We start from the raw sequence: 57,671 nt of genomic DNA on the forward strand, positions 1-57,671 counted from the left end.
CCGGGTCACCGTCGCCAACTCCTCATTCGTTCGTCCGGTGCTTCCCGCTGCGGGGAGCCCGCTTGACGTACCGTGGTTGCTTGATGGCAAGTCCACCGGCAAACGCGAAACGACAGGACCCCCGAACAGCCCCCTGATCACCCCCTCTCGAGGCCCCCAGCCGGGAGGAAGGTCACCAGATGCCCGACAACATCCCCAACATCCAGTTCCGGGCGTGGCGGAACGAACACCACCTCTCCCGCGCCGAAGTGGCCGACCGGATCAACACCACACCCATGGGCATCGCCGAGAAACTCGTCTGCGACGAGGAACGCATCCGGCGCTGGGAAGTCGGCGAAGTCAACTGGCCACGCACGCCGTACCGGCTCGCCCTGGCCCAGCTCACCGGCCTGTCACCCGAAGCGCTCGGCTTCTCCCCCAAGCGCCGCCAATCCCCTCTCATACCGGTCCAGGTCATCCCCGCAGACGCCCTGCAAGCCGAGGCCGCCCTGTACGGGACCATGGAACTCGCCCAGCAACTCCAGGCATCCGACGTCGGCAGCGGCACCCTTGAGGCTCTCTCCGAAGCCGTCGACCTGCTGTGCCGCGCCTACCCGGTAGTTCCCGCCGCCGCGCTTCGCGAACGCACCCAGAAGCGGTTGGCTCAGGTGACCCGGCTGCTTTCAGGGCGGATCACGCTCGACCAGCATCAGGAATTACTCGTCATCACCGGATGGCTGACTGCGTTGCTCGGGTGCGTGCATTACGACCTGGGAGAGCGCGAGGAGGCCGAGACTGCCCGCCGCGCCGCTTATGAGATGGGCCGCCAGGTCGGACACGGCGAACTCATGGGCTGGGCCTATGAGATGTCCGCCTGGTTCGCCCTCGTCGAAGGCCGCTACGAAGACGTGGTCACCGCCGCCCGCATGGGCCAGGCCACCGCCGGCCAATCCAGCGCCATGGTCCAACTCACCCTTCAAGAAGCCCGGGGACTCGCCCGCATCGGCGACCGCCGAGAAGCCGACAAAGCCCTCACCAGAGGCGCCGACGTCCTCGGCAAACTCCCCATCCCCGGCAACTCAGACCACCACTTCGTGTTCGACCACTCCAAATGGGTGTTCTACGCCGCCACTTGTTACACCTGGCTCGAAGACGACGACCGCGCGGAAGAACACGCCATCGAAACCATCCAGATGCACACCCGCCCGGACGGCACCTCCAACGCGCCGATGCGGGTCGCCGACGCACATATCGATCTCGGCATCGTTCACGCCCGACGAGGCAATCTTGATGCCGCCGTCGATCAGGGCATGGCCGCATTCGACATCGACCGCCGATCCCTCACCGACCTCGTCCACCGAGCCGGAGACCTCGACCGCGTCCTACGCCAGCGTTACCGCCGTAAAGGCCTCGCCGAGGAATTCCACGAACGCTACGTAACCGCACGCCACGCCCTCAGCACCCACCGCCCGGAACTGCTGGGCTGACGCAACTCCTGTAGTTGCCGAAATGGTCTTGTGGGGATCAAGGGCGGCGCTCCGCGCCGCCTCGCGGCCCTGCGCTCGGCCGCACGCTGCGTGTGCGGCCTGGGGGCCGTTCTCGCGCACGGCCGTGCTCGGGCCGCGCGTGGACAGATGAGGCCGCCCAGCTCCACGGCCCTAAGCAGGACGGTCCCAGCCGTCCCGGCTACCTGAGACCAAAGTGCTTGATGGCTCGCTCCGCTACCGCGGCCGCCGACAGCCCGGTGTTGTCAATCCGCAGATAGTCGGCCCGGCCATCGAAATCACCATTCGAGTTGAGTTGGTACTTGGCGTCCAACTCCAGGAGGTTACGCCGCGACCAGGCGAGATCACGTTTGGATGGCTTCTCAGCCAGCCGAAGTTCCCCCTCGTTCCGCTCCAGACGCACTTCCCGGCTCGCCGATAGCTCCAGATAAAAGACGCGTCCTCCCCTACTACGGAACGGGGCAGCATAGCGGTCCAACTCAACCTCGTCAGCCGGAACGTTGAACGCCCAGACATACGTGAAGATCAGACCAGCCAGATCGCTAGCGGCCACCTCCTCGAAGAGCCGCCGCCGAAACTCCCCAACGAGACGCCCAAAAGGCTCGCTGCCAAACTCGAAAAACCGCAACACCGGCTCGATCGCAAGATGGTTGTGAAAGACCTTCATCCCAGTCAGTCGTGCGATCTCATATCCGACCGTCATCTTGCCGACCGCTGGAGGCCCAACTATGCACAGCAACGTAGGCCCGTTCGACTTCGTCGACTCACCCATTGCTGCAACCTAGACAACTCGCGATGCTCCAGCAACAGCATTTAACGTCGAACAGGCGCGAGCTACCCATGAGTGAAGGCACAGGCAACGCCTCCGGCGGGGGCGCTCCGACTCCGGGATGATCGCCGTGTGGCCTGCGGATGGCAGGGGGCAGAGGTGCGCGCGTCGCGCGAGAAACACCAGGTCGCGAGCTGATCGCCGTGCAATTAGCGTGCAAATAGACAGGGTAACGAGGGTCAACCACGGTCACTCATGACCAGGCTTCCGCCCAGCTCAGAGCCCTCACGTGCCGTGATCCTTGCTGACACGGCGCTGGGGTACGTAGTCGCCGATGGGAGCGATGACGTTGGCCGCCCGTGTGGGGTCGGCCGTCAGGACTCGACCGCCGCCTGCACGTAGTCCGTCTGGCGCAGCGAGCGCCGGGCGGGAGCCGAGCAATGTAGCCAGCCACGGATGGCGCAACATCAGCTCGCGCTGACCGTGCGCGATCTGCGTCAGATCGGCCGCCAGTCACCCGAGGGAGCGGATATGCTGGCCGCCCCCGCGATCTTGGCTGGCTGCGCACGATCATCGGCGGTTGACCCGCTCACCCCCCGGCGGGGCCGTACTCTCACGGACCGTGAGGGTGGTCGCGATCTCCAGGCCGACCTGGGGAACCGGCTCGCCACGGCCGATGGCCAGGGCCAGCTCCGTGGCGGCGACCGCCATCTCGCTCAGCGGCTGGTGGACCGTGGTCAGCGGCGGGTCGACCCAGGCCACGACCGGAAGGTCGTCGTAGCCGACCACGCTCAGGTCGCCCGGGATGGACAACTCGAGCTCGCGAGCGGCCTGGTAGACGCCGAGCGCCTGCATGTCGTTCGCGGTGAAGATCGCGGTCGGCCGGTCGGGTCTGGACAGGAGCTCGCGCGCCGCGGCGCAGCCGTCCTCGCGGGTGAGGAGGGTGCGGACCAGGAGGCCGGGGTCGGCTGGAACGCCGGCTTCGGACAGGGCGGACAGGTAGCCGGCCACTCGGGCACGGCAGAAGGGGTGGTCGGGGCCGCTGATCATGGCGATGCGGCGGTGTCCGAGGTCGAGCAGGTGCCTGGTCGCCGCCTGGCCGCCCCTCCAGTTGGTGGCGCCCACGAAGGGGACGTCGTCCGGCAACTCGTCGATCGGGTCGAAGACGACGAACGGGATGCCCTTGGCCTTCAGCTTCTCGCGTTCGGATGCCGAGAGCTGCGCCACGGACAGGACGCAGCTAGGGCGCCGGCCGACCGTGTCGTCGATGGTCATGGCGGTCGAGTCGTGGAGGGCGAACTCCGACACCATGACGCCGACCCGGTTCTTGCGGGCCACCCGTTCGACACCGCGGATGATCTCGATGCCCCACATGTTCTCAAGCTCGCGGAACACCAGCTCGACGACGTTGTTCCGATTGCCCGAGGGCTTGCGGTAGCCGTACTGATCGATCAGTTTCTCGATCCGGGCACGGGTCTGCGCCGAGACGCCCGAGCGGCCGTTGAGCACCTTGGACACGGTGGGGATCGAGACGCCCGCGGACTCGGCGATGTACGCGATGGTGACCGACCCTGGCCCCTCATCGTGCGTGCTCTGTTCCTCGGTCACGAGGAAACTATAGAGCAAGCCGGAGAAAAACTTTCTCCTCTGTCGCCTGGCGCCGCGACAAGAGGGCGCCGGTTCAGCACACGCACTCGCCCGGCAGAGCGGGCGCCTACGTCGGCATTACCCGTACGGCACGGCTTCCCGCAACGGATGTTCGATAGTACGTTTCGCGCGAAAGTTTCGCACCACCCCTGAGGAGAAGCATGTCTCCCCGCTCCTTCGAGGACTTCTCGCCCGGCTACGGCAAGGCGACGCCGCGGGCCACCCTCGCTTCGGACGCGCACCGTGGAACGCGACAAGAACCACCCCAGCATCATCGCCTGATCACTCGGAAACGAAGCGGCCGACGGGCAGAACCTGGAGGCGATGGCCGCCTGGGTCCACGAGCGCGACCCCTCCCGTCCGGTCCACTACGAGGCCGACCGCCTGGCCGACTTCACCTTCATCCTGTCGGCGACGGCCTGAGGCACAAAGAAACCGCCCCGCGGGTGCGGGGCGGTTTCAACGCGGTCAGGCGGCGGAACCGGTGATCGTGTCGCCCGTCCTGGTCACCTGGTAGGTGAGCTTGGCTCCGCTCCAGAAGTGGAAGGTGAGCGTCAGCGGGGTGTTCTCGCGCATCTGGCTGACGAGGTCCTTCAGGAGGCGGATGGAGTTGCCCGCGTAGTCGGGCGAGTAGGCCCTGCCGTACTCCTTGTAGGAGGTCCAGTCGTGGGGCGCGGCGTTGGTGCCGTCGGCGTACTTGGCCTCCATCGTGGCCACCCGGTCACCGTTGAACCGGGTCGGGATGGTCAGCGACTCGGTGGTACCGGTCGCGTCGGACAGCACCGACGTCTCGTAGCTGATGACGTAGATGTTCCACGGGATGCCGCTGGAGAAGCGCGCCTGGATGGTCGCCCTGACACCGTGGGCGCGGTCGCCCGCCAGCCGGGTCAAGGCCGACGCCGTGAGGGTGAGCTTGTCGCCGGAGACCGAGTAGTCCCGGCCCGGATAAAGCCGGGTGGAGCCGTGCCAGAGCCCGCGGAAGGAGGTGCCGTCCAGGTTCAGGGTGAGCGTCTGAGCCTGGATCGCGCCCGCCTTGGGCAGGTAGATCGAGTCACTGGAGGTCGTGCCGGAGCGAGTGGTGAAGCTCGACTTGATCTGGGCGAACAGGCCGGGGTCCTTCCACTCCCCCAGGGTCTGGCGGTTGAGGTGCTGGCCGTTGTCCCACCACATCGTGGTGAGCTTGTTCAGCCGTGCCTGGTAACCGAGCAGTTCGAAGAACTTCAGCTTCTCGCCCTGCTGGACGGCGTTCCAGTCCACGTCGAAGCTGAGCAGGCCGTACTCGCCGACGATCACCGGGATGCCGCGGTCGACGAAGGTCCTGGCCGACCTGTCGAAGTAGCCGATCAGGTCCTTCCGGGTCTCCTCGTCGAGGGTGGTGACCCCGGCGACGTTCACGCTGAACGGCCAGTAGCCGTAGAAGTGGACGGTCGCGGCCAGGTTCTTGTCGTTCAGCGCGGCGATCTCGGCGGACAGGGCGTCCAGGTATTTCTGTTCGGCGCTGGTGTGAACGGTCGGCAGGACCAGGATCCGGTCGGCGTTGCGGCCGCCGGAGCCGCGGACGATGCCGTGGAAGGAGCGGTTGAGCTCGGCGAGGAGGCTCATCTTCTCCTCGTCGGTGGCGTTGTCGAACTGCGGCTCGTTGACGCTCTCGAAGAGCACCTTGCTCGGCGCGTCACGGAAGGCGGCGGCGATCTGGGCCCAGGAGGCGTTGAAGCGCGTGACCACCTTGTCGTGGTTGGCAGGCATCTTGGAGATCCACTGCCACGAGTCGTGGTGAACGTTGATCAGGACGTACAGGCCGGACGCGAGCGCCAGGTCGACGACCTCCTTGGTCCGGTTTATCCACTTCGCGTCGATGGTGTATGGCGCGGTGGCGGACTGGTGGTCGGTCCAGGTGATCGGGATGCGGACGCTGCGGAAGCCCTCGGAGCGGATCTTGTCGAACAGGGCCTTGGTGGCCAGGGGGTTGCCCCACGAGGTCTCGTCGGGGATCGCGTCCAGCGTGTTGCCCAGGTTCCAGCCGGGCTGCATCGCCGCGACGATCTCCGTCGCACTCCGGACCCGCTTTTCCGTTGAGGCCGCGGTGGGGCTGACTGTCAGCCCTAATGCGGTGATGAGCGCGATGAGAACGCTCGCCGCGCGCGAGAGGGGGGTGGTTTTCATTACGTCCCTTCCATGAGAACTTCGTAGGTGAACCAGTCGAAATGCACGCTGCCGGCCGCGGCGTACATGCCGATCACGCGGCCGGTGAAGCCTCCCGCCACCTCGGTGGACAGGTAACGCCCATCGAGGCCGGCCAGCACGCCGGAGCCCTCGATGCCGAAGAGGAGCCTGTCGGGCCCGTCGCACGGGCCGCCCGGACCCTGCCGTCCCTCGGTCTCGATGGTCAGTACCAGCGGACCGGCGGGCACCGCGTGTTCGGCCACCACGGTCCGCACCGAGCCGATCCTGGCGATGACCTGGACCTGACCGTCCGTCGCCTCGATCTCGTAGTGGTGTCGCTCGTCGAGGCGGACCGCCAGGCCGCCACGGCCCTGCGCGGGGTCGATCAGGGTCCGGGCGCGCCACCTCAGGTTCTGCGCCCGGCGGCCGACGAAGGTCGCGTCGCGCTCGTCCAGGGAGGCGCCGCGGGCGCGGAGCGTCAGCCGGCCGGCCCGCTCCTTGGTGGTGCACAGCTCCGCCGGGCGGCTGCGCAGCGAGATCCAGCCGTGCTGCAGCTCGGCCAGGTCGAAGTCATCGCGGAAGGAACCGGGCGGCGTGCCGTCCACGATCTCGCCGACGACCGGCCAGCCGTCCACCCAGGTCACCGGGGCCAGGAAGGTCTCCCTGCCCAGGACGTGCCAGCCGGGAGTGCCGCCGCCGGGCCGCACCCCGAGGAAGACCATCCACCAGCTCCCGTCGGGAGCCTGGACGAGGTCCGCGTGACCGGTGTTCTGGACCGGGTGGTGGGTGCCGCGGTGGGTCAGGATCGGGTTGGCCGGGCACGGCTCGAACGGCCCGTCGGGCGCGGGACCGCGGGCGACCGAGACTGCGTGACCCCGCTCGGTGCCGCCTTCGGCGATCATCAGATACCAGTGGTCGCCGATCTTGTAAAGGTGCGGCGCTTCCGGCGCCAGCGCGCCCTGTGTTCCGGACCAGACCTGTTGCGGCTCGCCGAGTGTTTCTCCCGTCCGCGGATCGAGGCGCACCTGCGCGCCTCCGGCGACCGTGCACCAGCAGGTGCCGTCGTCGTCCCAGGCCAGGTCGGGGTCGATGCCGTGGACATCGGGCAGCGGGATCGGGTCGGACCAGGGGCCGGCGGGGTCGGTGGCGGTGAACAGCACGTTGCCGCCTGCGGCCACGACGGTGACGATCAGCCAGAAGCGTCCGTCGTGGTAGCGGAGGGTGGGCGCGTAGACGCCACCCGAGGAGTGGGTTTCGGTGGTCATGGGCAGTTGGCTGGGCCGCTCCAGCGCGTTGCCGATCTGCGTCCAGCGCACGAGGTCGCGGCTGTGGAAGACGGGAACACCGGGGAAGTACTCGAAGCTCGAGCAGGCGAGGTAGTAATCGTCGCCGACGCGGCAGATGCTGGGGTCTGGATGGAATCCAGAAATAACAGGGTTGGACACCCCGTGTGGTCCTTTCATCGGAGGCGGAGCACCACCGCTGAGGGAGCGGTGGGCAGGGTCACGGTGAGGTGCGGATCCCTCTCGATCGCGGCCTTGCTGCCGGAGGGATAGAGCAGCTCCGCGCGCTGGGTGTACGGCAGGCGGAGAGTGTCGTCGCCGCCCCGTCGCCAGAGGGTGAGATAGGTGGCGGCCGGAGCCCGCAGGGCCAGCACGATCCACGGGTCGTCCCAGGCCGGCAGGCCCAGCGGCCAAGCGGGCACGGCCTGCGGCAGGTCAGCTCGGAGGTCCTTGTGGACGGCGACGGCCTCGTGGACGAGGGCGCGGGCCTCAGGGTCGAGTTCCGTGATGAGGCCGGACAGGTGGATCCGGCCGAGGAGTGCGCTGGCCATGGTGAACGCCACCTCGTCCAGGGAGTCCGCGGGCTGCGGGTAGGCCCAGACCGCGCCCTGCTCGGGCGGGACCGCGGTGGGCGCCGAGGCCGCGATGGGGGCGTAGAGCCGGAGATTCTGCTGGTCGCTGGTGGACTGCAACTGGAGCCGGGACAGCAGGGCGTAGTCCGAGCGCATGCCTCCGGAGCCGCAGTTCTCCACCACCAGGTGCGGGTGCCGGTCCAGGATGCCGTCGAGCCAGTCGAGGTGGGCGCGGTTGTGGCCGAGCAGCCCGGCGGCTGGAGTCTCGCCGGGGTGGCTGCTCGTGCCGGAGCCGGGGTCGATGTTGTGGTCCAGCTTGAGGTAGCCGACGCCCCACTCGCCGACGATGCGGTCGACGACCCGGTCGAGATGGGCGCGAGCGGCGGGGTGGCGAAGGTCCAGGTGGTGGCGGAGGTTCTCGGTGACGCGAACGCCGTCGCGGCGAAAGAACGCCTCTTCGGGCAGGGACGCGGCCAGAGGGCTGCGTACCCCGATCACTTCCGGTTCCAGCCACAGGCCGGGGACCATGCCGCGGTCCCGGATACGGTCCAGGACCTCGTGGATGCCTCCTGGGAAGCGGGAGGCGGACGGCTGCCACGCCCCGACCGAGCCCCACCAGTCGTCGGCGGCGTCGGCGTACCAGCCCGCGTCGATGACGAAGTACTCAGAACCGGCTTCCGCCGCCGCGTCGATCAGGGGAAGCAGCTTCTCCGTCGTGGGATCGCCCATCAGGCAGTTCATGTAGTCGTTGAAGATGACGGGCAGCCGCTGGTGGTCCGGGTGCGGGCGGCGGATGGCCCGGCGGTAGCGGGTCAGCGCGGCGAAGGCCCCGTCGTGATCGCCCAAGGCGAGCGCGACGGGCACGGTGCGGAACTCCTCGCCGGGCGCCAGCGGATGACGCCAGCCGTGGTGGCTGTCGCCGGGGCCGGACAGCGCCACGTAGGCCGTGCCCTCGCGCTCGCCGCACTCCCAGCGCCAGCCTCCGCCGTTGTGCTCGATCTGCCACAGCCACGTGCGCCCGCTCTCGCGGTCGGTCAGACCACCCATGGGGAGGTTGCCGCAGCTCGACCAGGCGCCCTGCCCGGCCAGCGTGAAGCAGCCCTTGCCGTTGCCGTACCGGATCCGGTCGCTGAGCTGGGGGGAGGTGACTCGCAGCGGCCTGCGCTGCCACCGGTATTCGGCGAGCCAGTCGTTGTCGGCCCACATCAGGTCCGCGGCCTCCACGGGCAGCCCGCTGATCACCAGGGAGGTGACCGACTCCAGCAGCAGCGTGCTGTTCCCCTCGTTGCGCAGGAGCACCTCGCTGCGGAGCACCGGCAGTCCTTCCGGTGAGCGGTAGCTCACCTCGGCGACCAGGCCCGTCTGCGGATCGTGGAGCTCGACGGTGAGCCGGTCGCCGACGGCGTGGTGGTCGCGGTAGCGCATCCGCGCGCCGATGGTGGTGTCGATGAGCCGGTGGCTCGACCAGTGGCGGCCGTGGCCGGTCGCGGTCACCTCGACCAGCGGCGACACCATCGGGTACGGCTCGCCGCCGGGCGGGCCGAAGTAGACCAGGCGATCGTCGCTGATCTCGACGCGCAAGGCGTCGTGGCCCCAGGTGATCACGGGTTCTTCCTCAGGACGGCGCAGCCGCCCGCCGGGAGCTCGGCCACGGTCATGCCGGTCAGCAGGTCGTGGCCGGGCTCGGGCAGGCTGATGGGGTCGGTGTTGTGGTTGAGGAGGAACTGCCAGCTCCGGCCGTCCGTAGCCCGCCTGGTGACGGTCTCGAGTCCGGACGTCCCGGAGCCGGCGAGCTGAGTGATCAGGGCGGCGTAACCGGAATCGTCGAGCCGGGTGGACAGGTACCACGCCTCACCCGCGCCGAAGCGGTGCCGGGTCAGCGCGGGTTTCCCCGCGAGCATGCCGTGGGTGTAGGTGACGACGGCCTCGGCGCCTTTGGCCCGCAGGGACTCGCTCCAGACCGCGGCCTGGGTTCCGTCCGACAGGACGATGCGCTCATGCTCGCGGAGCGGGCGGTGTTCCTCGACGCGGATGCCCAGGGCCTCGCGCAGCGGCGATGCCGGGTAACCGCCGAGGCGGGCATGGAGTCGGTCGTCGACGACACCGCTGTAGTGCTGGACGAGCAGCGTCCCGCCGCCCTCGACATAGCCGCGCAGGTTCTCGGCCCCGGCGTCGGAGAGCAGGAACAAGGCCGGAGCCACCACGAACCGGTAGCGGCCCAGATTGTGCTCGGGGTGGGCGAAGTCGGCCGTGACTCCGGCATCCCACAGCGCGCGATGGGCCCGGCGTAGCGAATCGTGATAGCCGAGGTCCTTCGAGGGCAGGCCGTCGACCTCCATCGCCCACCAGGCGTCCGCGTCGTGCAGCACGGCCACCTCCGCGGTGACCGTCGACCCCTCGACCTCGCCCAGCCGCCGGACGGCCTCTCCCACGGCCTGGACCTCGCGGAAGATCCGGCTGTCCGCTCCCGCGTGCGGGAGCATTGCCGAATGCCATGTCTCGGCCCCGGCACGCGACTGCCGCCACTGGAAGAACAGGGCGCCCTCAGAGCCGCGGGCGATGTGGCCGATCGTGTGGCGCAGGATCTCGCCCGGCTCCTTGCCCAGGATCCTGCCGGTGTCGTAGACCGTGCTGGTTCCCTGCTCCATCAGCAGCCAGGGGCGGCCGCCCGCAAAGGAACGGGCGCGGTCGGCGGCGAAGGCGGTATCGGCCGCGGCGTCGAGGCCCGGCGCGTCCGGATAGTGGTCGATGGTGACCAGGTCCACCTCGCGGCCCAGGGCCCACAGGTCCAGGTTCTGGTAGCCGGGCAGCATCATGTTGGTCGTCACCGGCCGGTCGCTGTGGGCGCGGATCTCGTCACGCTGTTCCCGGTAGGCGGTCAGCACCACGTCCGACCAGAACCGCCGGAAGTCCAGATGCTGGCCCGGGTTCTTGTGCCACTGGCTGGCCCGCGGCGGCAGCACCTGCTCCCACGCGCCGTAGCGCTGGCTCCAGAACGCCGTGCCCCACGCCTCGTTGAGCGCCTCCAGCGAGCCGTGCCGTTCACGCAGCCAGTCGCGGAAGGCGGCTGCGGTGTGATCACACCAGCACACCGTCGCGTACTCGTTGTGCACATGCCACATCGCGACGGCAGGATGCCCGCCGTACCGCTCCGCGAGCGCCGCCGCGATGTTCCGCGCGGCGGTGCGGTAGGCGGGGGCGGCCAGGCAGTAGGTGTCGCGGCTGCCGTGCACCAGCCGGGTTCCGTCCGGCCCGACCGGCAGGGCGTCCGGGTGGGCGAGGGTGAACCACGGTGGCGGGGAGGCGGTGGGGGTGGCCAGGTCCACCGAGACGCCGTTGGCGTGGAGCCGGTCGAGGTGGGCGTCGAGCCAGGCGAAGTCGTACCTGCCTTCCTCCGGCTCCAGCAGCGCCCAGGAGAAGACGCCGACGGTGGCCAGGTTGACCCCGGCGCGGCGCATCAGCGCGTCGTCTTCCTTCCAGACCGCTTCGTCCCACTGCTCGGGGTTGTAGTCGCCGCCGAAGAACATCATGTGACCGGGAGCCTTACGTCGTCGCGGAGGAAGAGCGGGATGCGGATCAGCGGGGCCTCGACCTCGACCAGCTGACCGCCGTCGTACCGCTCGCCGGTCCAGGCGTCCGTCCAGTGGGCTCCCGCAGGCAGGTGTACGGCACGCGTCCGGGCACCCGCCTCGGTGACCGGGGCGACGAGGAGGTCGGGCCCCAGCAGGAAGGCGTCCTCGACCGCCCACGCCTGGGAGTCGTCGGGAAACTCAAGGAAGAGCGGGCGCATCGGCGGCAAACCGGTGGCGGCAGCCGTACGCATCTGCTCCATGACGTAGGGGCGCAGGCGTTCACGCAGGCGCAGGAAGTCGGCGAGGATCTCGTAGGCCTCCTCCCCGTAAGACCAGACCTCGTTGGGCAGGCCGGTCATCGCGGGTTCCAGCTTCACTCCCGGACCGCGGTTGCCGTGTAGGCGGAACAACGGACAGAAGGTGCCGTACTGGAACCAGCGCACCAGGACCTCGCGGTAGGCCGGATCGTCCGGGTTGCCGCCGTGGAAGCCGCCGATGTCGGTCGTCCACCACGGAATGCCGGACATCATCACGTTCAGGCCCGCCTTGATCTGGGCACGCAGCGTTGAGAAGTCGGTGCCGATGTCACCCGACCACAAGGCCGCGCCGTACCTCTGGGCGCCCGCCCAGGAGGAGCGGTTGAGCGAGATGATCTCGTCCTCCCCCGCCGCCCGCAGACCGTCGTGGACCATGCGGGCGTTCTCGCGCGGATACATGTTGCCGACCTCCAGGCCAGGTCCGGCGTGATAGCGCAGGCCCTGCTGGTGGCCCGGCTTGAGCTCCGGCTCGCCGGCGTCCAGCCAGAAGACGTTGATGCCCAGGTCGTGGTAGTGGCGTCGGATGCGCTCCCACACATAGTCACGTGCTTCCGGGTTGGTGGCGTCGTAGAAGGCGACCTGCGCGGAGTAGGCGCCCAATCCCTTGTCCGGCCAGTCCGCGTGGGCAATCGGTCCGTATTCCGTGCCGATGAACAAACCCTGGTCCAGCATCGGGGCGTAGTTCTCGCTGACCGGGCTGACCGAGGGCCAGACCGAGACCATCAGCTTGATCCCCAGCTCGTCCAGTTCGCGGACCATGGCGGCGGGGTCGGGCCACTCTGCCGGGTCGAACCGCCATTCCCCCAAATGTGTCCAATGGAAGAAATCACAGACGATCACCGATAGCGGCAGCCCGCGCCGTTTGTATTCGCGGGCCACTTCGAGCAACTCTTCCTGGGTGCGGTAGCGCAGCTTGCACTGCCAGAAGCCGGCCGCCCACTCCGGCAGTTCGGGGGTATGGCCGGTCACGTCGGCGTAGCGGCGCAGCACGTCGGCCGGTTGTCCGGCGGTCACCCAGTAGTCGATCTGGCGAGCGCTGTCGGCCACCCACCGGGTTCCGGTCTCGGCCAGCTCCACGCGGCCGAGGGCGGGCGAGTTCCACAGCAGGCCGTAGCCGCGGTCGGAGACCAGCAGCGGGATGGTGACCTCGGCGTTGCGCTGGACCAGGTCGACGACCGCGCCCTTCTGGTCGAGCAGGCCGTGGGTGTGCTGGCCCAGGCCGTAGATCCGCTCGCCGGGGTAGGCGCGGAAACGCTGCTCCAGCCGGTGGTAGCCGTTGCCGGTCGCGGTGTAGAGCCGAGGTCCGGGCCACCAGAAGTGGGCAGGTTGCTCGGCGAGCAGTTCGGCGCCGTCGCGCAGGAAGGTGAGGCGGCCGGAGCTGTAGTAGAGCTCGGGCGTGAGCCGGTTCTCGCTGTCGGCGTCGATGCGAACGGTCAGGGTGCCGTTGACGAGGGTCGCGTGGTGCTCGTGGATGGTGATCTGCGGCTTGTCGCCCGGCGGCGGCGTGTCGAACAACGCGCCCGGCAGGTCGTCGAGCAGGGGACCGCCCGGCGTGGCCCGGACCCGGACGGCGTCCGGGCCCCAGGCCTCGACGCGCAGGGTCTCGCCCTTGGCGCGCCATTCCAGGGCGTCGCCGAGGTCGCGGAAATGCATGAGGTTCTCCTAGATGGGGCCGGTGCTCTCACGGATGGTGAGAGTGGGAGGGAGCAACACCAGGTCGTCGGCGGGCTGCTCGCCGCACATGGAGGCGGAGATGCGGGACATGACCTGCTCGACGGCGATCCGGCCGAGCTCCTTGGCCGAGCCGGTGACCGCGGTGAGCGCCGGGGTGTACTGCTCCGCCAGGCGTTCCGGGCACAGCGCGATCACCGAGGCGTCCTCTGGGACCGTCCTGCCACTGGTGCGCAGCAGGTTGAGCAGCGGGCCGATCGCTCCTTCGTTCTGCACCACGAAACCGGTGGTCTCGGGCCGGTCGGCCAGGATGCGGCCGAGGGCGCCGGCCGTACCCTCGTAGGTGCCCTCGCACGGGCGATGCAGGAATCGCAGACCGTGCTCCTGCGCCCGCGCGCGGAACCCCACGAGGGTGCGCTCGGCGTAGCCCGCATGACGCCGATAGATGCCGGGGGCGTAGCCGATGAAGGCGACGTCGCGGTGGCCCAGATCGGCCAGGTGGTCGGCGCACAGGGCCCCGGCGGCGGCGAAATCGTGGTCGACGCAGGACAGTCCGCCGGGGGCTTCGGGCAGGCCGATGAGCGCCGCCTGCATTTTGCCCAGGGCCGGGATGCGTTTGTCGTCCAGTTCGACGTCCATGAGGATCACGCCGTCGGCCAGGCCGCTCGCCGTGAGCCTGCGGATGCCGTCGGGTCCCTCATCGTTGGTGATCAGCAGGACGTCGTAGCTGTGTTTGCGGGCTGCCACGGTGACGGAGGTGGCGATCTCCATCATGATCGGCACGTAGACGTCGGTGCGCAGCGGCACCGCCAGGGCGATGATGTGCGCGCGTTTGCCGGCCAGCGCCCGCGCGCCGGCATTGGGGTGGTAGCCGAGCTCAGCCACGGAGCGTTCGATGCGGCGCCGGGTCTCGTCGGAGACCGGGCGTTTGCCGCTGAGCGCGTAGCTGACCGTGCTCGGGGAGACGCCCGCGGCCCTGGCCACGTCGGCGATGGTCGCCATCAGCTCAGCCTTTGATGGCGCCGGTCAGGACGCCCGTGCGGAAGTGCTTCTGCACGAACGGGTAGACGATCACGAGCGGCACCAGGGTCAGGACGACCACAGCCATCTGCAGCGACAGCGGAGCGGTCTGTGTGTGCGCCATGCCGAAACCGGCGTTGACCATGCCCGGCATCGCGACGCCCCGGTTGACGTAGGTCAGCAGCACATACTGAAGCGGCCACCTCTCACTCTCCGTCGGCATGTAGAGCATGACGTTGAAGAAGGAGTTCCAGTAACCGACGGCGTAGAAGAGCGCGATCACCGCGTTCACCGCCTGCGAGGTGGGCAGGATGACCGACCAAAGGATCCGCCAGTCGCTGCCGCCGTCGATCCTGGCCGCGTCGATCAGCTCGGTCGCGGTGCTGGCGTAGAAGGAGCGCAGCAGCAAGATGTTGAAGACGGAGATCGCTCCCGGGAGGATCAGCGCCCACCACTGTCCGTAGCCGCCCAGTCCGGTCACGACCAGGAAGGTGGGGATGAGGCCGCCGCTGACGAACATCGTGATGATCAGCAGCACCAGGATGAAGCGATGCCCGAACGAGCCTGACCGCGACAGGCCGTACGCGCACAGCACGGAGACGACCATGGAGATCACCGTGCCGACGATGGTGATGACGAGGCTCACCAGCAGCGCGGTGCGTACGGTCGGGTCGGTCAGCATCTCCTTGTATGCCTCGAAGGTGATCCCGTCGGGCCAGATCACCAGGCCGCCGGCCCGGTTGATGGCGCCCTTGGTGGACAGGCTGGTCAGGACGACGATCCACAACGGGACCAGCACGACCAGCAGCACACCGCCGAGAGTGAGGCCCTTGGCTGATTGGCCGCCGAAGGTCGGGGGTTCCTGCCAGCTGGGTCTTTGACTCATTTCCGGTACAACCCGTCCTCGCCGAAGGAGTGCGCGAGCCTGTTGGCGCCCCAGATGAGCAGGAGCGAGATCACGCTCTTGAAGAGCCCGGCCGCCGCGCCGAGGCTGTAGTTGGTCGTGCCGATGCCGTAGTAGAAGGCGTAGGTGTCGAGCACCTCCGCGGCTTCGTGCCCGACCGCCTCGCGCTGGATGAGGAACTGCTCGAAGCCGACGGAGAGCGCTCCGCCGAGCCGGAGCACCAGCATCAGCACGATCACACCGCGCAGGCCCGGCAGGGTGATGTGCCACATCCGCCGCCAGGGCCCGGCGCCGTCCACCGCGGCCGCCTCGTACAGGCCGGGGTTGATGGCGGCCAGCGCGGCCAGGAAGACGATGACCCCCCAGCCCGCCTCCTTCCACACGCCCTGGAAGGTGACCAGGAGCGCGAAGGTGTCGGGGTTGGACATCACATCCCAGGTGCCCAGATCGTGCGAGCGCAGGTACTGGTTGAGCGCGCCCGCGCCGCCCAGCATCTGCTGGAAGATCGTGATGACCAGCACCCACGAGAAGAAGTGCGGCAGGTATACGACGGACTGGATGAAGTTGCGCACCCGCTCGCTGAGCACCGAGTTGAGCAGCATCGCCAGCACGACCGGGATGGGGAAGAACAGGATGAGCGAAACGAAGCTCAGGTAAAGCGTGTTGTACAACGACTCCCAGAACCGGGAGTCGGTGAAGAGCTGCTGGAACTGGTCGAGCCCGGCCCAGTCGCTGTCCCAGAGCCCGGTCAGCGGATCGTAGTACTGGAAGGCGGTGACGACGCCGACCATCGGGGCGTAGTTGAAGATCAGCAGCAGGACGACCGCGGGCACCACCATGATCAGCAGGGATCGGTCGCGCCGCAGCCTGCCCCGCCAGCTCAGGCCCTCTTTCACTGCTGGCCCGTGCCGTACTTGTTGAGCACGTTCTCGGTCATCCACGCCTTGACCCGGTCCAGATCGCGCTTTTTCCAGGTCTCGATAACCTCTCGAACCTCGGCGACCGTCTTCTTGCCGTGGACGCAGGCCTTGGAGGCGTCGTCGACGGCCTTGGAGGTGTTCGCCAGGGCGATCTGCTTGGGCATGCTGATGTTCATGTTCCAGAACACCGGCTTGTAGAGAGCGCTAACATTTCTGGCCTGCCAGGCGGTGTAGTCCTTGGTGACCTGGTCGGCGCCGGGATTGCTGATCACCGCGGCGGGCGAGGCCAGGAAGGGGAAGACCTGCACCTGGACGGACTTCTTGCCTTCCTCGGTCGGGGTCGGCACCCCGTTCTTCATGGTGTGGTGAACGCCCTCCACCCCGAAGTTGATCATTGTGTACTCGGCGGAGCCGTAGGGGGCGGCCAAGTAGTTGGCGATCGCCAGGCACTCCTCGATCTGCTCGGGCTTCAGGTTGATGTTGAGGTAGCTGATGACGCTCGTGGGGGGACCCAGAATCATCTTCGGCTTGCTCACGCCGTCGTGGGAGATGTAGTCGAACGCGGCACGCCGGAAGTTCTTGTCGGCGGCGACGCCCGCCTCGTGGTCGCTGAGGTGCCAGCCGCCGGTGCCGCCGCCCGTGATCAGCACTTTGCCCGCGTAGAAGCGGGCGGTGCCGTTGGCGTTCTGCCCGGCGAGAGCGTCCGGGTGGACGTAACCCGCCTTGGCCAGCTGGTAGTGCCACTCGAGCGCCTCCATCCCCTGCTCCAGCTCGTACCTGTGCACCAGCTTGCCGTCCTGGACTATCCAGCCCGGCGAGATCTCCCAGGCGAAGCCGAGGTAGGTGGAGACGTCGTCGAAGGCCCACACGCCGCGCTTGGCGTCGGTCAGCTCCTTGCCGAGGGCCATGTAGTCCGCGACCGACTTGACCTCGTCGGCGCGGATGCCCCGCTGCTCGAAGATGTCGCCGCGGTAGTAGACCATCCCCGGCGCGATGAAGGAGCTGGAGAACGAAGGGATGCCGTAGAGCTTGTCGGCCCAGGCGCCCGCCTGCCAGGCGCTGGTGGGGAGGGCGGCCAGGTTGGGGTACTTCTTGACCTTGTCGCCCGCCAGGTAGGGCGTGAGGTCGGCGAGCTGGGTGCCGACCAGCCGGTCGACACTGAAGGCCGTGTTCCACCAGGACGGCAGCTGGATCCAGTCGGGCAGGCGGTTGGCCGCCGTCATCGGCGGGATGATCGTCTCGTAGTTGGCGCCGTCCGCCGGCTTCATGGTGAGGGTGGCGCCCAGGGCCGTGTTCATAGCCTTGTAGAAGGAGTTCCTCGGCGGGGGCACCGTGCCCCAGAGCGGGGTGACGGCGGTGTAGCTGCCGCCCTTGCCCGGTACTCCCTGAACCGTGGCAGCCCCGTTGGCCGGGTAGGTCAGGAAGCCGGGGTCGGTCGCCACACCGCTGGAGCCGACCACGGAGGGGATGTCCGCCTTGACGGCGGAGCTCGGCACGTAGGTCGGGAGCGCGGCCTGGAGACCGGTCTTGGAGTTCGTGCCGAGCTTCCGGGCCGGCTGGGGGGTGTTGCTGCTGCAGGCGGCGAGGAGGGGAGTCATCGCCGCGGCGGTGAGGAAGCCTCTGCGGTTCAACATGGGGGGTTGCCCTTCGCGGTCGTCGAAGCGCTTCAATGTTGCCGTGAGACTAATGACATGTTTCTAGCAAGACAAGGTCTACACTTAAACGAAACTTTCTCTCTTGTGAGGTATTGACGCCCTCAGCGGGCTCGTGACAGCGTCGATGCGCTTCCATCAAGCCTGCTTAGAGGGTCTACCACGTGAACACCTTTCCCTTCAGGGACCACGCACTGCCGATCCCCAAGCGCGTCGACGACCTCCTGGGACGGTTAACATTCGACGAAAAAATCGCGATGCTGCACCAGTACTCGCCTGCCGTACCGCGCCTGGGCCTGGCCCCGTTCCGCACCGGGTCGGAGACCCTGCACGGCGTGGGGTGGCTGGGGATGGCGACGGTCTTCCCGCAGGCGGTAGGCCTGGGCGCGACCTGGGACGAGGAACTGGTCCGGCTGGTCGCCGAGGCCACTTCCGTCGAGTTGCGCGCCTTCCACCACCACCGTCCACCCGCGATCGGCTCCGGCGCCAACAGCCTTCAGGCGTGGGCTCCGGTGGTGAACCTGCTGCGTGACCCGCGCTGGGGGCGCAACGAGGAGGGCTACTCCGAGGATCCGGTGCACACCGCACGGCTCGGCGCGGCCTACTGCAAGGGTCTGGCCGGCGACCACCCGACGTACCTTCGTACTGCCCCGGTGCTCAAACACTTCCTCGCCTACAACAACGAGGATGACCGGTGCGTCACCTCCTCCGGCGTCCGTCCCCGCGTGTTGCAGGAATACGACCTCGCCGCGTTCCGGCCGATCGTCGCCTCGGGCCTGGCCACCGGCGTGATGGCCGCCTACAACCTGGTCAACGGCCGTCCCTGCCACGTCAGCCCGCTCATCGAGACGGAGCTGCGGCGCTGGGCTCCTTCTCAGGAGCTCTTCGTGGTCAGCGACGCCGAGGCGCCGTCCAACCTGGTCGAACTGGAGCACTACTTCGACGACCACGCCGAGTCCCACGCCGCCGCGCTCAAGGCAGGCATCGACAGCTTCACCGACCACGGCGAGGACAGCGCGACCCCGGTCGGCAGACTGCGCGAGGCGCTGGAGCGGGGGCTGATCGACGAGGACGACGTCGACCGCGCGGTGCGGAGGCAACTTTCGCTGCGCTTCCGGCTCGGAGAGTTCGACGAGGACCTCGACCCGTACGCCTCCATCGGTCCCGAGGTGATCGACTGCGCACAACACCGGGCTCTCGCCCTGCGTGCGGCGACCGAGTCGGTGGTGTTGCTCAAGAACGACGGCCTGCTCCCCCTGGAGCGTGCCCCGCGAGTCGTCGTCATCGGGCCCCTCGCGGACACCCTGTTCGAGGACTGGTACAGCGGCACCATGCCGTACCAGGTCAGCGTCGCCGCCGGGCTGGACGAGGCGCTCGGGAAGGTCATCCGCGTGGAGGGCGCCGACCGGATCGCCCTGCGCTCGCGCTCGGCCGGTGAGCTGGTGGTCGACGTCGTCGACTGGGGCGGCGGGGCGTTCACGCTGCGGGACGCCACCACTGGCCGCTACCTCAGCCTCCAGGACGACGGCTCGCTGGCCGCCGATCGGGAGGTGATCAAGAGCTGGTTCGTCAACGAGACCTTCCGTCTCGAACCGGCCGGCGACGGCGTGGTCCTGCGCAACGTCCGCACTGGCCTCTTTGCGGCCGCCGACGGGCGGTTCACCGCCGAGACCCCGGCTGACGCCGAGCGCTGGGAGCGGGAACTGCTCCATGACGGTACGGCGGAAGCCCGCGCCGCGGCCGAGGCCGCCGACATCGCCATCGTGGTGCTCGGCAACCACCCGCTGATCAACGGCCGCGAGACGGAGGACCGCCGGGACATCGCGCTGCCCGCGGGCCAGGAGGCGCTGCTGCGTGCGGTCGCCGAGGTCCGTCCCGAAACCGTGCTGGTCACCATGAGCAGCTACCCCTACGCCCTGGACTGGGCCGACGAGCACCTGCCCGCCGTGGTGTGGACCTCGCACGGCGGGCAGGAAACCGGCCGGGCACTGGCCGCCGTCCTGCTCGGCGCGGCCGACCCCGGCGGGCGGCTGCCGCAGACCTGGTACCGGAGTGCCGACTAGCTGCCCCACCCGCTGGACTACGACATCATCAAGGCGGGCTGGACCTACCAGTACCATCGGGCCGCCCCGCTGTACCCCTTCGGGCACGGGCTCTCCTACACCGAGTTCACCTACAGCGATCTGCAGGTCTCCTCGGAGACTGTCACCATGACGCTGACCAACACCGGAGCCAGGCCGGGATCCGAGGTGGTGCAGCTCTACGTCCGGGCGGTGGACGCACGCTACGAAGCCCCGCGACTGCGGCTCGCCGACTTCCGCAAGGTCGCGCTGGTTCCCGGCGAGAGCCGGAACCTCACCTTCCGCTTGGAAGACGAACACCTCGCACATTGGGACGTGGCCACCGGCACGTTCACCGTGGATCCCGGTGCCTACGAGGTGCTCGTGGGCCGTTCCGCCGGTGACCTCATCCTGACGGCCCCGGTCACGGTCACCGGCCCCACGCCGGCTCCCCGTGCCGTCGTCGGCAAGAGCACCTCCGCTGTCGACTTCGACGACTACACGGGCATCACCCTGGTCGACGCCGGTCGTACCACCGGCGACGCGGTTGCCCCCACGAACCAGGACCGCCTGGCGACCCTGCTGTTCCGCTCCGTCGACCTGTCCGGCGCGGGCCGGGTCGAGGCCGAGGTCGCCGGTGTCGGCGGAGGACAGCTCAAGTTGCGCGCGGGTGACGAACTCCTGGCGGAGATTCAGGTGCCGGCAACCGGGAGCCGCTACGTGTGGACGACGGTCACCGCCGACCTGGGCGTGTCCCCTGACGGCGTTCACGACCTGCAGGTGAGCCTGCACGGCGACTTCCAGCTAGCCGCCTTCCGCCTCGGCTCGGCCGGGCCCAGGTGACCGTGTCCCACACCACCTAGGGTTCACGCCGGCCGGATACTCGCTTGTGTCGGTTACCTCGCCGACCTGGACGTCCAGGTCGGCGAGCTCGTCGTCCGCTACGGTCCCGGTCTGCTCGGGTTCGGCTGTGGATAAGAACAGAATTCAGGAGGATCTATCAGGTAGAGATCATGCTGCCCAGAGTTCCGTTCCCTCCGACCTGGATCGTCGAGCCGCCGAGCCGGCGCCTGGATGACGGCACGCTCACTGCGACCGCGCCGCGAAGGAGAAGCGAAGGCATGTCCACGCCCGGATAGACGGTGCCGAACTGCCCGTCCATCACGAGACCACGCGGCAGGGCCGGCCGTACACCCTGGTGTTGACCAACCGAGGCGCTCTTCGAACGAGAACGCCTGACCCGCGAGCGTCACGGAGCAGACCTGGCCTGGCTCATGAAGAACTGGAATGTTCCTCGTGTGATCCGACCTCACGCGGGGAACACGGCAAACCACGCGGATGCGATGCAAAGGGGCGAGGGCTGGCCATGCGCATCCGGTGGCGCTCAGCCCAGCGCATCATGACCGCCCCGAGCAGTGACCAGAGCAAGGCGCGGCGAGGCCATCGCCGCATAACGACGTCTCCACGGATTGAGGGGATTGCCAGTGCTCCTCTTCCGAGGATCAAAATCCATCTTGTGGAAACATGCGGCTTAGCCGGGGCAATCTCAGAGCCACTGCTGTGGAGTCGCGGAGATTCCACGAAAGCCCAGTGGGGTTGGGATCGCTCTGGTTGGTGTGCCCACGTTCTGCCATGGCGTCGTAGATGCCCTCCTCTTCACCTGTCGCCTCTTCGTAGGCGCGGGCAGCCACGTAGCTCAACGCCTCCCACTCCGGCCACTCATCATCGGCCCACTCATCCATTGGGTGCTCTGCCAGCTGCCGTACCGCCGGGACGTCTGCCAAGTTGTCGGGGTCGGCTGCCACGAGTTCGAAGGTGTCGCGGCCAAGCCCGATCAGCCATGCCTGGAAATACCAGAAGCCGTCGGTGGAGCAGTAGCCGCTGAAAATGGGGTTGGCGGCTTCCCACATGTCGTAGGTGTCGGATCGTCGCCGTATCTGGTTGAGGAGGATCTGAAAGTCGACGATCCGGGCCAGCGGACTCCGTGCGAGATGGAGCGCGAGCCACCGCAGGCGCTCATCGGGATCGCTGGTCACTTGCCGAGACCGCTGCAGGAAAAACCAGAACTCGTCAACATCCATGACGTCGCATGATGCCAGGCTGCGCCGACAATGTCCCGACAGGGAGATGAAGCCCTCTCCGAGGCCGTCGACCTGCTGTGCCGCGCCTATCCCGTGGTTCCCGCCCAGCCCCCCTGTGGAAGGAGGGCCTTTCGTCCTCGCTGAACTTGCCGCTCGGAACCCAACAGCGGGTGGGTTTGAGTGATCTTATTCGCCGGCGGGCAAGGCGTCCTCCCACCTGGGGGCATGATCTGTGCTGCTGTGACTTGCTTGGCGGCCGGGTTGTAGAGAGGCCGCCATGGATGAAAGGATCACGCGTCTGTGAATCGGTCACCGGAAGCGGTGCCTCCACCGACGGCCCGGAAGGAGTGGATCCCATGATGATCCCGCGGAGTCTTGCGGTGGTGGGTACGAACGCACTGCTGGTGCTGGTGTCCTCGGCCTCGTGCGAGTCGAGTTCGAGCAGTGGGGCGAGGACCGCCAGCACCTCCTGCGAGAACCGGGACTGCGCGGTCACCATCAGCGGGGCCCAAGGCACCGGCGACCTGTGGGAGCAGGGGAGCACGACGATCGAGTACCGCATCCGCCTGGCCGACGACCGGAAGGCCGACGTCCGGGTGACCGCACAGAAGCGGGCGTACCGGGAGTCGGACGACGCCACCCTCGCCCCCGGGGGCTCCACCCAGGTGGGCGGCTACACCGTCACCTACGTCAAGCACACCGGCGACGCCGCCACCTTCGACTTCGCCTGGCAGGACTGAGCCCGCTCCCCATGGGGCCCGCAGCCGGACGGCGCGGAGACCCCATGGGACTGAGCATGCGACTATCGCCGGGGGCGGAAGACAACCGCCCGCTCGACAAGCGATGAGGGCCTCGCCTCCAGCAGGAGGCGAGGCGATCAGCAGCGTCCGCGACGCCGACGCTGAACGTGTGGCCAGGCGGCTGGAAGTGCTGGTGCCACATCTCGACGAAGCCCAGACTCCAATCAACGCACCCCTTCCCGGGATATGACGCCGATCCGCTGCGCCCAGCACTGGTACGCGATGGCCAACTCGGCGACGAGTTCGGGGCGGCGCTCGGCGAGATCGGTCAACTCGGAGCGGTCGGTGTCCATGTCGTAAAGCTCCCATGGCCCCGCGTGCTCGCGGACCAGCTTCCACCGCCCCCGGCGTACGGCGGCGTTGCCGAGGTGCTCCCAGAACAGCGACGTATCCGGGACCGGCGCTCCGCGCAGGGCGGGCAACATGGTGCGCCCCTCAGGTGGCAGCGCCTCCCGCCCTGGGTACTCGCGCGGGTAGTCGACGCCGGCGGCGCCGAGCAGGGTGGGCAGCACATCGGTGAGCTGAAAGGGCGTTCGGACGATCCGCCCTGCGAGCAGGCCGCCCGCGGGCCAGTGCACGATGAACGGGGTCGCGATGCCTCCCTCGTGGACCCACCGTTTATAGAGGCGGAACGGGGTGTTGGACAAGTTGGCCCACGCGGCACCGTAACTCGCGTAGGTGTCCTCAGGGCCGGGGTCGATGCCCGGGATGTTGCCGACGCGCAACTCGGCGCCTTCCCGGGTGGCCGCAGGCACTATGTGCCGCCTGGCCCGGAATACCTCGGGGTCACCGAGCGGCAGCGTCTCGGCGCAGCCGCCGTTGTCCGACAGAAACACCACCAGGGTGTCGTCGGAGACCCCGGATGCCTCCAGCCGGTCGAGGATACGGCCGATCCCCCGGTCCATCCGCTCCACCTGGGCCGCGTACACCTGCATGCGACGTGCCTCCCACGCCTGATCCGGTGCCGCCGCCCACCGTGGTTGCGCCGGGTCGGGCGCGGACAGTGCCGACTCGGCGCTGAGCAGGCCCTCGGCGTGCAGCCGGTCGAGCCGGCGGGCGCGCAGTTCGTCCCAGCCCGCAGCGTAGACGCCGTCGTACCCGGCGATGTCCTCCTGAGGCGCGTGCAGCGGCCAGTGCGGCGCGGTGTAGGCGACATAGGCGAAGAACGGATGACCGGCGGCAGCCTCCCGGCCGATGAACTCCACCGCGTGATCGGTGATCGCGTCGGTGTAGAAGAACCGCGGATCTCGGGCCTCGGCGCTCGCGTCCACCTCGCCGCGGTACAGGGTCGCCGGGTCGTAGTAGCTCCCGCATCCGCTGAGCGTCCCGAAGAAGTCGGCGAATCCTCGCCGGGTGGGCCACGAGTCGGCCGGCTCCCACAACGGCCCGCTCAGGTGCCATTTGCCCGACATGCCGGTCGCGTAGCCGGCGTCTCGGAGCACCTCGGCTACGGTCACGCAGCGGTCGTTGAGGCTGCCCGGGTACCCTCCGGGTGCGCCGTTGCCGGCCAGGACGCCGATACCGGTCTGGTGCGGGTGCAGCCCGGTCAGCAGGGACGCGCGCGACGGGCTGCATCGTGCCGTGTTGTAGAACTGCGACAGCCGCACCCCGGACCGCCCGAACCGGTCAAGATTCGGCGTGCGAATCTCACCGCCGTAACAGCCGATGTCCGAGTACCCCAGGTCGTCGGCGAGGATCAGCACGATGTTGGGCTGTCTCATGTCCTACTCTCGCCCTGCAGACGCAGCCAGGCGGCCGTGTCCGGCCCGAGCGGAGCGCGTGCCGCGTCGGGGGTGTCGCTGCGCAGGAGGGTGACCGTGTTCGCGGGCACCGGCACCTCTGTCGCACCGAGATTGACGACACACTCGAAGTCCGGTCCGCGCCGGAAGCGAAGGACCGAGCCGGCTCGGTCCACCCATTCGAGCTCCTGCGGGACATCCAGCTCCCGCCGGATTCGCAGCGCCCGCGCCACCAGGTGATAGGTGGAGGCCAGGTCGTCCACCTGGTTCGCCACCGAGAGCCGCCCCCAGCCAGGAGGCTGCGGAAGCCACGGGTCTGCGGACCCGAACCCAGCGCCGTCCGGTGCCGGCGTCCAGGGCAGCGGTACGCGGCAGCCGTCGCGCCCTCGGCGCCGCCCGCCGGAACGGGTCCAGATCGGATCCTGGAGGCGATCGTCGGGGATGTCCATATAGTCGGGCAGCCCGAGTTCCTCGCCCTGATAGAGGTAGGCGACGCCGGGCAGCGCCAGCATCAACAGCAGAGCGGCCCTGGCGCGACGCCGGCCCAGGTCCTCGTCGACCGGACCCAACTCGTGACCAGACCTCCCCTGATGCTTGCGGGTGTCGGCACGGCCGTACCGGGTCACCGTCCGTTCGACGTCGTGATTGGACAGCACCCAGGTCGGCGGCGCACCGGCGAGGGACATCGTGCGGAGTGTGGAGTCGATCACCGTGAACAGATCGCCGGTGTCCCAGGCGGACTGTAGAAAGGGGAAGTTGAAGGCGGTGTGGAGTTGGGCCGGCGCCACATACCGGGCCAGCCGCTCGGGGTCCGCCACCCACGCCTCGGCCACGAAGACCCTTGGCGGGTCGTACGCATCGGCCGCCGCGCGCCAGCCCCGGTAGATGGCGTGCACCTCGTCGCGGTCCCGGTGCGGATGGTCCGGCACGTTCGTCAGGACGAGCAGGTCTTCCTCCCGGTAGCCCAGATCGGGATAGCCGGGGTGTTTGATCAGGCCGGTGGCGACGTCGATCCGGAACCCGTCGACCCCGCGGTCGAACCAGAAGCGAAGCAGGTCCAGGAACTCCGCGCGGACCCCGGGGTTGGACCAGTTGAGGTCGGCCTGGCTGGGATCGAACAGGTGCAGGTACCACTGCCCGTCGGGCACCCGGGTCCAGGCCGGGCCGCCGAACGTGCTGCGCCAGTCGTTGGGGACGACCTCCCCCGTTGGTCCTCGACCGTCCAGAAAGTGGTACCTGGCGCGTTCCACGGAGCCCGGCGGGGAGGCGAGCGCGGCCTGGAACCAGGGGTGTTCGGTGGACGTGTGGTTCGGCACGACGTCCAAGATGACCCTCAGGCCATGCCGGTGCGCCTCCGCGACCAGCTGCTCGGCCTCGCGTACATCGCCGTATTCGCGAGCGATAGCGCGATAGTCGGATACGTCGTAGCCTCCGTCATTGTTCGGCGACTCGTACCACGGCGTGATCCAGATGGCGTCGACACCGAGGCCGGCCAGATAGCCCAGGCGGCTGCGGATCCCGGCGATGTCGCCGATCCCGTCGCCGTCGCCGTCCGCGAAGGACCGGATGTAGACCTGGTAGATCACCGCGGTACGCCACCACTCGACGTCACTCATCGGCGGCTCCGATCAGTTCCGGCTCGAATCCGGTCAGGAACTCGCGCAGCGCCGCCAACTCGCCGTCGTCGAGAGTCCGCAGGGGTGGAGCGACCGCTGCCCGGCACAGACCCCGCATGGCCAGGGTCGCCTTGACGACCGGGACTCCGGCCCGGATCCGGTGCACCCCGAGCAACCGGATGACCCGTTCCTGAGCCAGGACGGCACGCTCCTGATCGCCGGCGTGGTACGCGGCGGCCAGCTCCAGCGTGACCCGCGGGGCGATGTTGGCGATCCCGGGGGTGATCCCGTCCGCGCCCGCGGCCAGCGCGTCGAGCATCTTGCCTTCCGCTCCCTGATTCACCCCGAAGTCCGGCCGGTGGCGCTTGACCTCGAGCCACTGACGCAGGATGTCCGTCTCACCGGAGCTGTCCTTGACGCCGACGACGTGCTCCATGTCGGCGACGGCCGCGATCGAGCCCGCCGAGAACGGCGGCGCGTACCGCGGGATGTTGTACGCGATCACCGGCACGGCCGCTGTACGGCTGGCTCGGTAGTGTTCGATGATGTCGCGCTCGTCATGGTGGAAATAGCAGGGCGGGCTGAGGGCGACCGCGTCACACCCGGCCTCGGCGGCGATCTCGGCCCGCCTGAGCGATTCACGGGTGCCGGCCGCGGAGACGTTGACGACGACGGCGCCATCCGGCACCAGCCGCCGCCAGTGGTCGATGGCGCCGCCGAGGAACGCGCCGATCTCCGCCGTCTGGTGCAACGGCCCTTCGCCGTTCGTGCCGAGGAGCATGATCTTCGTGATGCCCGCGGCGGCGAGCGCGCCGAAGTATCGCAGGCCGGCCGCGAGGTCCGGACGTCCGCTCTCGCCGATCGGGGTCACGGCGGGGACGATTACCCCTGACACGGACATCAGTACCCCCGGATCTCTGGCCAGGCCAACTCGACGCCGTCGGCCTTCAGCGCGCCCTGGAACGCCCGCAGGTGTCCCTCCTTGCGCCGGACATCATGCGGCTCCACCGTCTCCCCCAGGCAGTAGGCCACCAGTGAGGCGGCGGCCTCGCCGATGTTCCACTCCACCGGGTGGAGCCGGTAGCAGCCGTTGGTGATGTGCGTGCTGCCGATGTTCTTGCCGGCCGGCAGCAGGTTCCTCATGCGCACGGGCAGCAGGGCGCCGAGCGGGATCTGGAACGGGCAACTGGCGACGTCGATGTAGTTGTCGCCGCCCGTTGAAGGGTGCAGGTCGATCCGGTACATGCCGACCCCGACCGTGTCGTCGTACGGCGTCGCGCCCGCCGCACCCCGCACGGCGAGAGACACGTCCTGTTCGGCGACCGTGTACTCGGCCCTGATCCGCCGGGACTCGCGGATGTACGGTGCGGCGGCGAACCCGTCGGGAGTGTCCATGACATCCGGCCGCAGCCGAAGTCCCGGCCAGCCGCGGCCACCGTCCGGCCGCGGCGCCTCGGTCTGCAGCCAGTAGAGCATGCTCGCGGAGAGCTCACGCGCGCCGGCGAGATGGCGGGCCTTCTCCTCCTCGCTCACCCCGATGATGGGCCCCGCCACGTAGTCGATCATCGGCCAGTTCACCAGGGTGACGTCGCTGGTCACGAAGCCGGGCTCGTACAGCTCGCGGGCGACGGCCCGGCGGAACTCCCATAGTTCGCGGTCCCCGGGGTCCTCGCTCTGGTCGGCGAGCACGGGCCCGGACTGGATGTTCGGGGTGAACGTCCGCGTCAGCGGCTCCCGCGTCCGCGGGTCCGGGGCGGTCAGCCCGACCTGCGGTCCCGGCCAGTAATCGGGACGGTACGCCCGCCAGTGGTCGTACGTCGCCGGCCGGGTGATCACGTGGTCCTCGCCCTCCCGGTGATCGACGGCGAACACCCAGGAGAACGCCTGCATGTTGCCGGGCTGCGCCACCTCGGGTGCACTCGGCTCGCCGGTCTCGTGCCGGGACTCGAACCCGGTGACATGCTCCACACCGGCGAGCGGCAGTACGTCGCCGAGCTCGGTGGCGTCCAGATAGTACGGGCTCGTGATGTGCACCAGGCCGACGTCCGCGCAGTCCACCGTCACGCTGCGGACCCGGTCACCGTCGGTCTCCGCCGCCACCGGCCGCGCACCGAGCAGGATGCGCAACCGGCCACTGCTCAAGTAGGGGTCGACCAGCGCGCGCAACACCGCTCCGCTGACCCGCGGCTCATGGCACAGCGCACCGACCCGGCCCAGTCCGGGATTCAGGTGCGGCTCGTTCCTGGCCGCCACCGTGAGGGGGTACCACGTCCGGTAGTAGTCGCGAACCGCGGTCCGGTACCGGCGGTAGGAGGCGGTGCAACCGAACTGCTCGATCCACCTGTGCTCGTCCGGGGGCACGCCCTGGCTGGTGAACTGCCCGCCGATGCGGTCGCCTTCCTCGGTCAGGACCACCCGCAGCCCGCGTCGCAGAGCTGCGAGCGCGGCGGCGACTCCGCCGACACCGCCGCCGATGATGGCCAGATCCGCATCAGTGATCCGCGATTCCAACGTTTCCCCCTGTTTGCATGTGGATTCAGGCGCCCTCTAGGTCGAGGGCGGCGTCGAGCAGTTTCCTGGTGTAAGGATGGTCGGGCCGCTCGAACAGATCGTCCGCGGTCGCGGTCTCGACCAGGCGGCCCTGGTGCATGACCGCCACCCGGTCCGCGATCTGCCGGACCACCCCGAGATCGTGGGTGATGAAGAGGATGGCGAGACCGCGGGCGGCGCGCAGGCCGGCCAGCAGTCGCAGGATCTGGGACTGCACCGACACGTCGAGTGCCGAGACGGCTTCGTCGCAGACCAGCAGCCGGGGCCGCAGAGCGAGCGCTCGGGCGATGCTGACCCGCTGGCACTGCCCGCCGGACAGGGCCGTGGCACGCCGGGTGGCGACGCCGGCGTCCAGGCCGACGTCCGCGAGAAGTTCGTCGATCGCGGCATCCCAGGATCGGCCGTCCGGGGCGGCCGAGGGGTGGGTCCGCCAGGTCTCGGCGATGATCGACCGGACGGTCATCCGGGGGTTGAGCGAGGCCGCGGGATCCTGGAAGACCATCTGGATCGCCCGGCGGGTCGCCGGTGGCCGCTTCGCCACCGGGCCGACCGAAGCCCCGTCGAACAGGACCGCCCCTTCCTGGTGTGCCTGGAGTCCGACGACACAGCGGGCGACCGTGGTCTTTCCCGAGCCGGACTCCCCGACGATCGCCAGGGTCTCGTCAGGGCGAAGGGCGAAGGAGACGCCGTCTACGGCATTCGGTTGCGTGCCGCGCCTGCGCTCCCTCCGGGTGTGGAAGCTGACCACAAGGTCGCTGACCTCGATCAAGGCCGATGCGCTCACATTTCCTCCGGAAAGTGACAGGCAACCTGCCGGCCGGCGGCAACCTGGCGCATCTGCGGTACGTCGCTTCGGCACCGGTCCTGCGCCTTGGCACACCGTGGATGGAAGGGGCAGCCGCTCGGGCGTTCGGCCGGGCTCGCCGGGCTGCCCGGCAGTGGCTCGGCGATGGCCGTCTTGCTGCGTACTGCCGGGACGCTCACCACGAGCGCCCGCGTGTACGGGTGTGCCGGGCTGTTGAGCACCTCGCGGCCACTGCCGACTTCGCAGATCCGGCCGGCGTACATGACGACGACCTCGTCCGCCACATGTGCCATCACCCGCAGGTCGTGGCTGACCAGCAGCATGGCCATAGCCTCCTCGTCGCGGATGCGCCTCAGCAGCGCGAGGATGCGGGCCTGCACGGTGACGTCGAGCGCCGTCGTCGGTTCGTCGGCGAGGATGAGCTGCGGCGAGCCGGCGAGTGCCGTGGCCACCATGGCTCGCTGTCGCAGTCCGCCCGAATACTGGTGTGGGTACTGCGCGTGCCGAGTCTCCGGGTCCGGGACACCCACCCGGTCGAGCAGGTCGATCACGGTCTGGCGGACCTCCTTCGCGGGCATTCCACCGCGCCGCAGGATCTCGCCGACCTGCCGGCCGATCGTCTGCGTCGGGTCCAGCGCCGCCTGGGGGTCCTGAAAGATCATCGCGATGCCGCGCCCACGCAGCCGACGCCGGTCCTGCTCCGCCATGGTGACCAGGTCCGCACCGTGCCACAACATCCGGCCGGAGACCGCCGCGCCGACCGGCAGCAGACCGATGATCGCTGTCGCCGTCATCGTCTTGCCGCTGCCCGACTCCCCGATCAAGCCGGTGGTACGGCCCGCGGCGACGGTGAACGAGACATCGTCCACCACCCGGACCGGACCGGCAGGGCCTGGCAGGTCGATCGACAGGTGTTCGACCCGGAGCAACGGAGCCGGCTCCTCAGGCGGGCGGGGCTCCGCCGGCGCCGGATCGGTCACTTCCGAAGACCTGCTCATGATCCGCCGTTGCCGATCCGGATGGTGGAGAAGTCCGGCGTGAGGTCCGGGGGAATGGCGAGGCCCTGCACGGACTTGTTCCGGACGTACAGGTTCTGCACGAACATGGGGTACATGCCGACCGCGTCATCCCAGATGATCTTGTTGGCCTGCGCGTACAGTTCCTGCCGCTTGGCGGTGTCGCTGGTCGAGCCCGCCTGGGCCAGCAGGTCGTCGAGGTCCGGGTTGCAATAGCCCGTGCGCTTGGCCGCGCAGGTGTACAACCGGCCGAGGTTGGTCGCCGCGTCGAAGCCGGCAGTGCCGAGCTGCTGGATGTTCAGATCCCAGTTGAGCGCCAGCAGATCCTGCAGGAAGACCGCCGCCTCCTTCTGGGTCGGCTCGACCTTGACCCCGATCTTCGCGAGGTCGCTCGCCACCGCGTCGGCGAACTGCTGGAACTGCGGCTGGGAGAACTGGACCCGGATCGTCTGGTCGTAGTCCCAGCCGGCGTCGTCCAGCGCCTTCTTGGCCGCGGCCGGGTCGTACCGCACCGGGGTCTGCGGCGCGTAGCCGAGCACATTGGAGGTCACCACCGAGTTCGCCACCGAACCGGTCTCCGGGAACAGCGACTTGATGATGGTGGCGAAGTCGACCGCCTGCCACAGCGAGCGCCGGACGGCGGCCTCTTTGAGCCCCTTGCCGGAGCCGTTCATCCACATGGTGATGACGCCGTTACCCGCGTCCTTCTCCACCACGAGGTCGGAGTTCCCCTTCAGGCCCGGCAACTGGTCGTCCGGGACCGCCCACGTCAGGTCCACCTCGCTGGTCTTCAGTGCGGTCATCCGCGCCGCCATCTCCCCGATGCTGCGCAGCTCCAGGCGGTTCAGCGCCGGCTTACCGCCCCAGTAGCCGGGGTTGGGGGCGAGTACCAGGCTCTGGCCCGGCGTGAACTGCTCGACGACGAACGGGCCGGAGCCGATCGGCTTGGTCCAGCCGTCGTTCTGGTGCGCGGCGGGGGTGACATAGAAGGTGATGAGCTTGCCGAGCAGCGCGGGATCGGGGTCCTTGGCCGTGATGACGACCGTGTTCGTACCGCTCGCCTTGGCCTTATGGCCGGCGAAGTTGCCGGCCATCGCGCCCTTGAGCTCCAGGATCCGCTCGAAGGAGGCGACGACGTCGGCGCTGGTGACCGGCGTGCCGTCGGAGAACTTGACGTTGTTCCGCAGCGTGAAGGTCCACTCCGTGGCGTCTTCGTTGGCCTTCCACGACTCGGCGAGCACGCCCTCGAACTCGCCCTTCCCGACCGCGCGGACCAGCGCGCTGAAGATCGCCTTGGCGGCGACCTGGGTGCCGTTGTCCATCGCGGACGCACCGTGCGGGTCGAGGTTCTCGATCGGGGTCCACACGGCGACGGCCAGCTCCTGCGGCACGTCACCACCTGCGGACGAGCCGCCGGTGGTGGTGCTGCAACCGACCAGCCCGACGATGGAAACTGTCGCGGCGGCGAGGGCCACCGCACGACGAAGCCGAATGGGCCTCATAGAAATCCCTCCTGACATTGGCTGAGCCGTCAGCGGCTGGTGCCGAGACGCTGCGTGAGATGGTCGCCGAGCAGGCCCGTGCTCACCACAAGGCCGGTCAGCGCCAGCCCCGGTAGCGCCGAAATCCACCAGGCGGTGTCCAGATAGTCCTTGCCGTTCGCGATGACCTGGCCCCAGGAGACCGTGCCCGAGGGCAGGCCGAGGCCCAGGAAGCTGAGGCCGGCCTCGGACAGCACCGCACCGGCGAACTCCGTGGTCGCCAACGCGGTGACCGGACCGATCACGAACGGGATGATGTGCCGGATGATCAAGACCGGAGTGGGCACCCCGATCAGCCGCGCGGCGTCGACCCACGGCCGTTCGCGCAGCGACAGGGTGAGACCGCGGGCCAGCCTGGCGAAGCCGACCCAGCCGGCCACCGACAGCGCCAGGATCACGACCAGCATGCTGCGCTCGAAGAGGCCGGCGATCACGATCGCCAGCAGGATGCCCGGGAAGGCCATCAGGATGTCGATCAGCCGGGAGATCGCGACGTCGGTCCAGCCGGCGAGATAGCCGGCGAGCGTCCCGAAGGCCAGCCCGACCAGCAGGCAGGCGGCCACCACGGAGATACCGATGATGATCGACGTCCGGGCGCCGTAGACGAGTTGGCCGAGCATGTCCCGGCCCGCGCCGTCGGTGCCCAGCACTGCGACCGTGCCATCCGCCCTGACCGCCCCTATCGGCATCAGCCGGTCCGCCACGCTGGTCGCCACCGGGTCGTACGCGATCAGCAGCGGGCCGATCAGGCCGACGAGCAGGTAGCCGACGAGCACGACGGTGGCGATCGCGGCGACGGTCGGCGTGGACCGCAGGCGGACGGGCCACAATCGTGGCCGGGCGGTTATCGCACTCATGCGCCGGCCCCCAGTCGGACTCGCGGATCGAGCCGGGCGGCGATCAGATCCGCCGCGACGTTGCAGCAGACCACGATGACCGCGATGAGGAGTACGGCGACCTGCACGATCGAGTAGTCCCGGTTGGCGACCGCGGTCACCAACAGCGAGCCGAGACCGGGCCAGGTGAAGACGCTCTCCACGATCACCGCGCCGCCCAGCAGCGTGCTGACGTGCAGCGCGCCGACGGTCACCACCGGTGTCGCCGCGTTGCGCACCACGTGTCCGGTCACCACCTCACGCGTGCTGAGCCCCTTGGCGTACGCCCGCTGCACATAGGGCTCCGCCATGGTGTCGGCGACGCTGCTCCGGGTGATCCGGGTGAGGAGCGCGGTGAAGGGGGCGGCGAGCGTGAGCGCCGGGAGCACGATGTGGGCCGGGGTACCGGTGCCGGCGCTGGGGAGCAGCCGGAGCTGCAACGCCATCACCAGGATCAGCATGATCCCGATCCAGAACGGCGGCATGGAGTAGAGGGTCAGGGCGAAACCGGAGATCCCACGGTCGATCCACCGGCCGCGGTAGGCGCCGGCCAGGGCGCCGAGGACGACGCCCGACATCGCGATGACGGTCGCCACCAGGGTGAGCTCCACCGAGGCCGGCAGCCGGGACAACACGAGCTCGAACGCCGGCTGTCCGAAGCGGTAGGACTCCCCGAAATCGAGCGTCGCCAACTGGGTCAGATAGTGCCAGTACTGGATGGGCAGCGGCTGGTCCAGGCCGAGCCGGGTCCGGGCGGCCGCCACCTCGGCGCCCGTGGCGTCCGGTCCGAGCAACACCAGCGCCTGGTCTCCGGGGGCGATCCGCATGATGAAGAACACCAGCGTGGCGGCCCCGAAGATGATCAGGACACCGGTCGCCGCCGTACGCAGCGCATATCTGGTCATCGCCGGACCACTCGGCTGATCGAGTTGCCGCGGACGTCGATGCACGGCACGACCAGCTGAAGAGGCGGCTGGTCCGCGCCCTCGAGCAGGTTGACCAGCAACTGCACCGCCGCCCGGCCCATTTCGACTCGTGGTATCTCGAACGACGTCCAGATCCTGGTCGCGGTCGGCGGCGGAGCGGAGCCCAGGAAGGCGACCGACAGGTGGTCCGGGATCCGCAGGCCGGCCGCCTCGGCGACCTCGGCCAGGGCGACACCGGTGGCGTTGTCCTCGGAGGGCTCCACCACGACCGCCGTGATCCCCGCCTGGACCCATCCGGTGACCCGGTCGGCGTCGATGTCCTCGGCGCCGGAGGAGAACTCGACCACGAGGTCGTCCGCGGTCAGGCCCGCGGCCTGACCACCTTGCCGCAGGCCCAGCTCGCGATCGTCGCCCGGCTCGGCGCCGTCGGTCTGCCGCAGGAGCAGGATCCGCTGATGCCCGAGCGCGACCAGCTCCTCCACCAGGGCCGCGGTCGGGGCGACGTAGTCGGGGGCGACGTAGGACAGCTCGGCTCCCGCTATGTCACGCCGTCCGATGAAGACGAACGGGAAACCCTCCTTGGCCAGGTTCGCCAGGTCGTCGCGCGAGATGTGCCGGCCCAGCAGGACGCAGCCGTCCGCCTTCAACAGCGCGTTGCGCCCCATGGCGTAGACCCCCCGCTGGGCGGTGTTGGCCGAGGTGAACAGCAGCAGGTCGTAACCGAGCCTGGCCGCCTCCGCCTCCACCCCCAGCAGGAACGGGTGATAGAAGTCCCGCTGATCGACCGGGAACACCGACTCGAACGTGTAGAGCCCGATGGTCTTGACGGTCATCCCGCGCAGCGCACGGGCGGCGGGGTTGACGGCGTACCCCAGGTCTTCGATCGCCTGTTGGACCCGCCGGCGGGTCTCCTCGGCCACCGGCGCGCCCGTGCGCTCATTGAGCACGAGGGAGACGGTGGCCTGGGACACTCCGGCCCGCTGGGCGATCTCGACTTGGGTGGGGCGTCGCGGCCCGACTCGTTTGCGCATGGCGATCCAGTTGACTAATACGTAACGACTGCGAGGCACTCTAGGAACCCGGAAGCGGTCCACGCAAGAGGTAAGTTGCCTCGATGTTTCCATCAAGTGTCGCAAACCAGCCCAAAGAGGGGTGCTTGTTACCTCTTGTGAGGCAGATATGGCGTCTGTACGATCCTCGATTCATACGTATCAATTCGCGTAATGGGAGGTAGGGGCCATGTCCGAAGGCACCGATCGTCGAGCGCTGTTACGGATCGGCGGTGCGGCACTGGGCGCGGCCGCGGCGACCGCGTCATGGGGAGCGACACCCGCGGCCGCCGCGGCCGTGGACCCGCAGGATGTCGTCACGCCCCAGCAGTTCGGCGCACTGGCCGACGGGCAGCACGACGACACCGACGCCATCGAGCAGGCCATCAACGCCCAGCGGACCCGGCTGAACCGGATCGTCGTCTTCCCGCCGGGCACCTACCGGATCACCCGCACCATCGTCATCCCCGACATACCCGGGGAGTCCTTCAACCGCATCCAGCTGCGCGGTTACAGCACCATGACGAACCGCGCCTCGATCATCCAGGTGACACACGACGGGGTGGGCATCGACGTCCGGTGCTCCCTGGCCGCGATCTACGGCCTGGCCTTCGTCGCCCCGGTCAAGACCGCCAACAACAGAGCGCTGCGCTTCGCCGGCGAGGTCAACACCGACGACACCGACGCCGCCATCCTGGAGTGCACGTTCGTGTCGTTCAAGCTCGCCGTCGAGCACGTCGGCCGCGGGCTGTACTTCTCGCACAACCTCGTCGCCCTCTGCACCACCGGCATCAGCCTCGCCTGGCCGACCACCGGTGTGGAAGGCGGCCCCGACCATGTCCCGCCGTACGGGTTGCGGAAGTGGCTCATCACCAACAACCACTTCCACAGTCCGTTCCAGGCCATCGTCACGCAGGGCGCCGAGGACAGCGACTTCCGCGGCGCGATCATCCAGGGCAACCTGCTCGACATCGGCCGGCGGCTGCTGATCGGCAGCCTGACCAACTCCACCATCAGCGGCAACATGGTGGAGAAGGCGGACAACGGGCCGATCATCGAGATCACCAGCGGGGGCCACAACCTGACCATCGGCGACAACGTCCTCGGCGGGTTCGAGCCCCCGCAGAACAACGGACCGTGCGCCATCCAGTTCTCCAGCGGCGTCACCGCGCACAACGTCACCATCAGCGGGAACACCTTCAACTGGCTCAACCACTCGCCCATCCGATTCGAGAACGACGCGAGCAAGATCACCATCGCGAACAACTCGTTCGACAACTGGAACCTCGACGCCAAGGCCGACGCCGCGGCGATCAGGGTGGCCGGGAAAGCGAGCGCGTTCAGCGTCATCGGCAACGTCATCTCGGCCGATCCGGCCGGCCGGCCACCGATCCTGACCACCGGCGGATTGCACGACTCACACGTCATCGGAAACGCCTCTGAGAAGGTGCCGCTGGTCGCGGGCACAGTGGGGGCGGACTCGTTCGTGCAGGCCGGCCCGGGCCGGTTCAACCGGATCGAGGTGGCCGGGCCGCTGGGAGCGGCGGCCAAGGTGGTCAGCACCTCGACCGGGTCGATCAAGGTGGGCGAGGACCGCTACGGCTCGTTCGTCGTCGAGGGCAACAACGCCAACCCGGGCGTCAAGGGCGGGCTGCGAGTGGTCCCGGTCAACTCGTCGGGATCGGCCGCCACCGAGTTGCTGTGCTCGACCACGTCCACCAATGAGCTGGTCTCCATGGTCTCCAATGCCACCGGGCTGGTTCCCCCCGCCGACAACGTACGCGATCTGGGCAGCGCGGATCGACGAATGCGAACCGTGTACGCCCACCAGGTGGTCCTGGCCGAGCACACGCCGGACAAACTGCCGAGCGCGGCCGACCACGCCGGAGGCCTCGTCTTGATCCACGACCCGAAGACCGGCAAGCGCGGCCTCGCTCTCTCCGACGGCGGATCCTGGCGGAACGTCGTCCTCGGCGCCGAGGTCTGATCAAAAGGAGGTGATCCGGTTCGCATGGCGCTGATCCAGCTCGCTCCTGATGCGCGGCCGACCGTCTGGCGGGGCAGCCTGGCGTGGACGGAGGAGGGCGGCTCATGGCAACCGTGGCGGCTGCCACCGGACCGGATCGCCACCGCCCACGCTCCGGACCTGGCCACGCGTGCGCGAATGCCGGCCGGCGTCCGCGCGGTCGTCCGTACCGACGCGACCGCGCTGGAACTGCGCACCTACGCCGTAGACGATGATGTGACATCGCTGGACGTCGTCGTGGACGGCGCGCTGTGGCGGCGGACAGCACTTACCGCAGGGGCGGTGACAAGCCACGTCACGTTGCCGCCCGGCACCAAGGCCATCGAGGTTTGGTTACCCCAATTCGGCGAGATCCGGATAGGACCCCTTGTCCTGCACGGCGCCACGTACGCCACCGCCGCCGCGGATGAGGAGTTCCGCTGGGTCACGTATGGAAGCTCGATCACGCAGTGTCGTTCAGCTTCCGGCCCGAGCGAGACGTGGCCCGCGCTGGTCGCTCGACGCCTCGGCTGGGATCTCACCTGTCTCGGATTCGCCGGGGAGTGCCACCTCGATCCCATTGTCGCCAGGGCGATCACGCGTACGCCCGCGAACCTGATCTCGCTGTGCCTCGGGAGCAACATCTACGGCACCGCGAGCCTCGGCGCACGGACACTCACCGGCCAGGTGTCGGGGTTCATCCAGACGATTCGCGATGCGCATCCACACGTGCCGATCGCCGTGATCTCGCCGATCGTCTCACCGCACCGTGAGCGGCTGCCCAACCAGGCGATGATGACCCTCGACGACGTTCGCGGCGCCGTCACGGACGCCGTGACCACGCTGCGTCGATGCGGCGAGTCCAAGCTCCACCTCGTCAGCGGCCCGAGCGTCTTCGGACCTGACGATGTTCACCTCCTGCTGCCTGACTCCCTGCATCCGAACGCCGATGGCTACCGCCTAATGGCCGAGCGACTCGCCCCCCGCCTGGCAGCCCTCGTGCCTGATCGGGCTGTGAATGCCGGTGGGCCATGTGCGTCCGGTGGCGCTCGCTCGTCGGACTTTGGCTCCCATCTGACCTAGATCATCGTTGTGCCCACGTGGGCACACCGGGTCGACAAGAGCCGGCAGAACACTGTGCAGCCCCTTGCGACACGGTCGCCGTGAGCAGCGGAATCCCTTCGGCCATCTGGAGCTCGACTACCCGCCGCCGCGCCGCCGTCCGGCCGTGATCCGAGTGACCGCGTAGGGGCGTGGCGACGTCGGCCCAACGAAGGACGCGATGGCAGTGAGGTTTATCACCGTCATCCACGCCTAATCGTTGTCACACCCCCCGGCCCGATTCCGTCTTGTGAGTAGGCAAGGTTAGGGGTCCTCAGATGCGTTCGTTGGTAGCCAGGCGCCGCTCGTTTCAGTTCTCCCACTGGTCGTTCATGTTCGCGGAGATCGCCATCTGGTCATTCGTCGTCCTGACGGTGACCGGGGCGGTAATGATGCTGTTCTACAACCCCAGCATGTCCCAGGTGACCTATGACGGCTCGTACGGCCCGCTGCGCGGACACCTCGTCAGCAAGGCCTTCGACTCGACCATGCGGCTGAGCCTGGAGGTGCGCGGCGGCCTGCTCATCCGCCAAGTCCACCACTGGGCGGCGCTCGTCTTCGTGGCGGCCGTCGTGCTGCAGCTGCTGCGTATGTTCCTCACCGGCGCGTTCCGCCGCCCGCGCACCCGGCAGTGGCTGATCTGGGTGACGCTGCTCGCGCTGGGCATGGCCGCGGGCGAGAGCGGCAACGCCCTGCCTGACGACATGCTGTCGGGTGGGAGCCTGTGGCTGATCATGTCGGTGGTGCAGTCCATCCCCGTGGTGGGAACCTGGGCGCTGTCGCTGCTGTTCGGCCCGGACTTTCCCGGCGACAGCATCATTCAGGTCATGTACGGGGGGCACCTGCTGATCTCGGTCGTCATCGCCGCGCTGCTGATCGCCCGCGAACTGCTGGTGCGGCGGCACGGCCACTCCCAGTTCATCGCCTCGCTGCCCACGCGGCCAACCGCACGCCCGGCGATGGCGCTCGCGACGATCGGCATGCTGATCATTCTCGGGTTCGGGTTCCAGATTGCGCCCATCTGGCTGTACGGCCCCGCCAAGCCGACGCAGATCTCGGCAGGCTCGGTTCCAGACTGGTACATGGGATTCCTCGACGGCGCCCTGCGCATCATGCCCGGGTGGGAACTCACCCTCGGGGACTCCACGCTCAGCCTCGCGGTCCTCGTCCCCACACTGGTGATACCCGGGGTCTTCTTCACCGCCCTGGCCGCCTACCCGGCAGCCGAGCGCTTCCTCCTCTCGCGACGCAGCCGCCGCGACACGCTGGGCCGGCCCAAGACCACGAGCCGCTTGGCCCGCGAGACCCTCGCGCACGACCTGCTCGACCGGCCACGCGAGACGCCGGTGAAGACGGCCGTCGCGGTCGCCGGCGTCACGTTCTACGGCCTGCTGTGGGCAGCCGCGGCCAACGACCAGATCGCCCACCAGTTCCACCTCGCCGTCGAGACTGTGACGGTCTTCTTCAGGTTCGCCGTGCTCATCGGCCCCGTCGTCGCCTTCGTCATCACCCGGGGGATCTGCCTCGCACTCCAGCAGACCGATCGCCACGTGGCCGAGCACGGAGCGGAGACCGGGATCATCACGCGCTCCCCGGACGGCGGCTTCCACGAAAGGCCGGCGCCGCCGCAGCAAGAGCGCCGGGAGCCGGCGATCACCTCAGGAAGATGAAGAGTCGGTTTCGTCGATGAGTAGCAGCGGAGTGTCGGTGAGAAGTAGCAGCACCACGCGAGGGGAAAGCCCACCCGGGCACGGAGAGATCCCGCCCGGTGACCCAGGGCGAGATCTCCGCGGCGATGGTTGAGGCTCAGGTGAGCGCCCTGCGCCTGACAGCGACAAGGCCGGCCGCGGTGAGGACGGCGGCGATGCCTGTCATGATCAGGATGGCTGTGACCGTGAAGGGCTCGCCAGAGATGACCATGGGCAGGTTGGGGTAGGGCACGGCGTACTTGGCGATCCAGTAGTCGATGCCGAGTATCGGCCCGAGCACCTCGCCGAAGAGGTTGACGAACAGGAAGGCCGCCCAGGAGATCGCGGCCGCGGCGCGGGGCAGCAGGCCGAAGGCCAGGATGCCGACCCCGGCCAGGACCCAGGTGGCGGGTACTTGCACCAGGGCGCCCGCGAGCACCTTGCCGGGTGCCCCCGCCACCACGCCCATGGTCAGCCCGGCGGCGGTGAGGATCAGGGCGCTGCCGGCCAGTGCGAAGAGCAGATGGCCGGCGACCCACCGCACGCGGGAGACAGGGGTGGACAGGAGCAGTTCGGCGCGGCCGGAGATCTCCTCGTTGCGCAGCCGCAGCAGGGCCAGCAGCGGGTAGAGGGCCGAGACGTAGCCGAGGCTGAGCACGATGAGCCACAGGTAGGCGTCGGTCATGCCGGCCTCGGGCGAGGCGGTGTAGCGGCGGAAGAACTCCTCCACCGCGGCGCCCTGCCGGGCGACCTCCTCAATGGAGGTGGCCAGGGCACCCAGGACCAGCCCGGCGATCGCGTACCCGGCGATCCAGCCACCGAGCAGGCCCTTCTGCAGCCGCCAGGCCAGGGCCAGCGGGCTGCGCAGCCGCTGCGAACCGGCCGGACCGGGACGCTCGGGGATCAGGCCGTGGCCCAGGTCACGCCGGGCGCGCAGCCGGTAGGCCAGCGCGAGGGCCGCGGCGGTGAAGGCGAGGCTGAGCAGCAGCACGGCCACGTTGTTGTCCCCGTACGGCCGCGCCAGGTGCGACCAGCCTTGCGGCGAGAACCACTTGAGTGCGCCGATGCCGCTGCCGTCGGCGACGAAGCGCAGCACGTAGCTGAGGCCCAGGCCACCGGCGGCCACGCCGATCGCGGTGCGGGCGGTCTGGGTGAGCTGGGCGGCCACCGCGCCCATGCCGGCGAAGACCAGGCCGACGGCGGTGATCGCGGCGCCGAAGGCCAGCGACCCCGCCGCGTCGGCGCCGGTGGCGGCCATGGCTGCGGCGGTGATCAGTCCGGCCAGGACGGCGGAGCCGCAGGTGACGGCGAGCGCGGCGGTCAGCGGCGCCAGGCGGCCGACCACCCCGGCGCTGACCAGTTCGGCGCGGCCCGACTCCTCCTCGCTCCGGCTGTGCCGGACGACGGTGAGGATCATGATCAGTCCGAGGATGGTGTAGATGGCGTCGGCGTTCTTCCAGACCGCCATGCCGGCCAGCGTGGCGGAGGGGATCTCGCCGGCGAACGCGGTCAGCGCCTGGTTCGCGGCCATCTCGCGGGCGAACGCGGCTATGTCGCCGATGCCGGTGGCGTACCGCTTGACCTGCCCTGCCGCGAGCGCGATGAGCAGCAGCAGCCAGAGCGGGACGATGAAGCGCTCGCGGCTCAGGGCGAGCTTGGTCAAGGTCCAGGTGCCGTTCATCGCTCCGCCTTCTCGCTCTCGTAGTGGCGCAGGAACAGGTCTTCCAGGGAGGGCGGAGTGCAGGTCAGGTCGCGCACGCCCACCCGGATCAGCTCGGCCAGCGCCGCGTCCAGCCGGGTGCGGTCCACCTCGAAGGCGATCCGGTTCCCCTCGACCCGCACCCCGTGCAGATCGGGCATCCGGGCGAGCCCGTCGGGCGGGGAGGCCAGCTCGGCGGTGACCTGGCTGCGGGCCAGGCCGCGCAGGCGCGTCAGCGGTCCCGACTCCACCGTCCGGCCCCGCCGGATGATCGTGACGCGGTCGCACAGCGCCTCGACCTCCGACAGGATGTGGCTGGACAGCAGCACGGTACGGCCGCGCTCCTTCTCCTCGGTCACGCACTGCTGGAAGACCGCCTCCATCAGCGGGTCAAGGCCGGAGGTGGGCTCGTCCAGGATGAGCAGTTCGGCGTCGGAGGCGAACGCCGCCACCAGCGCGACCTTCTGCCGGTTGCCCTTGGAGTAGGACTTGGCCTTCTTACGCGGGTCCAGCTCGAACCGCTCCAGCAGTTCCGCCCGCCGCGCCCGATCCAGGCCGCCGCGCAGCCGGCCGAGCAGGTCGATCACCTCGCCGCCGGTCAGGCCCGGCCACAGGTTCACATCGCCCGGAACGTACGCCAGTCGCTTGTGCAGCTCGGTGGCGTCCTTCCACGGGTCGCCGCCCAGCAGCGTCGCCCGGCCGCCGTTGGCCCGCAGCAGGCCCAGGAGGGTTCTGATGGTGGTCGACTTGCCGGCCCCGTTCGGACCCAGGAAGCCGTGGACTTCCCCGGCCCGCACGCTCAGGTCCAGCCCGTCCAGGGCCCGGGCCTGGCCGAAGGACTTGATCAGTCCCTCCACATCGATGGCCAGTTCCATGGTCGCCACGCTCCTCGTCTTGTTCCTTTTCGCTGGTCAAGACGGTAGAAGCTGCGATCATCCGGAGGTATCGGGCATGTGCCCCATTCGCTGCCCCTATTGCCCGCAGGCACAGTCAGTCGAGGTGCAGGCGTGCCAGCTCCGTCCGGGTGGAGACGCCCAGCTTGGGGAAGGCGCGGTAGAGATGGTGGCCGACCGTCTTGGGGCTGAGGAACAGCCGCGCGGCGATCTCCTTGTTCGTCGCGCCGGTCGCCGCGAGCCGTACCACCTGCAGTTCCTGAGGGGTGAGCTGGGCCACCGCGTCCGCCGCCGCCGCGGGGGCGGGACTCTCGCCGGCCGCGCGCAGCTCGGCGCGGGCGTGCTCGGCCCACGGAGCCGCGCCGAGCCGCTCGAACCGCTCCAGCGCTTCGCGCAGGTGGCCGCGGGCCTCGGCCTTGTGCCGCTCGCGGCGCAGCCACTCCCCGTACAGCAGTTCGGTACGGGCACGTTCGAACGGCCGGGCCTCGCCCTGCAGCTCCAGCGCCCGCGCGTACAGCGCGCCGTCCGCGGTCACCAGCGCGCGGCAGCGCAGCACGAGCCCGTCCTCCCAGGGCAGACGTGCGGCGGCCGCCCACTGCTCCAGCCGGGCCAGCGGTTCGGCGGCGCGTTCCGGGCGGCCGAGCCGCACGGCGGCCTCCACCTGGTCGGCCGCGAAGTGCACGCCGGGTCCCACGTGCTGGATCGGGCCGCGGGTGGCCGTTTCCAGCCGGTCCAGCGCCGCCTCGTAGCGGCCGCGGCCGAGGTCGAGCAACGCCAGCGCCCACTCGCACCACGCGGCGACAAGCGCGTTGGCGTGCGCCGGGAGACGCTGAAGGTTCCGCTCGGCCAGCCGCGCGCCGCGTTCGTCGCCGCGGACGGCGGCGACGTACGCCAGCAGCGCCTCGGCGTGGGCCGCGCGGCTGGGCTGGCCGATGTCCTCGGCGATGCGCAGGGCCTCGGTGGCGGACTGCAGCGCGTCGCGATGACGCCCGAGGTTGGTCTCGGCGGTCGCCAAGGTGCACAACACGGCCGGCAGCCAGCCGATGGCTCCGCTCGCGCGGCTCTCCTCCGCCAGGTCCGCCATGATGTCGCGGGTGTCGTCGTAGTCGCCGGTCAGCAGTGCCTGCAGCGCCACGTTGAGCCGCAGCCCCGGCGGCCCGCTTCTGCCCTGTGCGATGTGCTCGCGCAGCAACGCCACGCCCTCGGCCGCGTCGTGGGAGTACAGTTTCAGCGCCCCGCCGATGGAGTCGACGAGCTTGTCCCTGACCGGATCCGGCGGCAGTTCCTTGAGCATCCGGTGGGCCTGCGCCACCCGTGCGGGGTCACCGGCCGACCAGGACGCCCGCGTCGCGTCCGCCAGCATCGACGCGGCGCAGTCCGCGTCGAGCGGCGCGACCTGGCGCGCCGCCGCGACCAGCACCTCGTGAACCGTGCGCAACGAGCCGTGCTCGAATTCCACCCGGGCCCGCACGGTCGCGATGCGCGCCAGCGCGCGGGCGTCCTCGGTGAGCCGCAGTGCCTGCCCGGCCAGGTGCCGGGCGCGATCGGGCAGTCCCGCGTCCACGGCGATCTCAGCGGCCAGCGCCAGCCGTCGCGCTCGTCCCGCCTCCTCGGAGGTGAGCCGGGCGGCCCGTTCCAGCGCCGCGACGGCTGTCGCGTGCCCCGATCGCCGGCTGGCACGCAGGGCCGCCGCCTCCAGGTCCGCCGCCACCTCCTCGTCGGGTCCGGTGGCGGCCGCCGCCCGGTGCCAGGCCGCGCGGTCAGGGTCGCCGGCCAGCGCCTCCGCGAGCGCGGCGTGCGCGGCCAGCCGGTCGGTGAACGGCGCGCCCCGGTAGGCGGCCGTACGGATCAGCGGGTGCCGGAAGACGACCCTCTGTTCCTCTACGGTGATCAGTCCCTCGCCCTCGGCCGCCGCCAGCGCGTCTGCTTGCAGCCCGAGACCGGTCATGGCGCGCAGCGTGGCCGCCAGCGCGCCGCTCTCCTCCGCCGCTGCGACCAGCAGTGCCGTACGGACCGGCGCGGGCAGCTTGGCGATGCGCCGCTGATAGGCGTCCTGCAGACGGTGCGGCAGCGGCAGCGGCCCCGGGTCGCCGGCATCGGTCCGGGGCAGTTCGAGCAGGGCCAGGGGGTTGCCGTCGGCCTCGGCCAGCACCCGGTCGCGTACGTGCGAGGGCAGGTCCGGAGCATGTTCGGCCAGCACCGCCCGTGCGGCCACCGGATCCAGCCGCCCCAGCTCCAGTTCGGGCACGCCCGGCAGGGCGACCCCCTCCCGGGCCGCGAACAGCAGGAACACCCCCTCGGCCGCCAGCCGGCGGGCGGCGAACGCCAGCGCCTCGGCCGACGGCCGGTCCAGCCACTGGGCGTCGTCCACCAGGCACAACACGGGCCCGTCCGCGGCCAGCTCCGCCAGCAGCGACACCGTGGCCAGACCCACCAGGAAGCGGTTGTCGCCGCCCGGTGCCGCCAGGCCCAGCGCCGCCCGCAACGCCTCCGCCTGAGGGCCGGGGATGCCGGGCAGGTGCCGCATCGCACCGGACAGCAGGGACTGCAGCGCCGCGAACGGCAGCTCCGCCTCACTCTCCACACCCGTGCAGCTCAACACCTGAAACTCCTGATGTGAGCCCGCCCACCGCAGCAACGCCGACTTGCCGCCGCCCGGCTCACCCAGGACCACGACGGCACCACCTCGGCCGGACGCGATCTCCGCCAGGAGCCGGCCGAGCTCGCGCTGCTCTGGCTCCCGCCCGTACAACATCAGGCTCTCCTGCCCTCGCATGTCAACTGACCTTGACGCGCGGGCAGCATACGCGTCCCGGTCGGTCGCTGCAGCCCTCCGCACTGAGTTCTTCCCGCGACACGAGGATGATCGCCACTTCTCACCCCGCGTCGAGATCGTCGACAGTGCGGCCGTCGGCGGTGGTGATGGCTGTCAGAGCCCGTTCGGCCAGGGCGCGGAGATCTTGGTGCGGTTTGGTGACGCCGGTCTGGCATCCCCGATCGCCGGAGACGCTTGCTCACTCCAGACGGCGCGGTGCTCAGTCGATGATCGCCGGGAAGTACGGGTCGGGCTCCCAGTCGTCCTCGAAACCCGACTCCTCAGGATCACAACAGTCCTCCCACTCTTCGAGTCCCCGGCGGTCGTCGGTGTTGACTTCGACTCCGGCATCGGTGAACCGGGTGCGGATCCGTTCGGTCATCTCCTCCGACATGTAATGGTGGTGCAGGTCGAGCCGGTCCAGGTTGCGGAAGATCGGGGTGTCCAGAAGGACACGGGCGCCCTTGTCGGTGAGGGTGCCCAAGGACAGGTCGAGGGCGGCCAGTCGGCGAGTGATGGGGGCGTCGGCCAAAGCGGTGACCAGCTCGTCGGTGTCCTGGCCGTTGCGCAGACCGAGGTACTTCAGAGCGGGGAAGGCCGAGCCCGGCAGCAGCGGTGCCAGATCGGCGGGTCTGGCGCCGTCGTTGTCCGCCGAGCCGAGGAAGAGCTCCAGGTGCTCCAGCGCAGGGAGCTCGGAGGCCAGAACGCTGCGCACCACGACTGGATCCAGCCGGTGGGACTGAAGCGTCAGGCGGCGCAATCCTTCGTGACGCGGTACGTTCCACGCGAGCCGGAAGGCCCCAATCGCTGGGAACGCCATGTGGTCGGCCCCCCGGACGGCGAATTCGGTCAACCTGGGAAAGGTCGCCAACAGTGGTGAGACGTCGGTCTGTGCGACCCAGGAGATCTTCCTGGTCTCCGTCACGATGACCTCGCCGAAGAACAGCGCGCTCAGCGCGGGAAACTCCGCGGAACGCTCTATCAACAGGTCGCGCACCTCGTCGGGCCTGTCGTTGGCCGGCCCGGGATTCCAGCAGTCACCGATGATCAGTGCGGTGATGACCGTGGTGTCGATCTCGCCGATAAAGCGCTCAAGGTAATTCCGGAAGCATTCTTCGTCCCCGCCGCTCTCCAACCGCAACCGCCACGCGAATGCGCTTGGGTCGGCTTTCGCCGCGGCGAACCGCTCATCGGTAGGCAGCGAGTCGGGTTTGGGGCGGCCCTCCTTCTCCGCCTCGAACCCGGCATGCAGCAACTTGACGGCGAGCGCCTCCGTGGACAGGAAGTCGATGGTCTCCAGCCCTGCGAATTCGCGCATGTACCTAAGGTTTGGCATGTGTAGCCTTCCGATCGTTTCGGGATCAGAAACGACAAACGTCGAAAGATCAGGGGCCTTGGCAGCCGGGCCGGCATGGGCATTGCCGGTCAACCCTAGAGAGCGGCGGTATGTGTGGGGTATGCCGATGATCGATCCACCTTGACAGCCGGGCGAGGGGCGAACCGCCCTGGTGGCCTCGCTCTCTCGCCCGCTCCCGCTTCGGGCGGGTTGACGGCAGACGCGAGGGTCAGGCGGACGAGGATGCGCGCGAAGCCTGAGCTCGTGGCGGGACCGTCGTGCAATTAACGTGCAATTGAACAGGGTGACGCGCGGTCACTCACGTCCAGCCGTACGCCCGGCTCAGCGCCTCGACAAGCCATGATCGATGCAATTCCCAAGCTGACGGAATTGGCCTGAGGATCTTCGAAACACACCGAGATCACCCTGCCGGCCCACACGCTCCGTCACCATCGAATTCGTGCCAGAGCCATTGACCGGACGGACCCGTTGAGCGCGAGGATGGTCGTGATTCAGAACTCCAGTCTGTACATGACGGCCATGCGCCGCATCACGGGAAGCTTCCGGGCTGCCCAGACCAGGGCCCGGTAAGGAGCGCGAAGGCGCTCGTAGCCCTGGAGATCGAAGGCGCTGACGGCGTCGGTGCAGCGCAGACGGGGATGGATCGAGACCAGCTCGTCCGCGCCGTCGATACCCCAGTACAGGGTCGCCTTGGCGACCTGGACCGGCTTGTTGACTTTCTGCATCTTGATGCCGCGCGTGCTGAAGGCGTCGAAGACGAGCTGACCGGAGGGGAAGTGCTCGACGATGCGCCGCAGCAGCTCCCGGCCCTCCCCCTGGCGCAGGTACATAGTCAGCCCCTCGGTCACGACAAGCACCGGCAGGTCGCCGGACACCTGCTCCAGCCAGCCGGGCGGGGTCACCGAGGAGGCGATCAGCTCGTAGCCGTCGCGCTCGGGGAAGAGCTTGCGGCGCAGCTCGATGACATCGGGGTAGTCCACGTCGAACCAGCGCACCGACGGCCCCGGGTCGACCCGGTAGACGCGGGTGTCCATGCCGCAACCCAGGTGGAGCACGATGGCCTCGGGATGATCTCGGAGGAACTCCCGCGTCCACATGTCGAAGTGCAGGCTGCGGATCGCCACGGTGGCCGCATCGCCGCGCTTGATGCCCACCTTGGTGAAGTCGAAGTCGATCTTGTTGATCGCGTCCAGGGCCATCGTGTCGTGCAGGACCGAGTCGGGGGACTGGGCGTCGACGGCCTTGCCGTACAGAGTGGCCAGCATGGTGGCGGGCGCGCCGGTGAAATCGATCTTCTCCATAGGCTCACGCTACGCCTGAAACACGTCACGACCGCGTGATATCGGCGTATGGAATCTGTTCCCGGATAGTCGTGGATGCCTTAGTTCGGTCGGGTGGACGTGGGAGCCCACCTGCGCCGCCCCTGCGCGTCGACGTCACCGCCGAACCGGCCATCGAGCCACTGCATCGAGCGCACGTGGAACGCGATCCGCACGGAAGCCGTTGCAGATAGTGGCGAACGACTTGCTGGGAGTCTCTCCCGAGTCGCTGTCCCCCTGTCGCGCCTAACCCCCGTAGTCTCGCGCTGATTGGATCACCGTTCGCCCGCCGTCTCCCACGGCAGCGCCTGGTGGCCTAATCGCCGCCGGGAGTGTGCGGGGATCTGCGGCCCCTGCTCGGCGAACGTCTACCACGAGTAAGACGCCTGGTCACAGCACCAGCGCCGCCGAGCCGGCGATCATCTGATCAGTGATCCCTCAGGAAGGCGAGCGCGTCGGGGGCGAACCGCTTGTCGGTAAAGGTGCCGCTGTGGCTGCGGCCCGGGTAGACGATCAGCTGTGCGTCGGGGACGCCGGCCGCCGTCTGCCTGGCCAGGTCCAGCGGGTAGACGACGTCCTTCTCGCCGTGGATGAGCAGCGTTGCCGCCTTGATGTCGGCCAGTCGCCCGCGTAGGTCGAAGCCGTCCTCGGCGTTGAGTACGGTCGCCGCGTCCGTGTGGTCCTTGGCGCCGTCCGACAACCACAGGAGCCCGGCGAGCAGCCACCGCCCGACCGGTGACTCGGTGACGACCTCGGCCAGCGCCGGGCTGGGGCGCCTGCCCTGGCGCACCCTGTCGATGTACGCCCGCTGGGCCCGCTTGCCGACTGGGCCGAGGGTGGCCGCCGTGCCGCCGAGAACCAGCCGATCCACCAGGTCGGGATGGTCGGCAGCGAGTTGGAGGGCGATCGACCCGCCGGTGGATATGCCGAGTACGTTGGCCGGCCCCTTGATCGCCCCGGCATAGAGGGCAGCCAGTTCGGCCATGGTCGTGGTCGGCGGCAGGCCCGGCGGGCGGTTGAGCAGGTGAACGGTGAAGTGCTCGGTGAACGGCTTGATCAGCCGCATGGTGGACCAGAGGGCGAGTCCCTTCGGGTTGGCGGCCTCGGGGGTGTAGAGCAACACGACCAGGGGAGGGCCGTCGCCGATCGTCAGATTCAGCATGAGGTGATCCCCTCCGTTACAGCGTCGATCAGGCGGTCCATGACCGCCGGGTAGCTGTCGGGCCCCAGGTGCTCGGCGTGCAGGGGGGTGAGCAGCACCGCGCGGAGCACGCCGAGCAGCACTTGTGGGTCGCCCTCCAACCGCGTACTGATGAACTCCAGCAGGTCACTCATGGGCCCGCCGGCCGCTGCGGCCATCCGCTCAGGAGTGAGCCGGGCGGCCACTGCGGCCATTTCCTCGGGGTGGGTCATCAGTCGCCGGTACAGCGGGTTGGTGTCGAGCTCGGTGACCGTGGCTCGAAGGAAACGCCGCAGAGCGTCGCGGGTGTCGGTGCCCTTGCGCAGGCCCTCGTCGATGACCCGCCGTCTGATCTCCTCGCTCTGCCGTAGGGCGGTCTCGAAGTAGAGGTCCTCCTTCGAGTCATAGAAGGAGTACAGCGAGGCCTTGGCGATCCCCGCGGGAGCGGTCAGCTCCTCGATGGACGTCTTGCGCAGACCCTGGGTCGAGAACAGGCGGGTCGCGGTGTCGAGCAACTGCTCAGCGATCCGCGCCCGCTCTGTTTCTGAGAAGACCGGAGACATATTTTTATCCATATGAACAGTTTGTTTATTTGTTCATATGCTAGCGGGCGGGCCGGCAGCGCGCGCGTCAGAAATCCATCCGTACTCGTTGACGGGTGCCGTAGCGCCTTGTTCCACACCTGATGGCCGGTGTAGCGCGGATTGATCAGGATCGCGCGTACGGCGCGCTTCGACCAGGCCGATCCCTCTGTCCGGGGGCATCCCGTCTCCTTCCGCCCACGACCGGGCCGGAACCGGCGCCGAGCGGCTGTGGCTCGAGATTCATGTTAGACACTAACAAATGATAGTTTCTAACATGTGATTGATCGGGCAAACCTGCGCGAGCGCCGGAAGATGCGCACACGTCGATCCATCCAGGAACACGCGATGCGGCTCTTCCTCGAGCGCGGCTATGACGCCACGACCGTCAGTGACGTGGCGGCCGCAGCCGAGGTCTCGTCGATGACGGTGTTTCGCCATTTCCCTACCAAAGAAGATCTCGTCCTGTCCGACGACTACGATCCGCTGATCGCGGATCGGATCAAGTCGCAGCCGCCCGACGAGCCGCTGATGCGGCGAATGGCGGCGAGTCTGCTTCAGGGTGTCGCCGGGCTGTCGGCCGACGATCGAGAACTGCTGCTGGCCCGGCTGCGCCTCACCCTGGCCACGCCCGCGCTGCGAGCACGGCAGCTGGACAACCAGTACGCGACCCAAAGGGCCATCGTCGAGGCGCTGCGCAGCGACCCCCCCGACCCCGATCAGGAGTTTCGGCTATGGGTCAGCGCCGGTGCGTGCCTGGCCGCCGCGGCCGCCGCGATCATCCGCTGGGCGGAGCAGGACGGGCGCCTCGACCTTGGTGAGCTGATGGCATACGCCCTGGCCATCGTGACCGGCGAGGACGGAAACCCGCCTCACCCATCGCCTGGTCGGCACTGACAGACCCCGTTCGGCGGGGCGCGGGGCTCTCATGTCCAGCCCTGACCTTCCGCGTGCGTCGCCGCCTTTCTCTTGTCTCAGCAGAGGAGAGTCCCCCATGCCTCGTGACAGCCAATGCGTCTACCGAAGCACCGCAGGACAGCAAGCCATCACCGACTGGTGCACCGGCCAATTGGACCGGTGGCCGATAGCGCACCAGCGGCACTGGATCTCCACCAGCGCGGGGCAGACCCATCTGCTGACCGCGGGATCGGGTTCACCCGCGGTCGTGCTGGTGCCCGGCACCAACGCCAACGCCGCGACCTACCTGCCTTTGGCCACGGCACTGGCCGCACGATGGCCGACGCTCATCGCCGATCTCCCCGGCCAACCAGGGCTGAGCGCCGCTGATCGCCCCCGCCGGGACCGGCTCACCTGGTACGGGCGGTGGCTGGGAGAGGTGCTCGAGGAGACAGAGACCGAAGAAGCGATCGTGGTCGGCCATTCCCTGGGCGGTGCGATCGCCCTGGCCTGCGACTCGCCGCGCATCGCGGCGCGCGTGCTGCTCTCCACCGGCGGTCTGACCCGCCTGAGAGTCGGCACCGCGATGCTCGCCGCGACCCTGCCGTGGATGATGCGCCCCACTCAGGCGCACAGCGCCGCCCTACTGCAGCAGTTTCTCGCCCCCGGGCACATCCCGCCCGCCGTTCTCGTCGACTGGTACACCCTCGTCGCGCGAAACTGCCGCTCCAGCCTTGCGCCACCCGCCCTGCCGGCACAGACGCTCCTGCAACGGCAGTCCGTCCCGTGTCTGGTGGCCACCGGCGAACACGACGCGTTCGTGCCGCCCCAGCGACTACGCCCAGCAGCCCTGCGCCACCTCGCCACCCGGCTGCGGGTCATCCCCGCAACAGGACACCTCGCCACCGACGAGCAGCCGCAACAGGTCGTCTCCCTCGTTGAGGAGATCTCCCGAGCTCTCCTGCGATGACTCCCCCGCTGGGCCGCCAGGCTCCACTCGTACAGGGAGCGGTGGGACACCGGCGTTCACTTCTGATCGGACGGCAAGGCCTGGAGGAGGCGATAGCCGATATCGCCGGCGAGCAGGCGCCAACGGCCTGGACGCTCGGCTGCCAGCTTGCGCCGAAGGGATCCGAGGTAGAGCCGCGCCACCGACTCCTCGTCGGACCGCCCGGGGCCCCACACCTCAAGGATCAACTGCTGTACGGTGACCGACCGGCCGGCCTGATCCATCAGGGCGGCGAGGATCCGTCGCTCGATCGGCAAACAGCCGACCCCGGTGTCGTCGTCGGCTGCCTCAGTGTCCGGTCGGCCCCGCCGGCGAGACAGGGGGCCGATGGCGTCCACCAACCGGTCGGCCCTGACGGGCTCGCTCAGGCAGTCATCGGCCCCCGCCTCGTAGGCCTCCAGCCGATCCAGAAAGCTCGCGTCCTCGATCAACACGATCACCGATGCGCCTGTGGTGGCGCGCAACTCGGCGACCTGCGTTCCCGTCGGGGCTGCCTCGCCGGCACTGAGTACGGCGACCGCCGTGTGACGATCGCCTGGCTCTCCTCCGGTGGTGTCCACCGTGTACCCGCTGCCCACCAGCGCCTTGGCGAGCGGAGAGACCCACGGTCGCGCCGTGTCCGTCAGTAGCACCCGTGGCCATTGGGGCTCCTCGTCCGTTCTCCGCATGGCCCCATGTTCGCGCCTGTCGTTGCGGCAGAAACGATTTCATACGCCATTTGGATGGCAACCCAGCCAATAGCTACGCGTTCTTGACGCGTACGCGTCCGTGCGGCAGCGCGGCCAGGCCGCCGATGACCGTGAGCCTGTGCTGGTCGCCGCGATCGACAAGCTCCTTGGGCTTGGTCAGCGCAGCAGTCATGAGAACGCTCCTGAAAGGGGGATCGTCGCCCTGCTCACCCTGCTGATCGAGATGCTCCCATGAGATGAGAGGAGCGCCGCGGGTGCGGCGCTCCTCTCACGTTCACGGGGGATGCTAGGGGGTGAACCGGTAGCCCATGCCAGGCTCGGTGATCAGGTGGGCCGGGTGGGCCGGGTCGGGTTCGAGCTTGTGGCGCAGCTGGGTCATGTACTGCCGCAGGTAGTGGGTCTCCTTGACGTACCTCTCCCCCCACACCTCGGTCAGCAGTTGCCGCTGGCTCACCAGCTTGCCCGGGTTGCGCAGCAGGATCTCCAGGATGTGCCATTCCGTGGGCGTGAGACGAACCTTGCCCGAGACGGTCTTGTCGGTCAGGTCGACCATGTGTTCGCCGATCTGGACGCTGGCCAGCTGGGCCTGATAGAGCACCGTCCGTCTGGTGACAGCGCGAACCCTGGCCAGCAGTTCGTCGATGCCGAACGGCTTGGTCACGTAGTCGTCGGCCCCGGCGTCCAGCGCCTCCACCTTGTCCCGGTTGCCCGCCCTGCCGGACAGCACGATGATCGGCACGCTGGACCAGCCGCGCAGGCCGTGGATGACGTCCACGCCGTCGAGGTCCGGCAGGCCGAGATCGAGAATGACCAGATCCGGTGAGCCGTCGGCGGCCTGACGCAGGGCGGCGCTGCCGTCGGCGGCGGTCTCCACCTCGTAGCGCCGGGCGATCAGGTTGATCCGTAGCGCTCGAAGGATCTGCGGTTCGTCATCGACGATGAGGACGCGCGTCACACCATCACCGTTCTCTCGAGAAGATGGGCAATGCGAGGATCATGGTGAGGCCTCCCCCTGGCGTCTCATCGGGTACGAGGGTGCCGCCCATGGCCTCCGCCAACCCCCGGGAAAGGGCAAGGCCGAGGCCGACACCGGTGTGGTTGTCGCGGTCACCCAGCCGTTGGAAGGGCAGGAAGACCCGGTCGTGGGCATCGGGCGGGATGCCGGGGCCCCGGTCGATCACGCGGATCTCCACATGGCCGCCGTGCCAGCTCGCGGTGATGAGTGCCTTCGCGTCCGGTGGGCTGTAGCGGATCGCGTTGGCCATCAGGTTGACCAGGACACGTTCGAGCAGCGCGGGGTCGGCGGCGATCTCGGGCAGCTCGATGGAGACGTCGCCCTCGACCCGCTCACGGAGCGGCCCGAGGTCGTCGATCGAGCGGGGCACGACCTCCTCGAGCGCCACGGCCTGCAGCGCCAGGCCCAGGACACCTGCCTGCAGGCGGCTCATGTCGAGCAGGTTCGCCACCAGGCGGTCCAGGCGGTCCAGCGACTCGTCGGCGGTGGCCAGCAGCTCGCGGTGGTCCTCGGGGCTCCAGTCGATCTCGTCGTTGAGCAGGCTCTCCACGGCCGCCTTGGCCGAGGCGAGGGGAGTGCGCAGGTCGTGGCTGACGGCGGCGAGCAACGCGGTGCGCATCTTGTCCGCCTCCGCCAGGGGTTTGGCCCTGTCGGCCTGCTCCTCCAGCCGATGCTGGCGCAGCGCCACGGCGATCTCGGCGGCGAACGCCTCCAGCACCCGCCGATCGGAGGCGTTGAGGAGCCCGCCACGCGCGGCGAGGACCAGGTCTTCGTCGATCACCACGTCGGTGTCACCGGCCGACGGCGTCGTGCACGGCGTGCCACCGGTCGTCGCGACGACCCGCCACGCGGCAGGGTCGGTCTGGTCGTCCGGCGCCCTGCCGGTGTCCGGCAACCGTTCCAGCAGCGTCACCGAGGTCAGCGCGAACGTCTCACGCAGACGGGTCAGCAGCGTCGACACGGCGGCCTCGCCGCGCAGGACGTGCCCGGCAAGCGTCGAGAGCACCTCCGCGTCCGCGGTGGCACGCGCCGCTTCTCTGGTACGGCGCGCCGAGAGATCCACGATCGTGCTCACCGCCGCCGCCACGAGCACGAACACGAACAGCGCGAACAGGTTCTCAGGATCGGAGATGGTGAACTCGCCCAGCGGCGGAGTGAAGAAGAAGTTGAGCAGCAGCGACCCGCCCACGGCTGCGGTGATGGCCGGCCACATGCCGCCGATCAGCGCCACCCCGACCGTTATGACCAGGAAGAAGAGGATTTCGCTTGGCAACGACAGATCGTTTCTGAACGGGATCAGCGCCGCCGTGAACGCGGGCATGCCCACGACCGCCACGATCCACCCGGCCAGCCGGCGCGTTCTGGTCAGCGCCGCCCGGTTACGTTCCGGGCGGCGTCTGCCCTTCTTCGCCTCGCCATGAGTGATCATGTGGACGTCGATCGAGCCGGACAGCGCGGTGGTCTCGACTCCGACGCCGCGGGAGAAGACCTGGGCGAACCGGCCGCGCCGGGAAGCCCCGAGCACCAGCTGGGTGGCGTTGACGCCCCGGGCGAAGTCGAGCAACGCGCGCGGAACGTCGTCGCCGACCACCTGGTGGTAGGTGCCGCCGAGCGACTCCACCAGGGTCCGCTGACGCGACAGGTTGGCAGGATCGCCGCCTGACAAACCGTCCGCCCTGGTCACGTGGACCGCGAGCAGGTCGGCGCCCTTGGTGCGAGCGGCGACGCGGGCCGCGCGCCGTACCAGCGTGTCGCCTTCTGGACCGCCGGTCAGGGCCACGACGACCCGCTCGCGCGCCTCCCAGGTGGTGGCGATGCCGTGCTCGGCCCGGTAGCGGTCGAGCTGCTCGTCGACCTTGCCCGCGGCCCAGAGGAGGGCCAGTTCTCTCAGGGCGGTGAGGTTGCCGACTCTGAAGTATTTGGACAAGGCGGCATCGACCTTCTCCGGGGCGTAGATGTTGCCGTGAGCCATCCTCCTGCGCAGGGCCTCGGGCGACATGTCGACCAGCTCGATCTGGTTGGCACGGCGCACCACCTCGTCAGGTACGGTCTCCCGCTGCGGGACGCCGGTGATCTGCTGGACGACGTCGTTGAGCGACTCCAGGTGCTGGACGTTGACCGTCGAGATGACATTGATGCCGGCGTCGAGGATCTCCTCGATGTCCTGCCAGCGCTTGACGTTCCTGGACCCCGGCACGTTGGTGTGCGCCAGCTCGTCGATGAGCGCGACCTTCGGAGCGCGATCGATGACGGCGTCCACGTCGAGTTCGGTGAAGCTCGCCCCCCGGTGGATCAGCGTCCGACGGGGGATCACCTCCATGCCCTCAAGGAGTTCCTCGGTGTGGGGGCGGCCGTGGGGGGGGGCCCGACCCCCCCCCCCCGCCCCGGGCGGGGGGGGGGGGGGGGGGGGGGGGGGGGCCCCCCCCCCCCCACGACCACGTCCCTGCCACGCTCCTTGGCCCGGCGGCCCTCACCCAGCATCGCGAAGGTCTTGCCCACCCCGGGCGCGGCGCCCAGGTAGACCCTCAGCCGCCCGCGTGGCATGTGTTACTCCTTGTCGAGTGCCAGGTTGAGCTCGAGCACGTTGACGGCCGGCTCGCCCATGAAGCCGAGCGCTCTGCCGGTGGTGTGCTCGCCGATGAGCTGCCCGACCTTGCCGGCGTCGATGCCGCGTTCCTTGGCCACCCGCTGCGCCTGCAGCTCGGCGTAGGCCGGGGAGATGTGCGGATCGAGGCCGGAGCCGCTGGCGGTGACCGCGTCGGCGGGCACCTTGACGTCGGCGATGTTCCCGCGCACCGGCACGGTACGGCCGGCCGCGTAGTCCTCGCCGGGCTTGCCGCACTCGACCTTGACGCCCTGGTGATCGGCGACGAAGGGCTGCGAGGGGCAGGCTTGGTTCACGCTGACCGCCCTGGTGGGAGTGCCGACGGCCGGGAAGACCTTCAGCACCGCGCCCACCCCGTCGGAGGTGCAGTACGGCCGCGCGCCGCTGACGCCCTCCAACTCGCCGATCGTCTTGGAGCGGGTGCAGACCTGGGTGAGCAGCGACTGCTTGCCCTCGTCCGGGTCTCCCTCGTCGTCCTTGGCGCCGGGCACCGGCAGGACGTCCACGACGTCCTCGGGTCCGAGGTTGCTCGCGGCGGTGGACAACATGTCGTATCCGTCACCGGCCGCCGACGGGCGGCTCTGGAAGTACTTCCTGACCGGGTTGCCGTCAGCGTCGGTGAATTTCTGACCGATGATCGCGCTGCCCACGTCCTTGCCGTCCTTCTGGACGATCTGGCCGTTGGCCTTGTCGTTGAAAAGCGCCTGGGCGACACCGGTCACCATGAGCGGGTAGATCGCGCCGGTGATCAGAGTCAGGACGACGACCGCGCGGATGGCGGCGATGTGCTGGCGGAGCCAGCTCGGTATGCGTTCCATTAAGACATCCCCGGAAGGAACTGGATGAGGAGATCAATGATCTTGATCCCGATGAAGGGGGCGACGATGCCGCCCAGGCCGTAGACGTAGAGGTTGCGGCTGAGCAGCTTCGACGCGCTCGAAGGCCGGTAACGCACGCCGCGCAGGGCGAGCGGGATCAACGCGATGATCACCAGGGCGTTGAAGATGACGGCGGACAGGATCGCCGACTGCGGGCTGGCCAGGCGCATGATGTTGAGCGCGTCCAGGCCCGGGTAGACCGCCGCGAACATCGCGGGGATGATCGCGAAGTACTTGGCGATGTCGTTGGCGATGGAGAAGGTGGTCAGCGCGCCGCGGGTGATCAGGAGCTGCTTGCCGATCTCGACGATCTCGATGAGCTTGGTCGGGTTGGAGTCGAGGTCGACCATGTTGCCCGCCTCCTTGGCGGCGCTGGTCCCCGTGTTCATGGCGACGCCGACGTCCGACTGCGCGAGAGCGGGGGCGTCGTTGGTGCCGTCGCCCGTCATGGCGACCAGGCGACCGCCCTCCTGTTCCTTCCTGATCAGGGCGAGCTTGTCCTCGGGCGTGGCCTCGGCGAGGAAGTCGTCCACGCCCGCCTCGTCGGCGATCGCCTTGGCGGTCAGCGGGTTGTCGCCGGTGATCATCACGGTCCTGATGCCCATCCGGCGCATCTCGTCGAACCGCTCGCGCATGCCCGCCTTGACGACGTCCTTGAGGTGGATGACGCCCAGGACGCGGCCCTTCTCCGCCACGACCAGGGGGGTGCCGCCCGAGGCGGAGATGGCGTCCACGAGCCCGCCGACCTGGCCGGTCGGGTGTCCGCCGTTGTCGCGCACCCACTTCATGACCGCGGTCGCCGCGCCCTTGCGGACCTCGCGGCCGTCCAGGTTCACCCCGGACATGCGGGTTTGCGCGGTGAACGGCACCCACTCGGCGTGCGAGAGCGCCCCGGGCTCGCGTTCGCG

At 69.0% G+C, this 57,671-nt stretch carries 44 protein-coding genes and 2 pseudogenes (1 of these 46 running past the window's edge); 10 read left to right on the plus strand and 36 right to left on the minus strand.

Going from position 1 to position 57,671, the window contains the following annotated elements; all coding sequences use genetic code 11:
• The first annotated feature begins 179 nt into the window (after positions 1 to 179).
• Positions 180 to 1,466 (plus strand): helix-turn-helix domain-containing protein, encoded by a 1,287-nt coding sequence (locus tag MBA17_RS44505; RefSeq protein ID WP_238504552.1) that lies wholly within the window; start codon positions 180 to 182, stop codon positions 1,464 to 1,466.
• A 199-nt stretch (positions 1,467 to 1,665) separates the two neighbouring features.
• On the opposite strand, the gene MBA17_RS44510 is transcribed toward MBA17_RS44505, so the two are convergent.
• Entirely contained in the window at positions 1,666 to 2,256 is a 591-nt protein-coding gene (locus MBA17_RS44510; RefSeq protein ID WP_238504553.1) for an AAA family ATPase, read from the minus strand.
• 567 nt (positions 2,257 to 2,823) lie between these two features.
• Entirely contained in the window at positions 2,824 to 3,861 is a 1,038-nt protein-coding gene (locus tag MBA17_RS44515; RefSeq protein ID WP_238504554.1) for a LacI family DNA-binding transcriptional regulator, read from the minus strand.
• 333 nt (positions 3,862 to 4,194) lie between these two features.
• Between MBA17_RS44515 and MBA17_RS50825 the strand changes: the two are divergent.
• Positions 4,195 to 4,323: pseudogene (locus MBA17_RS50825) on the plus strand (glycoside hydrolase family 2 TIM barrel-domain containing protein); the annotation flags it as partial.
• A gap of 45 nt (positions 4,324 to 4,368) precedes the next feature.
• Here MBA17_RS50825 and MBA17_RS44525 read toward each other — a convergent pair.
• The 9 genes from MBA17_RS44525 to MBA17_RS44565 are packed head-to-tail and all read right to left on the minus strand — an operon-like array spanning position 4,369 to position 17,956.
• Positions 4,369 to 6,063 (minus strand): cellulase family glycosylhydrolase, encoded by a 1,695-nt coding sequence (locus MBA17_RS44525; protein WP_238504555.1) that lies wholly within the window; start codon positions 6,061 to 6,063, stop codon positions 4,369 to 4,371.
• Complete coding sequence (locus tag MBA17_RS44530; RefSeq protein WP_238504556.1) at positions 6,063 to 7,508, minus strand: glycoside hydrolase family 43 protein; 1,446 nt, start codon at positions 7,506 to 7,508, stop codon at positions 6,063 to 6,065. Before MBA17_RS44530 ends, MBA17_RS44525 begins: the two co-directional genes overlap by 1 nt.
• Before the next feature lie 14 nt (positions 7,509 to 7,522).
• The gene (locus MBA17_RS44535; RefSeq protein ID WP_238504559.1) at positions 7,523 to 9,523 is read right to left on the minus strand and encodes a glycoside hydrolase family 36 protein; all 2,001 of its coding nucleotides are present in this window, start codon (positions 9,521 to 9,523) and stop codon (positions 7,523 to 7,525) included.
• A complete protein-coding gene (locus MBA17_RS44540; RefSeq protein ID WP_238504560.1) occupies positions 9,520 to 11,448 on the minus strand; it encodes a beta-galactosidase in 1,929 nt (642 codons plus the stop codon). The genes MBA17_RS44535 and MBA17_RS44540 overlap by 4 nt, the downstream gene beginning before the upstream one ends.
• Positions 11,445 to 13,460 (minus strand): glycoside hydrolase family 31 protein, encoded by a 2,016-nt coding sequence (locus tag MBA17_RS44545; RefSeq protein WP_238504561.1) that lies wholly within the window; start codon positions 13,458 to 13,460, stop codon positions 11,445 to 11,447. Before MBA17_RS44545 ends, MBA17_RS44540 begins: the two co-directional genes overlap by 4 nt.
• A gap of 9 nt (positions 13,461 to 13,469) precedes the next feature.
• The gene (locus tag MBA17_RS44550; RefSeq protein ID WP_238504562.1) at positions 13,470 to 14,480 is read right to left on the minus strand and encodes a LacI family DNA-binding transcriptional regulator; all 1,011 of its coding nucleotides are present in this window, start codon (positions 14,478 to 14,480) and stop codon (positions 13,470 to 13,472) included.
• A gap of 4 nt (positions 14,481 to 14,484) precedes the next feature.
• Positions 14,485 to 15,384, minus strand: a complete 900-nt coding sequence (locus MBA17_RS44555) for a carbohydrate ABC transporter permease (RefSeq protein ID WP_238504563.1) — start codon at positions 15,382 to 15,384, stop codon at positions 14,485 to 14,487.
• The gene (locus MBA17_RS44560; RefSeq protein WP_238504564.1) at positions 15,381 to 16,298 is read right to left on the minus strand and encodes an ABC transporter permease; all 918 of its coding nucleotides are present in this window, start codon (positions 16,296 to 16,298) and stop codon (positions 15,381 to 15,383) included. The genes MBA17_RS44555 and MBA17_RS44560 overlap by 4 nt, the downstream gene beginning before the upstream one ends.
• The gene (locus MBA17_RS44565) at positions 16,295 to 17,956 is read right to left on the minus strand and encodes a twin-arginine translocation signal domain-containing protein (protein WP_238504565.1); all 1,662 of its coding nucleotides are present in this window, start codon (positions 17,954 to 17,956) and stop codon (positions 16,295 to 16,297) included. The genes MBA17_RS44560 and MBA17_RS44565 overlap by 4 nt, the downstream gene beginning before the upstream one ends.
• Before the next feature lie 182 nt (positions 17,957 to 18,138).
• On the opposite strand from MBA17_RS44565, the gene MBA17_RS44570 reads away from it, so the two are divergent.
• Both MBA17_RS44570 and MBA17_RS44575 read left to right on the plus strand, forming a co-directional pair.
• Positions 18,139 to 20,037, plus strand: coding sequence for a glycoside hydrolase family 3 protein (locus MBA17_RS44570; protein ID WP_238504568.1), 1,899 nt, complete (start codon positions 18,139 to 18,141; stop codon positions 20,035 to 20,037).
• 147 nt (positions 20,038 to 20,184) lie between these two features.
• Positions 20,185 to 20,877 carry a fibronectin type III-like domain-contianing protein gene (locus MBA17_RS44575; protein WP_238504570.1) on the plus strand — a complete coding sequence of 231 codons (693 nt, stop codon included), beginning with the start codon at positions 20,185 to 20,187 and terminating at the stop codon, positions 20,875 to 20,877.
• A 659-nt stretch (positions 20,878 to 21,536) separates the two neighbouring features.
• Here the strand turns inward: MBA17_RS44575 and MBA17_RS44580 are convergent.
• Positions 21,537 to 22,115, minus strand: a complete 579-nt coding sequence (locus MBA17_RS44580; protein WP_238504572.1) for a DUF4240 domain-containing protein — start codon at positions 22,113 to 22,115, stop codon at positions 21,537 to 21,539.
• 356 nt (positions 22,116 to 22,471) lie between these two features.
• Between MBA17_RS44580 and MBA17_RS44585 the strand changes: the two genes are divergently transcribed.
• The gene (locus MBA17_RS44585) at positions 22,472 to 22,855 is read left to right on the plus strand and encodes a hypothetical protein (protein ID WP_238504574.1); all 384 of its coding nucleotides are present in this window, start codon (positions 22,472 to 22,474) and stop codon (positions 22,853 to 22,855) included.
• Positions 22,856 to 23,079: 224 nt separating this feature from the next.
• Here MBA17_RS44585 and MBA17_RS44590 read toward each other — a convergent pair whose 3' ends face one another.
• The 10 genes from MBA17_RS44590 to MBA17_RS44635 form a co-directional block, all read right to left on the minus strand.
• The gene (locus tag MBA17_RS44590; RefSeq protein WP_238504576.1) at positions 23,080 to 24,636 is read right to left on the minus strand and encodes an arylsulfatase; all 1,557 of its coding nucleotides are present in this window, start codon (positions 24,634 to 24,636) and stop codon (positions 23,080 to 23,082) included.
• On the minus strand, positions 24,633 to 26,270 hold the full coding sequence (locus MBA17_RS44595; protein ID WP_238504578.1) for an alpha-amylase family glycosyl hydrolase: 1,638 nt from the start codon (positions 26,268 to 26,270) through the stop codon (positions 24,633 to 24,635). The genes MBA17_RS44590 and MBA17_RS44595 overlap by 4 nt, the downstream gene beginning before the upstream one ends.
• Entirely contained in the window at positions 26,263 to 27,165 is a 903-nt protein-coding gene (locus tag MBA17_RS44600) for a dihydrodipicolinate synthase family protein (RefSeq protein ID WP_238504580.1), read from the minus strand. Before MBA17_RS44600 ends, MBA17_RS44595 begins: the two co-directional genes overlap by 8 nt.
• Positions 27,166 to 27,170: 5 nt before the next feature.
• The gene (locus MBA17_RS44605) at positions 27,171 to 28,781 is read right to left on the minus strand and encodes an FAD-dependent oxidoreductase (protein ID WP_238504582.1); all 1,611 of its coding nucleotides are present in this window, start codon (positions 28,779 to 28,781) and stop codon (positions 27,171 to 27,173) included.
• 25 nt (positions 28,782 to 28,806) lie between these two features.
• Positions 28,807 to 29,604: an ATP-binding cassette domain-containing protein gene (locus tag MBA17_RS44610; protein WP_238504583.1), complete on the minus strand. Its 798-nt coding sequence runs from the start codon at positions 29,602 to 29,604 to the stop codon at positions 28,807 to 28,809.
• Entirely contained in the window at positions 29,601 to 30,554 is a 954-nt protein-coding gene (locus tag MBA17_RS44615; RefSeq protein ID WP_238504585.1) for an ABC transporter ATP-binding protein, read from the minus strand. Before MBA17_RS44615 ends, MBA17_RS44610 begins: the two co-directional genes overlap by 4 nt.
• A 65-nt stretch (positions 30,555 to 30,619) precedes the next feature.
• Positions 30,620 to 32,143, minus strand: coding sequence for an ABC transporter substrate-binding protein (locus MBA17_RS44620; protein WP_238504587.1), 1,524 nt, complete (start codon positions 32,141 to 32,143; stop codon positions 30,620 to 30,622).
• A 29-nt stretch (positions 32,144 to 32,172) separates the two neighbouring features.
• Positions 32,173 to 33,039 carry an ABC transporter permease gene (locus MBA17_RS44625; protein WP_238504588.1) on the minus strand — a complete coding sequence of 289 codons (867 nt, stop codon included), beginning with the start codon at positions 33,037 to 33,039 and terminating at the stop codon, positions 32,173 to 32,175.
• On the minus strand, positions 33,036 to 33,962 hold the full coding sequence (locus MBA17_RS44630) for an ABC transporter permease (protein ID WP_238504590.1): 927 nt from the start codon (positions 33,960 to 33,962) through the stop codon (positions 33,036 to 33,038). Before MBA17_RS44630 ends, MBA17_RS44625 begins: the two co-directional genes overlap by 4 nt.
• Positions 33,959 to 35,014: a LacI family DNA-binding transcriptional regulator gene (locus MBA17_RS44635; RefSeq protein WP_238504592.1), complete on the minus strand. Its 1,056-nt coding sequence runs from the start codon at positions 35,012 to 35,014 to the stop codon at positions 33,959 to 33,961. Before MBA17_RS44635 ends, MBA17_RS44630 begins: the two co-directional genes overlap by 4 nt.
• A gap of 208 nt (positions 35,015 to 35,222) precedes the next feature.
• Here MBA17_RS44635 and MBA17_RS44640 point away from each other — a divergent pair, with 208 nt between their 5' ends.
• The 3 genes from MBA17_RS44640 to MBA17_RS44650 all read left to right on the plus strand — a co-directional run bounded on the left by MBA17_RS44640 (position 35,223) and on the right by MBA17_RS44650 (position 39,808).
• Positions 35,223 to 37,019, plus strand: a complete 1,797-nt coding sequence (locus tag MBA17_RS44640) for a right-handed parallel beta-helix repeat-containing protein (RefSeq protein ID WP_238504593.1) — start codon at positions 35,223 to 35,225, stop codon at positions 37,017 to 37,019.
• Positions 37,020 to 37,043: 24 nt separating this feature from the next.
• Positions 37,044 to 38,120 (plus strand): SGNH/GDSL hydrolase family protein, encoded by a 1,077-nt coding sequence (locus MBA17_RS44645; RefSeq protein WP_455432970.1) that lies wholly within the window; start codon positions 37,044 to 37,046, stop codon positions 38,118 to 38,120.
• A gap of 296 nt (positions 38,121 to 38,416) precedes the next feature.
• A complete protein-coding gene (locus MBA17_RS44650) occupies positions 38,417 to 39,808 on the plus strand; it encodes a cytochrome b (protein ID WP_238504599.1) in 1,392 nt (463 codons plus the stop codon).
• A 136-nt stretch (positions 39,809 to 39,944) separates the two neighbouring features.
• Here MBA17_RS44650 and MBA17_RS44655 read toward each other — a convergent pair whose 3' ends face one another.
• The 8 genes and pseudogenes from MBA17_RS44655 to MBA17_RS50830 all read right to left on the minus strand — a co-directional run.
• On the minus strand, positions 39,945 to 41,507 hold the full coding sequence (locus tag MBA17_RS44655) for an ABC transporter permease (protein WP_238504600.1): 1,563 nt from the start codon (positions 41,505 to 41,507) through the stop codon (positions 39,945 to 39,947).
• Positions 41,504 to 42,400 (minus strand): ABC transporter ATP-binding protein, encoded by an 897-nt coding sequence (locus MBA17_RS44660; RefSeq protein ID WP_238504602.1) that lies wholly within the window; start codon positions 42,398 to 42,400, stop codon positions 41,504 to 41,506. Before MBA17_RS44660 ends, MBA17_RS44655 begins: the two co-directional genes overlap by 4 nt.
• A gap of 115 nt (positions 42,401 to 42,515) precedes the next feature.
• Positions 42,516 to 45,194 (minus strand): helix-turn-helix transcriptional regulator, encoded by a 2,679-nt coding sequence (locus MBA17_RS44665; protein ID WP_238504603.1) that lies wholly within the window; start codon positions 45,192 to 45,194, stop codon positions 42,516 to 42,518.
• Between the two features lie 259 nt (positions 45,195 to 45,453).
• On the minus strand, positions 45,454 to 46,662 hold the full coding sequence (locus tag MBA17_RS44670) for an STM4015 family protein (protein WP_238504605.1): 1,209 nt from the start codon (positions 46,660 to 46,662) through the stop codon (positions 45,454 to 45,456).
• Positions 46,663 to 47,081: 419 nt separating this feature from the next.
• On the minus strand, positions 47,082 to 47,891 hold the full coding sequence (locus MBA17_RS44675) for a class I SAM-dependent methyltransferase (protein ID WP_238504607.1): 810 nt from the start codon (positions 47,889 to 47,891) through the stop codon (positions 47,082 to 47,084).
• A gap of 445 nt (positions 47,892 to 48,336) precedes the next feature.
• On the minus strand, positions 48,337 to 49,071 hold the full coding sequence (locus MBA17_RS44680) for an alpha/beta fold hydrolase (protein ID WP_238504612.1): 735 nt from the start codon (positions 49,069 to 49,071) through the stop codon (positions 48,337 to 48,339).
• Complete coding sequence (locus MBA17_RS44685) at positions 49,065 to 49,652, minus strand: TetR/AcrR family transcriptional regulator (RefSeq protein ID WP_238504613.1); 588 nt, start codon at positions 49,650 to 49,652, stop codon at positions 49,065 to 49,067. The genes MBA17_RS44680 and MBA17_RS44685 overlap by 7 nt, the downstream gene beginning before the upstream one ends.
• Positions 49,538 to 49,852: pseudogene (locus tag MBA17_RS50830) on the minus strand (recombinase family protein); the annotation flags it as partial. The gene MBA17_RS44685 and the pseudogene MBA17_RS50830, both read right to left, overlap by 115 nt.
• A gap of 97 nt (positions 49,853 to 49,949) precedes the next feature.
• On the opposite strand from MBA17_RS50830, the gene MBA17_RS44690 reads away from it, so the two are divergent.
• Positions 49,950 to 50,567 carry a TetR/AcrR family transcriptional regulator gene (locus MBA17_RS44690; RefSeq protein ID WP_238504614.1) on the plus strand — a complete coding sequence of 206 codons (618 nt, stop codon included), beginning with the start codon at positions 49,950 to 49,952 and terminating at the stop codon, positions 50,565 to 50,567.
• 97 nt (positions 50,568 to 50,664) lie between these two features.
• Positions 50,665 to 51,537, plus strand: a complete 873-nt coding sequence (locus MBA17_RS44695) for an alpha/beta fold hydrolase (protein ID WP_238504615.1) — start codon at positions 50,665 to 50,667, stop codon at positions 51,535 to 51,537.
• Positions 51,538 to 51,593: 56 nt separating this feature from the next.
• Here the strand turns inward: MBA17_RS44695 and MBA17_RS44700 are convergent, their stop codons facing one another.
• The 6 genes from MBA17_RS44700 to kdpB all read right to left on the minus strand — a co-directional run.
• The gene (locus tag MBA17_RS44700; protein ID WP_238504618.1) at positions 51,594 to 52,244 is read right to left on the minus strand and encodes a response regulator transcription factor; all 651 of its coding nucleotides are present in this window, start codon (positions 52,242 to 52,244) and stop codon (positions 51,594 to 51,596) included.
• Positions 52,245 to 52,551: 307 nt separating this feature from the next.
• Positions 52,552 to 53,220 carry a response regulator gene (locus tag MBA17_RS44705; protein WP_238504622.1) on the minus strand — a complete coding sequence of 223 codons (669 nt, stop codon included), beginning with the start codon at positions 53,218 to 53,220 and terminating at the stop codon, positions 52,552 to 52,554.
• A gap of 4 nt (positions 53,221 to 53,224) precedes the next feature.
• The gene (locus tag MBA17_RS44710) at positions 53,225 to 55,594 is read right to left on the minus strand and encodes a DUF4118 domain-containing protein (protein WP_455432971.1); all 2,370 of its coding nucleotides are present in this window, start codon (positions 55,592 to 55,594) and stop codon (positions 53,225 to 53,227) included.
• On the minus strand, positions 55,591 to 55,824 hold the full coding sequence (locus tag MBA17_RS50835; protein WP_455432972.1) for a hypothetical protein: 234 nt from the start codon (positions 55,822 to 55,824) through the stop codon (positions 55,591 to 55,593). Before MBA17_RS50835 ends, MBA17_RS44710 begins: the two co-directional genes overlap by 4 nt.
• 3 nt (positions 55,825 to 55,827) lie before the next feature.
• Positions 55,828 to 56,703 (minus strand): potassium-transporting ATPase subunit C, encoded by an 876-nt coding sequence (locus MBA17_RS44715; protein WP_238504623.1) that lies wholly within the window; start codon positions 56,701 to 56,703, stop codon positions 55,828 to 55,830.
• Positions 56,703 to 57,671: the end of a potassium-transporting ATPase subunit KdpB gene (kdpB, locus tag MBA17_RS44720; protein ID WP_274386914.1), read on the minus strand. It continues 1,137 nt past the right edge of the window; 969 of the gene's 2,106 nt are visible here — the last part of the coding sequence; its start codon lies off the right edge, out of view; its stop codon occupies positions 56,703 to 56,705. The genes MBA17_RS44715 and kdpB overlap by 1 nt, the downstream gene beginning before the upstream one ends.

The sequence above is a fragment of the Dolomitihabitans soli genome (genome assembly GCF_022213955.1).
GTDB lineage: Bacteria > Actinomycetota > Actinomycetes > Streptosporangiales > Streptosporangiaceae > Streptosporangium_A > Streptosporangium_A soli.

What these genes read in the sequence shown, in the direction of transcription:
- MBA17_RS44505 (WP_238504552.1), top strand. Translation starts at nt 180, where the DNA reads ATGCCCGACAACATCCCCAACATCCAGTTCCGGGCGTGGCGGAACGAA.
- MBA17_RS44510 (WP_238504553.1), bottom strand. Translation starts at nt 2,256, where the DNA reads ATGGGTGAGTCGACGAAGTCGAACGGGCCTACGTTGCTGTGCATAGTT.
- MBA17_RS44525 (WP_238504555.1), bottom strand. Translation starts at nt 6,063, where the DNA reads ATGAAAACCACCCCCCTCTCGCGCGCGGCGAGCGTTCTCATCGCGCTC.
- MBA17_RS44540 (WP_238504560.1), bottom strand. Translation starts at nt 11,448, where the DNA reads ATGATGTTCTTCGGCGGCGACTACAACCCCGAGCAGTGGGACGAAGCG.
- MBA17_RS44545 (WP_238504561.1), bottom strand. Translation starts at nt 13,460, where the DNA reads ATGCATTTCCGCGACCTCGGCGACGCCCTGGAATGGCGCGCCAAGGGC.
- MBA17_RS44550 (WP_238504562.1), bottom strand. Translation starts at nt 14,480, where the DNA reads ATGGCGACCATCGCCGACGTGGCCAGGGCCGCGGGCGTCTCCCCGAGC.
- MBA17_RS44555 (WP_238504563.1), bottom strand. Translation starts at nt 15,384, where the DNA reads ATGAGTCAAAGACCCAGCTGGCAGGAACCCCCGACCTTCGGCGGCCAA.
- MBA17_RS44565 (WP_238504565.1), bottom strand. Translation starts at nt 17,956, where the DNA reads ATGTTGAACCGCAGAGGCTTCCTCACCGCCGCGGCGATGACTCCCCTC.
- MBA17_RS44575 (WP_238504570.1), top strand. Translation starts at nt 20,185, where the DNA reads ATGACGCTGACCAACACCGGAGCCAGGCCGGGATCCGAGGTGGTGCAG.
- MBA17_RS44580 (WP_238504572.1), bottom strand. Translation starts at nt 22,115, where the DNA reads ATGGATGTTGACGAGTTCTGGTTTTTCCTGCAGCGGTCTCGGCAAGTG.
- MBA17_RS44585 (WP_238504574.1), top strand. Translation starts at nt 22,472, where the DNA reads ATGATGATCCCGCGGAGTCTTGCGGTGGTGGGTACGAACGCACTGCTG.
- MBA17_RS44590 (WP_238504576.1), bottom strand. Translation starts at nt 24,636, where the DNA reads ATGAGACAGCCCAACATCGTGCTGATCCTCGCCGACGACCTGGGGTAC.
- MBA17_RS44595 (WP_238504578.1), bottom strand. Translation starts at nt 26,270, where the DNA reads ATGAGTGACGTCGAGTGGTGGCGTACCGCGGTGATCTACCAGGTCTAC.
- MBA17_RS44620 (WP_238504587.1), bottom strand. Translation starts at nt 32,143, where the DNA reads ATGAGGCCCATTCGGCTTCGTCGTGCGGTGGCCCTCGCCGCCGCGACA.
- MBA17_RS44625 (WP_238504588.1), bottom strand. Translation starts at nt 33,039, where the DNA reads ATGAGTGCGATAACCGCCCGGCCACGATTGTGGCCCGTCCGCCTGCGG.
- MBA17_RS44630 (WP_238504590.1), bottom strand. Translation starts at nt 33,962, where the DNA reads ATGACCAGATATGCGCTGCGTACGGCGGCGACCGGTGTCCTGATCATC.
- MBA17_RS44635 (WP_238504592.1), bottom strand. Translation starts at nt 35,014, where the DNA reads ATGCGCAAACGAGTCGGGCCGCGACGCCCCACCCAAGTCGAGATCGCC.
- MBA17_RS44640 (WP_238504593.1), top strand. Translation starts at nt 35,223, where the DNA reads ATGTCCGAAGGCACCGATCGTCGAGCGCTGTTACGGATCGGCGGTGCG.
- MBA17_RS44645 (WP_455432970.1), top strand. Translation starts at nt 37,044, where the DNA reads ATGGCGCTGATCCAGCTCGCTCCTGATGCGCGGCCGACCGTCTGGCGG.
- MBA17_RS44650 (WP_238504599.1), top strand. Translation starts at nt 38,417, where the DNA reads ATGCGTTCGTTGGTAGCCAGGCGCCGCTCGTTTCAGTTCTCCCACTGG.
- MBA17_RS44655 (WP_238504600.1), bottom strand. Translation starts at nt 41,507, where the DNA reads ATGAACGGCACCTGGACCTTGACCAAGCTCGCCCTGAGCCGCGAGCGC.
- MBA17_RS44660 (WP_238504602.1), bottom strand. Translation starts at nt 42,400, where the DNA reads ATGGAACTGGCCATCGATGTGGAGGGACTGATCAAGTCCTTCGGCCAG.
- MBA17_RS44665 (WP_238504603.1), bottom strand. Translation starts at nt 45,194, where the DNA reads ATGCGAGGGCAGGAGAGCCTGATGTTGTACGGGCGGGAGCCAGAGCAG.
- MBA17_RS44675 (WP_238504607.1), bottom strand. Translation starts at nt 47,891, where the DNA reads ATGGAGAAGATCGATTTCACCGGCGCGCCCGCCACCATGCTGGCCACT.
- MBA17_RS44680 (WP_238504612.1), bottom strand. Translation starts at nt 49,071, where the DNA reads ATGCTGAATCTGACGATCGGCGACGGCCCTCCCCTGGTCGTGTTGCTC.
- MBA17_RS44685 (WP_238504613.1), bottom strand. Translation starts at nt 49,652, where the DNA reads ATGTCTCCGGTCTTCTCAGAAACAGAGCGGGCGCGGATCGCTGAGCAG.
- MBA17_RS44695 (WP_238504615.1), top strand. Translation starts at nt 50,665, where the DNA reads ATGCCTCGTGACAGCCAATGCGTCTACCGAAGCACCGCAGGACAGCAA.
- MBA17_RS44700 (WP_238504618.1), bottom strand. Translation starts at nt 52,244, where the DNA reads ATGCGGAGAACGGACGAGGAGCCCCAATGGCCACGGGTGCTACTGACG.
- MBA17_RS50835 (WP_455432972.1), bottom strand. Translation starts at nt 55,824, where the DNA reads ATGCCACGCGGGCGGCTGAGGGTCTACCTGGGCGCCGCGCCCGGGGTG.
- MBA17_RS44715 (WP_238504623.1), bottom strand. Translation starts at nt 56,703, where the DNA reads ATGGAACGCATACCGAGCTGGCTCCGCCAGCACATCGCCGCCATCCGC.